General features: G+C 39.8%; 49 protein-coding genes and 1 other RNA gene (1 of these 50 cut by a window edge). 24 read left to right on the plus strand and 26 right to left on the minus strand.

The window, feature by feature from the left end; translation table 11 throughout:
- The 3 genes from glnS to nagE all read right to left on the minus strand — a co-directional run.
- Positions 1-523, minus strand: partial view of a glutamine--tRNA ligase gene (gene glnS / locus C9J40_RS02260; protein WP_107205567.1) — the 5' end (the start) only. The gene continues 1,142 nt to the left of window position 1, outside the view; only the first 523 of its 1,665 coding nucleotides appear in the window; the start codon lies at positions 521-523; its stop codon lies beyond the left edge, outside the window.
- Between the two features lie 284 nt (positions 524-807).
- Positions 808-3,471: a beta-N-acetylhexosaminidase gene (locus C9J40_RS02265; protein WP_107245593.1), complete on the minus strand. Its 2,664-nt coding sequence runs from the start codon at positions 3,469-3,471 to the stop codon at positions 808-810.
- A 171-nt stretch (positions 3,472-3,642) separates the two neighbouring features.
- A complete protein-coding gene (gene nagE / locus C9J40_RS02270) occupies positions 3,643-5,133 on the minus strand; it encodes an N-acetylglucosamine-specific PTS transporter subunit IIBC (RefSeq protein WP_107245595.1) in 1,491 nt (496 codons plus the stop codon).
- Positions 5,134-5,390: 257 nt separating this feature from the next.
- Here nagE and nagB point away from each other — a divergent pair, with 257 nt between their 5' ends.
- The 5 genes from nagB to asnB all read left to right on the plus strand — a co-directional run bounded on the left by nagB (position 5,391) and on the right by asnB (position 12,263).
- Positions 5,391-6,191, plus strand: a complete 801-nt coding sequence (gene nagB, locus C9J40_RS02275; protein WP_107205564.1) for a glucosamine-6-phosphate deaminase — start codon at positions 5,391-5,393, stop codon at positions 6,189-6,191.
- An 18-nt stretch (positions 6,192-6,209) separates the two neighbouring features.
- Positions 6,210-7,346, plus strand: coding sequence for an N-acetylglucosamine-6-phosphate deacetylase (nagA, locus tag C9J40_RS02280; protein ID WP_107205563.1), 1,137 nt, complete (start codon positions 6,210-6,212; stop codon positions 7,344-7,346).
- Between the two features lie 2 nt (positions 7,347-7,348).
- Positions 7,349-8,563, plus strand: coding sequence for an ROK family protein (locus tag C9J40_RS02285; protein WP_107205562.1), 1,215 nt, complete (start codon positions 7,349-7,351; stop codon positions 8,561-8,563).
- Positions 8,564-8,678: 115 nt separating this feature from the next.
- A complete protein-coding gene (locus C9J40_RS02290; protein ID WP_107245596.1) occupies positions 8,679-10,271 on the plus strand; it encodes a cation:proton antiporter family protein in 1,593 nt (530 codons plus the stop codon).
- 321 nt (positions 10,272-10,592) lie between these two features.
- Positions 10,593-12,263 (plus strand): asparagine synthase B, encoded by a 1,671-nt coding sequence (asnB, locus tag C9J40_RS02295; RefSeq protein ID WP_107205560.1) that lies wholly within the window; start codon positions 10,593-10,595, stop codon positions 12,261-12,263.
- A 78-nt stretch (positions 12,264-12,341) separates the two neighbouring features.
- Here the strand turns inward: asnB and C9J40_RS02300 are convergent, their stop codons facing one another.
- The 4 genes from C9J40_RS02300 to htpG all read right to left on the minus strand — a co-directional run bounded on the left by C9J40_RS02300 (position 12,342) and on the right by htpG (position 17,683).
- On the minus strand, positions 12,342-13,646 hold the full coding sequence (locus C9J40_RS02300) for an inosine/guanosine kinase (RefSeq protein ID WP_107205559.1): 1,305 nt from the start codon (positions 13,644-13,646) through the stop codon (positions 12,342-12,344).
- Positions 13,647-13,793: 147 nt separating this feature from the next.
- Positions 13,794-14,771 carry a ferrochelatase gene (gene hemH / locus C9J40_RS02305; protein ID WP_107245598.1) on the minus strand — a complete coding sequence of 326 codons (978 nt, stop codon included), beginning with the start codon at positions 14,769-14,771 and terminating at the stop codon, positions 13,794-13,796.
- A gap of 224 nt (positions 14,772-14,995) precedes the next feature.
- Complete coding sequence (adk, locus tag C9J40_RS02310) at positions 14,996-15,640, minus strand: adenylate kinase (protein WP_105060657.1); 645 nt, start codon at positions 15,638-15,640, stop codon at positions 14,996-14,998.
- Positions 15,641-15,781: 141 nt separating this feature from the next.
- A complete protein-coding gene (htpG, locus tag C9J40_RS02315; RefSeq protein ID WP_107245599.1) occupies positions 15,782-17,683 on the minus strand; it encodes a molecular chaperone HtpG in 1,902 nt (633 codons plus the stop codon).
- Between the two features lie 193 nt (positions 17,684-17,876).
- On the opposite strand from htpG, the gene C9J40_RS02320 reads away from it, so the two are divergent.
- Together C9J40_RS02320 and C9J40_RS02325 are read left to right on the plus strand one after the other, a co-directional pair.
- Complete coding sequence (locus C9J40_RS02320; RefSeq protein WP_107205556.1) at positions 17,877-18,746, plus strand: transcriptional regulator; 870 nt, start codon at positions 17,877-17,879, stop codon at positions 18,744-18,746.
- Positions 18,737-19,282 (plus strand): regulatory protein ToxS, encoded by a 546-nt coding sequence (locus C9J40_RS02325; protein ID WP_107205555.1) that lies wholly within the window; start codon positions 18,737-18,739, stop codon positions 19,280-19,282. The genes C9J40_RS02320 and C9J40_RS02325 overlap by 10 nt, the downstream gene beginning before the upstream one ends.
- A 72-nt stretch (positions 19,283-19,354) precedes the next feature.
- On the opposite strand, the gene recR is transcribed toward C9J40_RS02325, so the two are convergent.
- The 5 genes from recR to C9J40_RS02350 form a co-directional block, all read right to left on the minus strand.
- The gene (gene recR, locus C9J40_RS02330) at positions 19,355-19,954 is read right to left on the minus strand and encodes a recombination mediator RecR (protein WP_107205554.1); all 600 of its coding nucleotides are present in this window, start codon (positions 19,952-19,954) and stop codon (positions 19,355-19,357) included.
- A gap of 3 nt (positions 19,955-19,957) precedes the next feature.
- Entirely contained in the window at positions 19,958-20,287 is a 330-nt protein-coding gene (locus C9J40_RS02335; protein ID WP_107205553.1) for a YbaB/EbfC family nucleoid-associated protein, read from the minus strand.
- A gap of 37 nt (positions 20,288-20,324) precedes the next feature.
- Positions 20,325-22,547 (minus strand): DNA polymerase III subunit gamma/tau, encoded by a 2,223-nt coding sequence (gene dnaX / locus C9J40_RS02340; RefSeq protein ID WP_107205552.1) that lies wholly within the window; start codon positions 22,545-22,547, stop codon positions 20,325-20,327.
- 276 nt (positions 22,548-22,823) lie between these two features.
- Positions 22,824-23,369, minus strand: coding sequence for an adenine phosphoribosyltransferase (gene apt / locus C9J40_RS02345; RefSeq protein ID WP_005370463.1), 546 nt, complete (start codon positions 23,367-23,369; stop codon positions 22,824-22,826).
- Between the two features lie 130 nt (positions 23,370-23,499).
- Positions 23,500-23,934, minus strand: coding sequence for a YbaN family protein (locus tag C9J40_RS02350; protein ID WP_107205551.1), 435 nt, complete (start codon positions 23,932-23,934; stop codon positions 23,500-23,502).
- 571 nt (positions 23,935-24,505) lie between these two features.
- On the opposite strand from C9J40_RS02350, the gene C9J40_RS02355 reads away from it, so the two are divergent.
- Entirely contained in the window at positions 24,506-24,853 is a 348-nt protein-coding gene (locus C9J40_RS02355; protein ID WP_107205550.1) for a conjugal transfer protein TraR, read from the plus strand.
- A 78-nt stretch (positions 24,854-24,931) separates the two neighbouring features.
- Here the strand turns inward: C9J40_RS02355 and C9J40_RS02360 are convergent, their stop codons facing one another.
- Together C9J40_RS02360 and C9J40_RS02365 are read right to left on the minus strand one after the other, a co-directional pair.
- Positions 24,932-25,570 (minus strand): DUF2057 domain-containing protein, encoded by a 639-nt coding sequence (locus tag C9J40_RS02360; RefSeq protein WP_107205549.1) that lies wholly within the window; start codon positions 25,568-25,570, stop codon positions 24,932-24,934.
- Positions 25,571-25,696: 126 nt separating this feature from the next.
- Positions 25,697-26,683 (minus strand): porin, encoded by a 987-nt coding sequence (locus C9J40_RS02365; protein WP_107205548.1) that lies wholly within the window; start codon positions 26,681-26,683, stop codon positions 25,697-25,699.
- A 699-nt stretch (positions 26,684-27,382) separates the two neighbouring features.
- Here C9J40_RS02365 and dinG point away from each other — a divergent pair.
- From dinG to C9J40_RS02395, 6 genes are all read left to right on the plus strand, one after another.
- Positions 27,383-29,461, plus strand: coding sequence for an ATP-dependent DNA helicase DinG (dinG, locus tag C9J40_RS02370; protein ID WP_107245601.1), 2,079 nt, complete (start codon positions 27,383-27,385; stop codon positions 29,459-29,461).
- A 21-nt stretch (positions 29,462-29,482) separates the two neighbouring features.
- The gene (locus tag C9J40_RS02375; protein ID WP_158259263.1) at positions 29,483-30,256 is read left to right on the plus strand and encodes a TSUP family transporter; all 774 of its coding nucleotides are present in this window, start codon (positions 29,483-29,485) and stop codon (positions 30,254-30,256) included.
- Positions 30,257-30,282: 26 nt separating this feature from the next.
- On the plus strand, positions 30,283-30,834 hold the full coding sequence (gene priC / locus C9J40_RS02380) for a primosomal replication protein PriC (protein ID WP_107245602.1): 552 nt from the start codon (positions 30,283-30,285) through the stop codon (positions 30,832-30,834).
- Positions 30,835-30,836: 2 nt separating this feature from the next.
- Positions 30,837-31,745 (plus strand): histone deacetylase, encoded by a 909-nt coding sequence (locus tag C9J40_RS02385; RefSeq protein WP_107245604.1) that lies wholly within the window; start codon positions 30,837-30,839, stop codon positions 31,743-31,745.
- 15 nt (positions 31,746-31,760) lie between these two features.
- Entirely contained in the window at positions 31,761-31,922 is a 162-nt protein-coding gene (gene rsmS, locus C9J40_RS02390; RefSeq protein ID WP_107205544.1) for a pleiotropic regulatory protein RsmS, read from the plus strand.
- Positions 31,923-32,111: 189 nt separating this feature from the next.
- Positions 32,112-33,638, plus strand: coding sequence for an EAL domain-containing protein (locus C9J40_RS02395; protein ID WP_233220289.1), 1,527 nt, complete (start codon positions 32,112-32,114; stop codon positions 33,636-33,638).
- Positions 33,639-33,720: 82 nt separating this feature from the next.
- Here C9J40_RS02395 and C9J40_RS02400 read toward each other — a convergent pair whose 3' ends face one another.
- From C9J40_RS02400 to C9J40_RS02410, 3 genes are all read right to left on the minus strand, one after another.
- Positions 33,721-34,209 (minus strand): hypothetical protein, encoded by a 489-nt coding sequence (locus C9J40_RS02400; RefSeq protein ID WP_005370451.1) that lies wholly within the window; start codon positions 34,207-34,209, stop codon positions 33,721-33,723.
- 362 nt (positions 34,210-34,571) lie between these two features.
- The gene (locus tag C9J40_RS02405; RefSeq protein WP_146144052.1) at positions 34,572-35,486 is read right to left on the minus strand and encodes a hypothetical protein; all 915 of its coding nucleotides are present in this window, start codon (positions 35,484-35,486) and stop codon (positions 34,572-34,574) included.
- 47 nt (positions 35,487-35,533) lie between these two features.
- The gene (locus C9J40_RS02410) at positions 35,534-36,850 is read right to left on the minus strand and encodes a sphingomyelin phosphodiesterase (protein ID WP_107245606.1); all 1,317 of its coding nucleotides are present in this window, start codon (positions 36,848-36,850) and stop codon (positions 35,534-35,536) included.
- A 192-nt stretch (positions 36,851-37,042) separates the two neighbouring features.
- Here C9J40_RS02410 and C9J40_RS02415 point away from each other — a divergent pair, with 192 nt between their 5' ends.
- Positions 37,043-38,425 carry a trypsin-like serine protease gene (locus tag C9J40_RS02415; RefSeq protein ID WP_107205541.1) on the plus strand — a complete coding sequence of 461 codons (1,383 nt, stop codon included), beginning with the start codon at positions 37,043-37,045 and terminating at the stop codon, positions 38,423-38,425.
- A 760-nt stretch (positions 38,426-39,185) separates the two neighbouring features.
- On the opposite strand, the gene ffs is transcribed toward C9J40_RS02415, so the two are convergent.
- Together ffs and C9J40_RS02430 are read right to left on the minus strand one after the other, a co-directional pair.
- Positions 39,186-39,282, minus strand: an RNA gene (gene ffs / locus C9J40_RS02425) — signal recognition particle sRNA small type.
- A gap of 161 nt (positions 39,283-39,443) precedes the next feature.
- On the minus strand, positions 39,444-40,178 hold the full coding sequence (locus tag C9J40_RS02430; protein ID WP_107205539.1) for a hypothetical protein: 735 nt from the start codon (positions 40,176-40,178) through the stop codon (positions 39,444-39,446).
- A gap of 67 nt (positions 40,179-40,245) precedes the next feature.
- On the opposite strand from C9J40_RS02430, the gene C9J40_RS02435 reads away from it, so the two are divergent.
- Entirely contained in the window at positions 40,246-40,557 is a 312-nt protein-coding gene (locus tag C9J40_RS02435; RefSeq protein ID WP_107205538.1) for an MGMT family protein, read from the plus strand.
- Between the two features lie 78 nt (positions 40,558-40,635).
- Here the strand turns inward: C9J40_RS02435 and C9J40_RS02440 are convergent, their stop codons facing one another.
- Positions 40,636-41,058: a YbaY family lipoprotein gene (locus C9J40_RS02440; protein WP_107205537.1), complete on the minus strand. Its 423-nt coding sequence runs from the start codon at positions 41,056-41,058 to the stop codon at positions 40,636-40,638.
- Positions 41,059-41,183: 125 nt separating this feature from the next.
- Between C9J40_RS02440 and tesB the strand changes: the two genes are divergently transcribed.
- A complete protein-coding gene (gene tesB, locus C9J40_RS02445; RefSeq protein WP_107205536.1) occupies positions 41,184-42,041 on the plus strand; it encodes an acyl-CoA thioesterase II in 858 nt (285 codons plus the stop codon).
- Between the two features lie 72 nt (positions 42,042-42,113).
- Here the strand turns inward: tesB and C9J40_RS02450 are convergent, their stop codons facing one another.
- Entirely contained in the window at positions 42,114-42,575 is a 462-nt protein-coding gene (locus C9J40_RS02450) for an Lrp/AsnC family transcriptional regulator (RefSeq protein ID WP_107205535.1), read from the minus strand.
- Between the two features lie 161 nt (positions 42,576-42,736).
- Between C9J40_RS02450 and C9J40_RS02455 the strand changes: the two genes are divergently transcribed.
- Both C9J40_RS02455 and queC read left to right on the plus strand, forming a co-directional pair.
- Positions 42,737-43,807 carry a PLP-dependent cysteine synthase family protein gene (locus C9J40_RS02455; RefSeq protein ID WP_107245607.1) on the plus strand — a complete coding sequence of 357 codons (1,071 nt, stop codon included), beginning with the start codon at positions 42,737-42,739 and terminating at the stop codon, positions 43,805-43,807.
- A gap of 288 nt (positions 43,808-44,095) precedes the next feature.
- A complete protein-coding gene (gene queC / locus C9J40_RS02460) occupies positions 44,096-44,791 on the plus strand; it encodes a 7-cyano-7-deazaguanine synthase QueC (RefSeq protein WP_107205534.1) in 696 nt (231 codons plus the stop codon).
- 91 nt (positions 44,792-44,882) lie between these two features.
- Here the strand turns inward: queC and prmB are convergent, their stop codons facing one another.
- Entirely contained in the window at positions 44,883-45,815 is a 933-nt protein-coding gene (prmB, locus tag C9J40_RS02465; RefSeq protein ID WP_005370403.1) for a 50S ribosomal protein L3 N(5)-glutamine methyltransferase, read from the minus strand.
- A 53-nt stretch (positions 45,816-45,868) separates the two neighbouring features.
- Here prmB and smrB point away from each other — a divergent pair, with 53 nt between their 5' ends.
- Positions 45,869-46,399 carry an endonuclease SmrB gene (gene smrB / locus C9J40_RS02470; RefSeq protein ID WP_107245609.1) on the plus strand — a complete coding sequence of 177 codons (531 nt, stop codon included), beginning with the start codon at positions 45,869-45,871 and terminating at the stop codon, positions 46,397-46,399.
- Between the two features lie 57 nt (positions 46,400-46,456).
- Here the strand turns inward: smrB and C9J40_RS02475 are convergent, their stop codons facing one another.
- The gene (locus C9J40_RS02475) at positions 46,457-46,819 is read right to left on the minus strand and encodes a hypothetical protein (RefSeq protein WP_233220290.1); all 363 of its coding nucleotides are present in this window, start codon (positions 46,817-46,819) and stop codon (positions 46,457-46,459) included.
- A 37-nt stretch (positions 46,820-46,856) separates the two neighbouring features.
- The gene (sixA, locus tag C9J40_RS02480; RefSeq protein WP_107205531.1) at positions 46,857-47,327 is read right to left on the minus strand and encodes a phosphohistidine phosphatase SixA; all 471 of its coding nucleotides are present in this window, start codon (positions 47,325-47,327) and stop codon (positions 46,857-46,859) included.
- Positions 47,328-47,666: 339 nt separating this feature from the next.
- Between sixA and C9J40_RS02485 the strand changes: the two genes are divergently transcribed.
- On the plus strand, positions 47,667-50,432 hold the full coding sequence (locus C9J40_RS02485) for an insulinase family protein (RefSeq protein ID WP_107245612.1): 2,766 nt from the start codon (positions 47,667-47,669) through the stop codon (positions 50,430-50,432).
- A 191-nt stretch (positions 50,433-50,623) separates the two neighbouring features.
- Here C9J40_RS02485 and fadJ read toward each other — a convergent pair whose 3' ends face one another.
- Positions 50,624-52,744: a fatty acid oxidation complex subunit alpha FadJ gene (gene fadJ / locus C9J40_RS02490; RefSeq protein ID WP_107205529.1), complete on the minus strand. Its 2,121-nt coding sequence runs from the start codon at positions 52,742-52,744 to the stop codon at positions 50,624-50,626.
- Positions 52,744-54,054 (minus strand): acetyl-CoA C-acyltransferase FadI, encoded by a 1,311-nt coding sequence (gene fadI, locus C9J40_RS02495; protein ID WP_107205528.1) that lies wholly within the window; start codon positions 54,052-54,054, stop codon positions 52,744-52,746. Before fadI ends, fadJ begins: the two co-directional genes overlap by 1 nt.
- 605 nt (positions 54,055-54,659) lie before the next feature.
- On the opposite strand from fadI, the gene C9J40_RS02505 reads away from it, so the two are divergent.
- The 3 genes from C9J40_RS02505 to C9J40_RS02515 all read left to right on the plus strand — a co-directional run bounded on the left by C9J40_RS02505 (position 54,660) and on the right by C9J40_RS02515 (position 57,432).
- Positions 54,660-55,223 carry a sigma-70 family RNA polymerase sigma factor gene (locus C9J40_RS02505; RefSeq protein WP_107205526.1) on the plus strand — a complete coding sequence of 188 codons (564 nt, stop codon included), beginning with the start codon at positions 54,660-54,662 and terminating at the stop codon, positions 55,221-55,223.
- On the plus strand, positions 55,216-55,932 hold the full coding sequence (locus C9J40_RS02510; RefSeq protein ID WP_107245614.1) for a DUF3379 family protein: 717 nt from the start codon (positions 55,216-55,218) through the stop codon (positions 55,930-55,932). The genes C9J40_RS02505 and C9J40_RS02510 overlap by 8 nt, the downstream gene beginning before the upstream one ends.
- Positions 55,933-56,196: 264 nt before the next feature.
- Positions 56,197-57,432, plus strand: a complete 1,236-nt coding sequence (locus C9J40_RS02515) for an outer membrane protein transport protein (RefSeq protein ID WP_107205524.1) — start codon at positions 56,197-56,199, stop codon at positions 57,430-57,432.
- Positions 57,433-57,671 lie beyond the last annotated feature (239 nt).

Here is a 57,671-nt window from a genome sequence, read left to right on the forward strand (position 1 = left end):
CACGAAGACACATTTTGCCTTCTTCAACCTCACCGTTCTTCATTTTGTCGAATAGAGCTAAGTTTTCTTCAACGCTACGATCGCGGTATGGGCTATGCTTACCTGGCTCAGTTAATGTGCCACGGTACTCACGCATCTGCTCTGGACTTAGCTCATCAACGTACGCTAAGCCTTTATTAATTAATTCAATTGCGAACCCGTATAGCTTATCGAAGTAGTTTGATGAATAACAAATATCACCGCTCCACTCAAAGCCCAACCAGTTAACATCGTTCTTAATAGACTCAACGTATTCGATGTCTTCTTTCTCAGGGTTAGTATCATCAAAACGAAGATTACATTGACCCTGATAGTCCTGAGCAATACCGAAGTTCAAACAAATAGATTTAGCATGGCCGATATGCAGGTAACCATTCGGCTCCGGCGGGAATCGGGTATGTACGCTTGTATGTTTGCCACTTGCTAAATCCGCATCAATAATTTGGCGGATAAAGTTAGTTGGACGAGCTTCAGATTCACTCATCAATTACACCTCGTGTGCTTACAGGATTGAGAACTGTATATGATCCATAAATATGGCTCATGACTCAACAAATAGTATGCATTGTTTGTCGATATGGATAAAAAAGCCCCGTAATAACGGAGTTTGTATCCTACCACTATACATTAATGCCCTAATTAGGCGCATTAAAAACATGACCATTAATTTGATAGCCATGATTTTTATCTAACTTAATAAAAAAAGCCGATGAAGGTTTCCCTTCACCGGCTGATATTTTAACAGTTAAAGCGTGTTTACATCGTAACTTATAGTGATGTTACACGGCTGAAACGTTTACCGTCTGCGCTTACTGCACGGATTTCAACTTTACCCGTTACACTTGGTTGTGCTTTCGCATTGTAAGTGTTCCACGTTTTGCCTTCGTCCGTTGAGTATTGTAGTGCTAAGCCAGGCATACTTACGTTCATTGCAAGTTTACCATTTTCAATTTTTGCACCAGGTACTGGTACACGGTACTGAATACCTGCCGCATCAAGTTTAGCTAGTTCACGTTGACCAAGAACGTTAGCAAAACGCTCCCACTCGTTGTGAAGGGCTTTCTTGTCCACAAGGTTTGAGTCTTGTGAGTATTCAACACCTGCTTGATACTCATTTTCCCACTCACCTTTGTGCCATGCACGCTCAGCTGCTGCTAGTACGCGAGGGAATACCATGTACTCGTATTGATCATCGTTACCTACAGTTTCACTCCAAAGCTGAGCAGACAGACCGTGGAAGCCTTTCGATTCAACCGTACCTTTACTTGCAAAGCCATTGCCATCACGATCGAGTGATGTTTCTGCGTTCTGAGGTAAATTCTCTGGCGCAAAACCAAACATCTTACGTGTATCTGTTGCACGTGTTGCCCAGTAGTAACCGCGCTCTGATGGATCTACTTCATATGGCATATCCATGTATACGTAATCTGGGTTTGATACTACAACATCATAGCCTTTGTTAGCCCACTCGTATGCAGATGCACCACCACCCCAGTATAGAACGTCCCAGAAGTTCACACGTACGTTATCTGTGTCAAATGCTTTCGCATCTTTCGAGTACTTCAAGCCATCTTGCCATGCTTGGAAATTCTCAATACCCTTGCTATTAACCACAGCACTTACACGCTCAGCAAAGTAGCTTGGTAGACGATCGTAATCACTTACCACACCTTCTGCGATCAATTTCTGACACATTGGTGATTTTTGGTATGGCTTATCTTGCTTAGATTGATCAATTGAACCCGTCCAAGCTGTTTGCTCTGCAGCGTTAATATCTTGGAAGCCTGCATTTAACTTGATGTTCTTCGCTTCATCACCACCGAAATGCCATGTATTTAGCGGCATACCCGCGTCTTTATGCATTGCTTGAATTTCAGTAATGACTTTATCAACAAACTTTGCTGACGAATCCATACATGGGTTAATAAAACTACGCTTATCGTAGAACTGTACTGTCGTTACGTTTGACGTATCTTGTGGATCCATCAAGCGATATTCATTCGCTTCATCCATCTTGCCTTCAGCAGCTAGACGCTTGTAACGCGCTTCCATTGCTACCACCGCTGCACGCGCGTGAGCTGGCATATCAATTTCAGGGATCACTTCGATACCACGTGCTTTCGCATATTTTAGAATATCTAAGTAATCTTGCTTGCTGTAGAAACCTGAACCATCGTTCTCAGATGTTGGGCCTGAGCCTAGTTGAGGAAGAAGACAGCTTGTTTCTGATAAATCATGACAACGCTTACCACCGATTTCTGTCAATTCTGGAAGACCCGGAATTTCGATACGCCAACCTTCATCATCAGATAGGTGGAAGTGGAATTTGTTCATCTTGTACGCTGCCATTTGATCTAGCGTACGTAGGATCGCTTCTTTAGAGTGGAAGTTACGACCCACATCAACCATTACACCACGATAATCAAAACGTGGTGCGTCCAATACATTTAATGTTGGAATGCTGTTATCTGCACCGGTAGACATCAGTGAGATCAGAGACTGCATACCGTAGAACGCACCTTGGTTATCAAAACCAGTAACGGTGGCGCCCTTCTTAGTTACGTCTAGCTTATAAGCACCAACAATTTGCTGATCCTTCTTAAACGAACCCGGTAAAATTGTTACTTTTACTGGGTATTCACCCTGCGCGTTCACACCAAGCTGTGCTAAACGAGCCTCTACTGCAGCCATCATGTCAGCAGGTAGCGTTAGGTTGTCGATCTTAATACCGTTAGCTAGAGAAACAGTATCGCCAGTTAATTTAGTACTTAGCGGTGTAGGTAAAATAGTGCCAGCTACTTCTTCAGAAGCCACTAAGTTTACATCGCTGTTTTTCTCAAAACGTGTTTCTGGTGTCGCTAATACGTTGTTATCCGCTTTAACACGCTTAAATTGATCGCCTTTTAATGGCGTTAAGTAATCTGCAGGGTTAGCTGTATCTGTGCTAACAATTGTTTTTGGTTCTGCATTACCTGCTGTTACATATGCACGAGGCATGTAATCATTTTCAAATAAAGTCCAATATTCACCGATGTAAGGGATAACAACCTTTTCACCTTCAGCAAAACCATCGAACTTATCTGTTGGCTCTAGTGTGTGTAGATCACCTGTTACATGAGTAACTTTGAATTGATCATTCTGCACTTCTAGGATTTGACGAATACTGCTGAAGTAAATTTTCCAATCTTTATTCGTCACCGCTGGACCTTTATTTTCCAGCGTTAAATTAATCAAATCACATGATGCCCATTCCGCACCCAGTGTTTTACATGGCAAGCCTTCTTCTGCGCCGTGCTGAATAGCGACTTCGTAGTTAAGATCTAGGTTTGACGCTAGGTTATTTACTACAGTTTGATCATTGTTTCCTTTACTTGCACAACCCGTCACCGCTAATGCAATAAAAGATGCTAACGCCGTAAGTTTAATAGTCATGATATATTCCTTTCTCCCGATATCTCTTCTAAAAAAGTGAAGAGAAAATCAATACGAGCCCAAACGTTGGGTACTCAAAATGCCGGCCCTATCATTCCATGTTTGAAAATAATAAGGCCGGTTTTATTAAAGGTCTTGCGGTATTACTTAATTACTGAAGAATTCAGGTAATTATGGAAGTTTTACAGAAGATAGATCTTCTGACGCTGGGATTTTCTTCATTTCGCCAGCAACAATTTCAGCTAGAGGGCCAAGGATAACCTGAAGGTTATTTGAACCTAGTTTAACTACACCCATCGCACCTAGTGCTTTTAACGTTTTCTCGTTAGCAAGACTGCTGTCTTTTAGCGTTAGGCGTAGACGTGTAATACAAGCATCAATGTTCTCTAGGTTACCGTGACCACCCAGTGCTTTTAAGTACTGCTTCGCTAGCTCGCTAGTTTCTGCAGAACCTGCAACTGATGAAGTCTCTTCTTCGTCGTCTTCACGGCCAGGCGTTTTAAGGTTGAACTTAACAATCGCGAAGCGGAATACAAAGTAGTAGATGAAGAAGAATGCAATACCTTGAACAATCAGCATATACCACTGAACAGCTAGTGGGTTGCGTGATGACAAGAACATATCAACTAGACCTGCAGAGAAACCGAAACCTGCAATCCACTGCATAGATGCTGCGATGTATACAGATAGACCCGCTAGTGCTGCGTGAATTACGTACAGTACTGGTGCTAGGAACATGAATGCAAATTCTAGCGGCTCAGTAACACCGGTGAAGAATGATGCAAAACCAGCAGCTAGTAGTAGAGATGCTACGCGCTCTTTATTCTTCGCTTTCGCAGTGTGGTACATCGCAAGTGCCGCACCTGGTAGACCAAACATCATGATTGGGAAGAAACCAGCTTGGTACATACCAGTGACACCTGGAGTTGCTGTACCTTCAGCGATTGATTTCGCGCCGCCTAGGAAGTTAGGAATATCGTTAATACCTGCTACGTCAAACCAGAATACTGAGTTTAGTGCGTGGTGAAGACCTACAGGAATCAATAGACGGTTGAAGAATGCGTAGAGACCCGCACCTACAGAACCCATACCTTGGATGCTTTCACCAAAATGTACTAGACCGCCGTAAATTGATGGCCAAACAACCATCAAGATACCTGCAATAACGATACCAGCAATAGATGTTAGAATTGGTACTAAACGCTTACCACTAAAGAACGCTAGTGCTTTGTGTAGTTCTACGTTTGAGAAACGGTTGTACAACTCAGCTGATACGATACCGACTAAGATACCTACGAATTGGTTATTGATTTTACCAAATGCAGCTGGAACTGCGCTTGGGTCAATACCTTGGATTTGCGCGACTGCACCCGGTGCAAGAAGCGTTGTTACCACAAGGAAACCTACAAAACCAGAAAGTGCTGCTGCACCGTCTTTATCTTTAGACATGCCGTATGCAACACCCACTGCAAACAGTACAGACATGTTATCAATAATTGCCGCACCAGCCTTGATCAAGAAAGCAGCTAATGCAGAGTTTGCACCCCAGCCGTTCGGATCAATCCAGTAACCGATACCCATTAAGATTGCCGCTGCAGGAAGTACTGCAACTGGCACCATTAATGCCTTACCTACTTTTTGAAAATATCCAAGAATATTCACCCTTAGTTCCCCCTATGGTTTTCTTAGATGTAATTAAATAACTGTTTATAAGCTATCCGTATTAAGTTATTCGCAGTTTAAGAAATTAATTTCGCCCCGCAAATTAAAAGCTCATCATTTGTGATCTCAATCACCGACGGAGGTTAGAACTGAGTGATTTTGCTAGCTCGATCATAAAACTTATTTTATCATTCGAAACAAAGGCGCTATGTCGCTAAGATTTTTCCTGTTTTAACTTTCTTCAACGAGGTATCAACGTGAGACTAATCCCGCTAAATAACGCTAAAGATGTTGGTTTATGGTCAGCTCGCTACATCGCAGATCGTATCAATAAATTCGAACCATCAGCTGAGCGTCCATTTGTATTGGGTCTACCAACTGGTGGTACACCACTTGCAACTTACAAACGTCTTATCGAGCTATACCAAGCTGGTGAAGTAAGCTTTAAACATGTTGTTACTTTCAACATGGATGAGTACGTAGGCATGCCTGCAGATCACCCAGAATCATACCGTAACTTCATGTACAACAACTTCTTCAACCACGTTGACATCCAAGAAGAGAACATTAACCTTCTTGACGGTAACGCAGAAGATCACGTTGCTGAGTGCCAACGTTACGAAGATAAGATCAAATCTTACGGTAAAATCAACCTATTCATGGGCGGTGTAGGCAACGACGGCCACATTGCTTTCAATGAGCCAGCATCATCATTAGCATCTCGTACACGAATCAAAACACTAACGCACGAAACGCGTATTGCTAACTCTCGCTTCTTCGATGGCGATATCAACCAAGTACCTAAGTACTCGCTAACTATCGGTGTTGGTACTTTGCTTGATTCTGAAGAAGTCATGATCCTTATCACTGGCCACAACAAAGCACAGGCACTACAAGCTGCGGTTGAAGGCAGTGTCAATCACCTATGGACAGTATCTGCACTGCAGCTACATCCTAAATCAATGATTGTTTGTGATGAGCCATCAACTCAAGAGCTAAAAGTGAAGACCGTTAAGTACTTCCAAGAACTAGAAGCGGAAAATATTAACCACCTTTAATCCTATTAAGGAATATTCATGTACGCGCTTACCAACTGTAATATTTTTACCGGTAGCGAAGTGCTGAATAACCACGCCGTCATTATTGACGGCGTGAACATTCATGCAATCTGCCCGATTAATCATTTACTCGATGGCATCGACACTATCGATCTTCATGGTGCAAACCTCTCTCCTGGCTTTATTGACTTACAATTAAATGGTTGTGGAGGGGTGATGTTCAACAATGAAACCACCGCCGAAGCCATTGATATTATGCACCAAGCCAACCTAAAATCAGGTTGTACTAGCTTTCTCCCTACGCTTATCACCTCCCCCGACGAAGACATGAAACGTGCAGTTTCAGCTATTCGTGACTATCAAGCAAAATACCACAATCAAGCATTAGGCCTACACCTAGAAGGCCCTTATATTAATGTTGTAAAGAAAGGGGTTCACCGCCCGGATTTCATTCGTCCAGCGAGTGACGATATGATTGCGTTCTTGTGTGATAATGCTGATGTTATTACTAAAGTCACTCTCGCACCTGAACTGAATTCACCTGAGCATATTCAGAAACTGATTGATTCAGGTATTGTCGTATCGGCAGGACACAGTAATGCGACATACGAAGAAGCAAGACAAGGCTTCGATCTCGGTATTAGTTTTACTACGCATTTATTCAATGCGATGAGTCCAGTAGAAGGTCGTTCGCCAGGTCTAGTTGGCGCTATTTACGATAGCAGTGAAATCTATACAGGCGTTATTGCTGACGGTTTCCATGTTGACTATGCCAATATCCGCATGGCTCATAAAATGAAGAATACGCGTTTAGTTTTAGTGACCGATGCCACAGCTCCAGCAGGTGCAAACATCGATAGCTTTCTTTTTACTGGGACAAAGGTATATTACCGAAACGGCATGTGTGTAACTGAAGAAGGCACACTTGGTGGTTCAGCACTGACAATGATTGAAGCAATTCAAAATAGTGTTGAACATGTAGGTATCGCCTTGGACGAAGCGATTCGTATGGCCACACTTTATCCTGCTCGCGCTATTGGTGTAGACAAGAAACTTGGGGCTATAAGAAAAGGCATGGTAGCAAATCTTACTGTGTTTGATCGCGATTATCATGTTCAGGCGACAATTGTTAATGGTGAATACAAACAGAGCTAATTATGACAGGCGGACAAATTGGTAATGTTGATCTCGTAAAACAGCTAAACAGTGCAGCTGTTTATCGCTTGATTGACTTGCAGGGCCCTATTTCACGTATTCAGGTGGCTGATGTTAGTCAGCTTGCTCCTGCCAGTGTTACTAAAATAACCCGCCAACTACTTGAGCGCGGCCTAATCAAAGAGGTCGCGCAACAAGCATCAACCGGCGGTAGACGGGCAATATCGCTGACAACTGAATCAGCAGCATTTCATTCTATTGCGGTGCGTATTGGTCGAAATTACATTGAAATAACCCTTTATGATTTAAGTGGTAACCATATAACAGGTACCGCTCACCCATTTTCTTATACCAGCCAACAAGCCTTAATTGATGGTTTACTTGAGCATATCCAAAATTTCATCAGTAATAACCAAAATGTAATGAAAGAATTGGTTGCATTTGGTATTACGCTCCCCGGCTTAGTGAACCCTGAGCATGGTATTGTGGAATATATGCCACATATTGAAATTGATGACTTTCCATTAGCTGACATTATTAAAAAACAATTCGGTGTTATTTGTTTTGTCGGTAATGATATTCGAGGCCTAGCGCTAGCTGAACATTACTTCGGTGCAAGCCGCGATTGTAAAGACTCAATTCTAGTCAGTGTTCACAACGGGACAGGTGCCGGTATTATTGTTAATGGTCAAGTATTCTTGGGCTTTAACCGTAACGTGGGCGAGATCGGCCATATTCAAATCGATCCTTTAGGCGATAAATGCCAATGCGGTAATTTTGGTTGTTTAGAAACAGTCGCAGCCGATCCCGCAATAGTTAAAAATGTTCAACATTTGCTCGACCAAGGCTATCCAAGTTCATTACAAGCGCTTGAAGATATAACAATGCTTGCGATTTGTAATGCGGCAAATGATGGTGATGAGTTAGCAACCCAAGCGTTGATAAAAGTGGGAAATCAATTGGGCAAAGCTCTTGCGATGACCATCAATTTGTTCAACCCTCAAAAAATCATTCTTGCGGGTAACATTACTCATGCCCAAGAGATTGTTTTTCCAGCGATTCGACGTTGTGTTGAAACACAATCACTCTCAAGATTTCATCATGACTTACCGGTTGTTGCATCTGAGCTTTATAACCAGCCGACCATAGGTGCATTTTCAATGATCAAACGCGCCATGTTAAACGGTGTCTTATTACAGCTTCTATTAGAAGACTAATCACAGCACCATATAAATTCAGAGCAAAGGGGCGTATTGATTTAATACGCCCCTAATCTCATCAGCTTCACACTATTTCTCCAGATTGTTATCTTGCAAGGATGTTGTACAAGATATGGAATTTATCTACATACTTACCGCTTTTATCATTGGTTTTATTGCTCTACGTTGCAAACTCCCCCCTCTTGTGGGTTTTCTTGTTGCAGGCTTTAGTCTTAACAGTTTTGGCTTTACTTCTACACCTACTTTAGAAACCTTAGCTAACTTAGGGGTAACACTGCTTCTTTTTACCATTGGTTTAAAGCTGGATGTGAAGTCCTTACTTAAAAAAGAAGTTTGGGGTGGTGCTACCTTACATAATCTCTTATCAACAACCTTATTTACCCTCTGTTTATTGGTATTAAAACAGCTTGGTTTAACCATGTTCAGCGACATGGCGTTAAGCCAATTAATTCTTATCGGGTTTGCGCTGTCTTTTTCCAGTACAGTATTTGCCATTAAGCTGTTACAAGAAAAAGGCGAGTTAAATGCAAAGTACGGTACCGTCTCTATCGGTATTCTGGTCATGCAAGATATCTTCGCCGTTATATTCTTGACTATCTCAAGTGGAAAAATGCCAGAAGTGTATGCGCTTGGACTTTTCGCCCTACCGTTAATTCGCCCTATCCTATACAAGATCTTAGACAAAGCAGGTCACGGTGAAGTACTGGTACTCTATGCCATTACTCTTGCGCTAGTGCTCGGTGCAGGGTTATTTAAACTGGTTGGTATGAAGCCTGATTTGGGTGCGCTATTGATCGGGATGCTAATGGCAGGACACAGTAAGTCTTCTGAAATGGCAAAATCACTCTTTAACTTTAAAGAGCTGTTACTTGTTTGCTTTTTCTTAAATATTGGCCTGTCAGAAACCCCGACGCTTAATGGGTTACTGATGGCATTTGTTTTACTACTCTTATTACCGCTTAAAGGCATGTTGTACTACGGCATATTCCATTTGTGTCGTTACCGTGTCCGTACCTCAATGCTCGCGACGTTAACACTATTTAATTACAGCGAGTTTGGTTTAATTGTCGGTGGTGTGGCTTATAAGCTAGGACTATTACCGGGTACTTTTTTAGTGGCTATCGCTATTGCCGTTTCTTTTTCATTTTTGCTCGCAGCCCCTCTCAACAGCGTGAGCCATAAACTTTATACAGAAGCATCAAAATGGCTAAAAGAATTTGAACCAGAAAAACTCAACGCCGATGACAAACTGATCGATCTTGGACAATCAAAAGTGTTAATTCTTGGTATGGGTCGAATAGGCACGGGGGCATATGATGAGTTACAAGCACGTTACGGCAAGCAAATCATAGGCGTTGAAACCCGAGAGGAATCCGCAGAGAAGCAACGCAAAGAAGGACGTAATGTTATTCAAGGCGATGCGACTGATCCTGATTTTTGGGCGCGGGTGATCAGCAAAGAACGTATAACTCTTATTTTATTAGCAATGCCTCATAGTCAGGCGAATGTTTATGCCTTGGAGCAAATTAAAGCTCGTCATTTCCAAGGTAAAATAGCAGCAATTGCTCAGTACAATGATGATGAAGAGTTACTGTATGAACAAGGTATTGATGCCGTCTTCAACATCTTCAATGAGGCTGGCAGTGGTTTTGCTCGTAATGTATGTGATCACTTAAAGCCAGACATAACAGCAATCAAATCATAATCCTATAAGTACGCCCCCCTTATTTCGCAGCAAAAAATAAACAGTGGTAACAACTACTGTTTATTTTTTTTAAACAAAAAGCCAAACAAATTAGATTTAATTCAGTTAAAGGCGCTTTTACTGAATGATATTCACCTAAGGCGTTTTATTTTAATCGATTGAAGATTTTTTATTGCAATTTACTTCAGAATACGCAATTTTAACAATCAAAGAGAAACGCACATAAATAAAAAGTTTTATTTTCATTATATAAACCTTTCGGTTACATCTGTGTTTCTAAGATTTATGGATATAAAAAGATAACGTTGGAGTGGTATTACTATGTGTTCTGTATTTGGGATCCTAGACATTAAAAGCGACGCAGCAGCATTGCGTCCTATCGCATTAGAAATGTCGAAAAAGCTTCGTCACCGCGGCCCAGACTGGTCAGGTATTTATGCATCAGAACATGCCATTCTTGCGCATGAGCGTCTAGCGATTGTTGGCTTAAACAGTGGTGCACAACCGCTATATAGCCCAGATAAAAAATTAATTCTTGCGGTTAACGGTGAAATCTACAACCACAAAGAAATCCGTGCTCGCTATGAAGGTAAATACGATTTCCAAACAGATTCAGATTGTGAAGTTATTCTTGCGCTATACCAAGATATGGGCGAAGAGTTACTTGAAGAGCTTAACGGTATTTTCGCCTTTGTACTGTACGATGAAGAAAAAGATACTTACCTTGTAGGTCGTGATCACATTGGTATTATTCCGTTGTACCAAGGCTTTGACGAAAACGGTAACTACTATGTTGCATCAGAAATGAAAGCGCTGGTACCTGTGTGTAAAACAGTGAGTGAATTCCCTCCTGGTTGTTACTACGGTAGTGCTGATGCCGAGCCACAACGGTATTACACCCGTGATTGGAATGAATACGCAGCCGTACAAGGTAACTCAACCAGCAAAGAAGAATTAACTGAAGCATTAGAAGCCGCTATTAAGCGTCAGTTAATGACAGATGTACCTTACGGTGTACTACTATCAGGTGGTTTAGATTCATCAATTACATCAGCTGTGGCAAAACGCTTTGCTGCAATGCGTATTGAGGATAATGACCAATCTGAAGCATGGTGGCCTCAACTTCACTCTTTTGCCGTGGGTCTTGAAGGTGCCCCTGATTTAAAAGCAGCGCGTGAAGTTGCAGATAAAATTGGTACCGTTCACCATGAAATGACTTACACGATTCAAGAAGGTCTAGATGCTATCCGTGATGTGATTTATCACATTGAAACTTACGATGTGACAACCATTCGTGCTTCTACCCCAATGTTCCTAATGGGTCGTAAAATCAAGGCAATGGGTATCAAGATGGTACTTTCTGGTGAAGGTGCAGATGAAATCTTTGGTGGCTACTTATACTTCCATAAAGCACCGAACGCGAAAGAGTTCCATGAAGAAACTGTACGTAAATTGCTTGCTCTGAACATGTTTGACTGTGCACGAGCAAACAAATCGTTAGCGGCATGGGGTGTTGAAGGCCGAGTACCATTCCTAGATAAAGAATTTATCGATGTGGCAATGCGTCTGAACCCTGAAGATAAAATGTGTGGTAACGGTAAGATGGAAAAACACATCTTACGTGAGTGTTTTGAGCACTACCTACCAGAATCTATCGCATGGCGTCAAAAAGAGCAGTTCTCTGATGGTGTAGGTTACAGCTGGATTGATACGCTAAAAGAAGTGGCTGAAGAAAAAGTAACGGATCAACAGCTTGAAACAGCGGCTTACCGCTTCCCTTACAACACACCAACAACCAAAGAAGGTTACGCATACCGTGAGATCTTTGAAGAGTTGTTCCCGCTAGAAAGTGCGGCAAAATGTGTACCGGGTGGTCCATCGATTGCTTGTTCAAGTGCAAAAGCGATTGAATGGGATGAGAGCTTTAAGAACGCAGCAGACCCATCAGGTCGTGCAGTAGCAGCTGTACATAACGAAGCTTATAAAAAATAAGTTTGCTCTAAACTGCAGCTAATAAAAAACCGCCAAGCACGAAAATGTGTTGGCGGTTTTTTTATATCTATATGAAACTTAACGTTCCCAGTATGCTTCTTCCAAACTATCTTCACGCTCTGGCAGACCACGAGATAAACGTGGAGAATACTGAGCCAAGACTTCGTAGCTTACACGGTTTGAATATAAACAAACCTGTGAGAACGATGAATAAGTTAGGAAAGAATGTTGGTGCTTACTCGAGTTCGGCACGTTTTCTTTATGGTAGCGGTTTGCAGACATATCATGCAGTAATGCTGAAAGTGCACCATCACCAGCACCGTTAGTATTCTTAATACGCTCAGGACCGCCCATATAAGGAGCAATATGTGAATACGCCTTAATTGGATTCTCACACGCCGTTTTAAGCATTGGTCGGCTAAATTCATAGCGGTTAAACTCAGCAATATCACCTGGAAGTAACGGTAAACTTGTTTCACGCTTAGCGTTATCATCAGTGTAACCTGCGGTATATAAACCTACAGGGCCTGCAGTACAAAGAACAAGATCAACCCATTCTAATGCTTTATCAGCTGCTACAAGCGGATCAGACTCACCAGTTAACGCTTCACCTTCATCTTCATTCATTGCAACAACTGTTACATGATCACGAAGGAAGTCGCGCCACCATTGTGGATCGTCTTGAATAACGAACTTTGTACCTAATGTTAATACCACGGGTACATCGTATTTTTTCGCATATTCAATGGCGCGCATTGTGGCCGCTGGCATAGGATCGCCAGGCTTACAACGCACTAAATACGCCGTTAACACAAGTGCAGACGCATTTTCAAACACATGTTCAGGAATGCTATCAGGTTCAAGTTGGTTCATCTTACCTTCGTTGATAGCGAAGGTACGTTCACCGTCTTTTGAAATAAGAGCAAAACAACGACCAATAGGACCGTCAACAGGTTGAAGGTAGTTCATATCCATGCGGCTTGATGTATTACAAAGGTAACGGTACGCGTAACTACCGATCTCAATGTCTTTACTCATCACGCCTAGAAGAACAGATTTATCATCCGCTAACACAGAATAGTTGTGTAGCGTATTACCAATCGTGCCACCAGCAAACTCGTGAGTAACAAGGTTGTTCTCTTTTAGCTCTTGATATAGCGCTTCTGCTTTTTCATCAGTAATAACCAACGAATGGCCTTTACTTAACTCATAGCGTTCCAGGAATTCATCATCCACATAAGCTTCAATATCTACCAATGTTTGGTCAATACCGACAACATGAGTACGTGCTAGACGCTTCTCTTGTTTCGTTTGACTTAAAAGTGGATCGCGAGCATGTACCGGAAAGTAATGCTTAGATTTTCGTTGGCCTGGAAATTTCATGTCTATGCGCTATCAAGTTGTAAATTTTGCGAATTCTATCACAGAATATAGAACATAAAAGCAAAAGCTCTCATTGGTTTTGAGATATATCAACACAAATGAGAGCGTAAACGTTATCGTCAATGTAAGTTACAGAATAAAAACTGACTATTCCCAACCTTGAACATGTTGTTTCACCAAGTCTTCCATCATTGTAATATGTGCCTGGCTATCATTAAGGCAAGGGATCAAATTAAATTCTACCCCACCCGCTTCAATGAACACTTCTTTGCACTGCTCTGCAATTTCTTCAAGGGTTTCTAAACAATCAACAGAGAACGCAGGACACATTACATCAAGACGTTTTACGCCTTTCTCAGCCAATGATTTTATCGTGCCTTCCGTATACGGTTTTAACCATTCTTCACGTCCAAAAATAGACTGATAGCTCATGCTCATTTTTTCACGCGGCATCTCAAGCATCTTCGCTAATAGCTCCGTTGTACCATTACAATGATCGGGATACGGATCGCCATTATCAGCATAACGTTTAGGAATACCGTGATATGAACATAATAAGTAATCAGGCTCGCCTTTTTCTGCCCACACCGTTTTAGCCGTCTCGGCTAACGCTGAAATATAATCAGGGTGATCGTAATAATGATTAATAAAGCGCAACTCTGGGATATACGATATGGACTTTAAGTCTTTCGCAATACGATCAAATACAGCAGCTGTGGTAGTACCTGAATACTGAGGATATAACGGTAAAACTAAAACCTTATCACAACCTTGCTGCTTTAGACGCTCCAAACCAGCCTGAGTACTCGGATTACCATAAGTCATACCCAGTTCAACTGGGACTTGAAGTATCTCTGTTAATGCTTTTTGTTGGCGTTTTGAATACACCATCAATGGTGAGCCATCTTCCATCCAAACAGATTGATATAATTTAGCAACTTTCGGTGAGCGAATCGGCAAAATTACGCCGTGTAAAATGGGGCACCATAACCAGCGAGTCATATCGACGACACGGTGATCGTGTAAAAATTGAGATAGAAATTGTTTCACCCCAGCCGCCGTCGGTGCATCAGGCGTACCTAAGTTAACTAACAATACACCGTATTTTTTATTGTCTTTATTCATCGGTTTTCGCTCTTATCTGTCCTAAACCAAGCTTTCTGATCAAAAAAGATTAATCATGCAACCGAAGCTAAACGAAGGCTGATCGCTTTTAGATCACTTTGATCAGAAAAAGACGTATCCCGCCTTTATTAACCCCTATTTAAACCATAAAAAAACGGACTATACCAATAGGTAAGCCCGTTTTTTTCATTGTTACAAGCTATCTAAAACAGCCTATATCAATATTAAGCTAATGCTTTTTCTAGCTCAGCGCTCACTTCAGCAACAGGAAGTGTACCATCAAACTTAAGGTATTTCGTGTTACCCGCTGCCGCTTCTTTACCATAGTACTCGATAAGAGGTGCAGTTTGTGTGTGGTAAACATTTAGACGTGCACGAACTGTTTCTTCTTTGTCGTCTTCACGGATAACAAGATCTTCACCTGTTACGTCATCTTTACCTTCAACCTTTGGTGGGTTGTAAACAGCGTGGTAAGTACGACCAGAAGGAAGGTGAGCACGACGACCCGCCATACGCTCAACGATCACATCGTCAGCCACATCAAACTCGATAACGTAATCAACGTTAACACCGTTTTCTTTTAGACCATCAGCTTGAGGAATTGTGCGTGGGAAACCATCTAGTAGGAAGCCTTTTGCGCAATCATCTGCCGCAATACGCTCTTTTACAAGACCAAGGATGATATCGTCAGATACCAATTGACCTGCATCGATCACTGATTTCGCTTGCTTGCCTAGTTCAGTACCCGCTTTGATAGCTGCACGTAGCATGTCACCAGTTGAAATTTGAGGAATACCAAACTTTTCCATGATGAATTGAGCTTGAGTACCTTTACCTGCACCTGGAGCGCCCAGAAGAATGATGCGCATTGTGATCCCCTTTAATAGAGTGGAATTTTTGCAAAAAAGTGAAAATACACTGAATAAGCGAGACTCGCAAGCCCAGTACAATGACTGGGCTTGGTTTACATGCTTTATCAGAATAGTATTTGATACAAGCAAGTTATTTGGTTATTTAATCAGCAACTTGTTAATTGCAGCAAGGAACTGAGAAGGATCTTCCATCGTACCGCGTTCAGCTAACATCGCTTCACCTAGCAAGAATTCAACCCAACGACCAAACACTTCTTCATCTGCTTCATCTGCCATTTTCTTAACCAATGCATGCTCAGGGTTTAATTCAAAAATGTATTGAACCTCTGGCGCATCATGACCCGCTGCTGCTAGCAGTTTCGCCATTTGGGTACCCATTTCGTTTTCATCTGTCACAACAACTGCTGGTGTGTCATGAAGTTTGAACGTTGCACGTACATCTTTTACACGTGTGCCTAAGTAACCTTTTGTACGCTCAGTCACTGAAGCAAACTCTTTTTCCGTCTCTTTTTGCTTCTCTTTCACTGCTTCATCGTCAAAGCTTGAAAGATCAAGATCAGATTTAGTAATCGCTTGGAACTGCTTGCCTTCAAATTCTGGCAAGTGGCCCATTAGGTACTCATCAATACGATCGTACATCAAAATCACTTCCAACCCTTTAGCACGGAATTGCTCTAGGTGTGGGCTATGTTTCGCTGCATTAAAATTATCTGCGGTTAGATAATAAATCTTATCTTGGTTTTCTTTCATGCGGCTCACGTAATCGGCAAGCGATACTGTTTGCTCTTGTGAGTCATTTTCTGTTGAGCTAAAGCGTAGCAAGTTGGCAATTTTGTCACGATTAGCAAAATCTTCAGCTAACCCTTCTTTTAATACCTGACCAAACGCTTTCCAGAACGTCTGATACTTATCAGCATCATTTTTCGCCATACGCTCAAGCATTTGCAACACGCGCTTGGTACACGCTTTACGTAGCGCTTGAGTTACCTTGTTATCTTGTAGAATTTCGCGCGATACGTTCAGTGGCAGATCGTTTGAATCAATTAAGCCGCGCACGAAGCGAAGGTATGTCGGCATAAACTGCTGTGCATCATCCATAATAAATACACGTTGTACATACAGTTTTAAGCCATGCTGACCATCACGATTATTCAGATCCCAAGGTGCCGTCGACGGGATGTAAAGCAGACTAGTGTAATCTTGCTTACCTTCAACGCGGTTATGTGACCATACCAAAGGCTCTGCGTAATCATGCGCAACGTGATTGTAGAATTCTTTATATTCTTCCTCACTGATGTCGGACTTATTACGTGTCCACAATGCTTGGGCCTTATTTATCTGATCCCACTTTGTTCCTGTTACTTTACCTTCTTCGTCTTTTTCTTCGGTTTGAATAAGAACAGGAATACCAATATGGTCTGAATACTTACCCACGATTTCACGTAAGCGATACTCATTTAAAAACTCTTTATCATCTTCACGTAGATGCAAGATAATATCAGTACCACGATTCGCTTTAGTGATAGTTTCAATACTGTAATCACCTTCACCAGCAGACTGCCAACTTACCGCTTCATCAGCCGCAACATCAGCTGCACGTGTATTAACCGTTACCGAATCTGCCACAATGAATGCTGAGTAAAAACCCACACCAAACTGACCAATTAATTGCGAATCTTTACTTTCATCTTCTTTTAGCTGAGAGAAGAATTCTTTCGTACCTGATTTAGCAATTGTGCCTAAATGCTCAATCGCCTGCTCACGAGTCATACCAATACCATTATCACTAATAGTTAATGTACCCGCTTGCTCATTGATTGATAACTTAACGCATAGGTTAGAATCGTCACCATACAAATCAGACTGTGATAAGGCTTTAAAACGTAGCTTATCTGCCGCATCAGACGCATTTGAGATCAATTCACGTAAGAAAATCTCTTTATTCGAGTAAAGTGAATGGATCATTAGGTGAAGTAATTGTTTTACTTCCGACTGAAAACCACGAGTTTCCTTATTTTTATCAACTACTTGCTCGCTCATCTCTACTCCATTGGAAATTGTTAGGTGTTATTTTTAAGATAAATATGGTCAAACGGTATAATTTCAACCTAAAATAACACGATTTTTATTTTTTATATTTTTTCAGATTCCGTTTTATATTTTTAGATTAAGAAACCATTCAGCAAACTTATAGAACAATGAATAATTAGAAGATCATTGCTAAGGTTAAAAAATGCCCACACACGCAAAAAAGTTTTTAATCGGACAACGATTCATTTTTGATCCAAACGATAACAGTTTAATTGATAAACTAGAAAATAATGAGTTAATTCGTTTAGGCAGTAATGAAAGCCGCGCCTTGAGTCTTCTAATCGAAGATCCAAGCCTCATTATTACTCGCCAGCGTATTCACGATTATGTTTGGCGCGAACAAGGCTTTGAAGTCGATGACTCAAGTTTAACACAAGCTATTTCAACGTTGCGTAAAGCACTAAAAGACTCAACTAAGTCGCCTGCATTTGTAAAAACTGTGCCCAAACGTGGTTACCAAATCATTGCCACTGTCGATCCCTATGTCGATGAAGAAGGCATGGATTCTAATGTTGCAGCCCAAGAAACTTTACCGCATCCAGAACATATTTCCCCTCTTGATACACCAAGTGTTGATGTTACAGATAGCGAGATCGTTGAACAAATAACAGAGGCTGAATCATCGATACCACCCTCGATAGAAACCAAACCGAAGATAACATGGCTTGGTTGGATAGCACTGGCGATCGCTTTAATATTACCGGTTGTTGTTAATTTAAGTATGCCCCCAAAATCGGCTGCTTTTCGTCCACTTCTTCAAGTTGAGGGCGTAAAAATTTATACGCCAATTAGTAATCCAGTGATGAAAGATTGGAACAATATGATCAGTAGTTGCGTCAGTGATTATTTGAAAAATCATCAGGATGAAGGTAAACCAACCGAAGTCATCGTCACTGGTGGACAAAATAATCAACTGTATTTGAATTACTTACATAGCAGCAGTGTACCAATGGAAAACATCACCTTACGTTTACTGACTAGCCATGAGGATAATGTGAAATTATGCCAGTAAATTCTCCTATTACCTTCTCGCATATTATTCGTAAGTATTGGCCTTTTGGGATCCTTGCTATTTCTATCACTGTTTGTAGTTGGGTTTATTTTTCAACAGATTACAAACAAGAGCAGCTACTAATGTCGCGAGAATGGCAAAGTACGACATTTAGTCGCATTGAGCCAACACAACTCGATAATTTAGGCACACTACGTAAAGTAAAACAAAGCAGTAATATGGTGTATTTGCCTAACCATACCTATTCACGTATTACGACGTTAGAGCTGTATAGTGAGAAAGCAACGCCCGTAACGATTCATATTTCTGAATCCGGTCAATGGGATGTCAGTGGTGGCTATCTGCTTACTGAGCCCACAGAGTTTAAAGACGTAACATCTGGTACAAATATTGATTTTGATGATAAGCAACTTAATGTTGTAAAAGATATTTTCAGAATGAATGCGCAAGAAAGCCGTCGGATTGATGTGATAAACAAAAATTCACTGTTATTAACCAGTTTGACCTACGGCTCTAATATTCTTTACTCGCTGTAAAAAATACAGGCTTTAAATAACACATAAAAAAACCGCGCTATATGAGCGCGGTTTTTATTTATTCTCGCCAGACTATAAACGCTGACGCCCTGCTAATGAGTGCGATAGCGTTGTACCATCAACAAGCTCTAACTCACCACCGACAGGAACACCATGAGCAATACGGCTCGCCGGTACATCATATTCATGACATAACTCAGCAATGTAATGCGCTGTGGCCTCCCCTTCAACCGTAGGGTTAGTTGCAAGAATTACTTCACTGATATTTTCATGCTGTAATCGATTTTCAAGACGATCAAGACCAATATCAGAAGGTCCAATACCATCAAGTGGTGACAAGTGCCCCATCAATACAAAATAACGGCCAGAAAATTGTCCTGTTGCTTCTACTGCGACAATATCCGCAGGACTTTCAACAACACAAATTAATCCGTTTTCTTGGCGGCGAGGATTTTCACAAATGGCACAAACATCATCTTCAGTAAATGTTCGACAATCACGGCAATGTCCAATTTCAGTCATAGCCTGACTCAGTGCATCTGCAAGTTGTAAACCACCTTGGCGATTACGCTGTAGCAAACTAAAAGCCATACGCTGTGCTGACTTAGGACCAACCCCCGGTAGACAGCGTAAAGCTTCCATTAAATGCTCCAGTAAGTGACTGGTACGCATTAATTAGAATGGCAGTTTAAAGCCAGCAGGTAGGTTCATACCGCCAGTAACTGAAGCCATTTTTTCTTTTTGTGCTTCTTCGATACGACGAGAAGCATCGTTAAATGCTGCTGCGATAAGATCTTCTAGCATGTCTTTGTCGTCTTCCATTAGACTTTCATCAATTTCAACACGACGAACACTGTGGCTACCAGTGATAGTAACTTTAACAAGGCCAGCACCTGATTCACCAGTTACTTCCATGTTTGCTACTTCTTCTTGCATCTTCTGCATACGCTCTTGCATCTGTTGCGCCTGCTTCATCATGTTACCCATGCCACCTTTACCAAACATATCTTTTCTCTCTCTATCTTGGTCTGGTTAAAAACCTTTAAATTGGTCGAACACTGTCTTCATCCAGTTGAGCGGCAAAACGCTGACAAATAAACATCACATTTTGATCGTTATCTAAGCTCTGTTTTGCTTGTAACAGCTTTTGTTGATACAGCTCTTCACGTAATTCTAACGGTGTTTTTCCTTCTTCACCCAGTACGATATTCAACATGACTGAGTGTCCTAATACGGAACTTAATGCACTACATAATTGTTCTTTCGCACGCTCACCATTTAAATGCTGTTGCGCTGCGCGTAAATGCAATGTGATTTGATCACCTTGCTGCTCAAAAGAAGAGTTCAAGGCTAGCTGTTGGATTAATTTACCCACATCCAACTGCGTCACTAAGTTTGCCCAACTATCCTGATTTGCTGCTTCATTGACAAGTATTTTTGTCATTTCAGGTGTTTTTTCGTGCTCTAGTGCTTTCTTTAAAACACGTGGAGCAACATCGACTTTTTTAGCCTCTTCAGCATCCGGTTTTGCTGTCGGTTTCCAGCGGTATTCTTGATCTTCTTTCTCTTGTAGCTGTTGTGCTGGGAGATTCGACGTCGGCATCGCACGTGAAACACTCGTAGGTATCGCTTTTTGCTTATTCGCAACACGATCTAATACGGAAGTAGCGACTTTTTTAGCTGACGTCGTTGGCGTCTTTTTTACCGATGAAACCTGTGCATCATCATGACCACGCTGTTTCTGGCTGCGTAACCTATTACGTGCCGCCAATAACCCACTAGCTGGCGAGCCTGAACGTGATGTTTCAGCAGGTGCCGCTGGCATTTCAGGCGCACTCATCGGTTGCGATGCCTGTGATACTGGCTCCTGAGAACGTTGTGGCGCAGCAGGTTGTGATTGAGCACTTGACTGAGCTGGTCCCACTTGAGGTTCTGGCATCACAGAATGAGGTGGCATTGGCGCCATATTCATCTCTGGATTAATAGCAACATTAGATTGTTGTATTTGATGCGGTGCGACTGGAGATACAGGCTCCGTATGCGTGGCTTGCATCTGCGCTTTTAACGCTTGTACGCGTGAAACACCTTGTTGCCCAGTAGGGTTTGGATTCGCCGCTGGTACTGCCGCGACTGGCTGAGTGCTAGGAACATTGATCGCTTGTGGCTGGATCCCTGATGAAACAACAGGTCTAAATGCCAACATACGCAATAGCACCATTTCAAGTCCAGTTCGACCATCAGGGGCATAGCCTAAATCTTGTCGACCTTGCACCGCAATTTGATAGCATAGCTGCACATCTTGTGGCGTCATCAATTGGCTTAACAAACTGATACGCTCAGCGTCAGGCAAGGCTTCATCTAAACTCGCAGGTAAAGCTTGATACATTGCTACACGGTGCAATTGACAGGCTAATTCACGCAGTAAGCTGTCCCATTCAACGCCAATATTCGCCAGTTCTTGTAAACTGTTCATCGCAATATTTGCATTTGCTTGCGCAACAGCTTCAAGTAAAAATAACGCTTGATCTGTATCTAATGTGCCAAGCATTGTCGCGACATTATCAATGCCAACTTGGCCGTTTCCCAAAGCAATCGCTTGATCCGTTAAACTTAACGCATCACGCATACTGCCTTCTGCAGCGCGCGCTAATAAACTCAATGCTTTAGCTTCATACTCTACTTTTTCTTCTGTGAGTACTGTTTCTAATTGCGTTTGAATTTGTTGATGATCAAGGTGCTTTAAATGAAACTGCAAACAACGAGATAAAATCGTAACCGGCAATTTTTGAGGATCCGTTGTCGCTAAAATAAATTTAACGTACTCCGGTGGCTCTTCTAACGTTTTGAGTAAAGCATTAAAACTGTGGCGAGATAACATATGTACTTCATCAATCAAGTACACTTTAAAGCGTCCACGAGCAGGCTTATACTGAACATTATCGAGCAATTCACGAGTATCTTCTACTTTGGTACGAGACGCGGCATCTATCTCTAATAGATCAACAAAACGTCCTTCGTCAATTTCACGACACGTTGTACATTTACCACAGGGGGTTGCAGTGATCCCTTCTTCACAGTTTAGTCCTTTGGCGAAAATGCGCGCGATGGTTGTTTTACCCACACCACGAGTGCCACTGAACAAGTAAGCATGATGAAGGCGATTTTGCGTTAACGCATTGCCTAAGGCTGTCAACACATGTGACTGACCAACCACATCAGAAAACTGAGATGGACGCCATTTACGGGCCAGAACCTGATAACTCATTAATAACTACCTTACTCTATCTAGACAGCGTCTTATGAATACACTCGCTTCTATTTCTATTATTCTCTAAACCTTATTTTAGATACCCATAAAACAAATAGTTCGTAGAAAATAAGAGAAATACTAAGACATGGTGTATTGATGGTGAAACCTGCGCTAATGCTAGCATATTGCGTATTTTGGAGCGAGAGAAGAGATAATTGAGAGAGCAATCATTAAGCAAATAAACAGTAAGTAAACATCTGGCTTACTTACTGTTCAATATTCTATTTATACTTAGTGGCCGGGGAAGTCACAAATAGCATATACATTTAAGCCTAAGCCTTGCAGGCGTGCTTCACCGCCGATATCTGGCAAGTTAATAACAAATGCAGCGTCATCTACAATACCACCTAAACGACGCACTAAATTCGTTGTCGCTTCAATGGTGCCACCTGTTGCCAATAAATCGTCTACAAGCAATACGCGATCACCAGGTTTAATTGCATCTTTGTGAATTTCTAATGTGTCTTTGCCGTATTCTAACTCGTAACTTTCAGCAATCACTTCACGCGGTAATTTACCTGGCTTACGAACAGGCACAAAACCAACGCCAAGTTCTAATGCTAATGGCGCACCAAACAGAAATCCGCGCGCTTCAGTACCGATAATTTTGGTAATACCTTGATCTTTATACTTTTCAGCTAAAATAGCAATCGTTGCACGGTAAGCTTCAGGCTGCTCCATCAAACTCGTCACATCACGGAATAAGATCCCCGGTTTTGGGTAATCTTGAATTGATTGAATACTATTTTTAATCAAGTTAAGTGTTTCTTGGTTCATAATCGTTTCCGTGCTTTCACAATGCTGATAAGTATCAAGCGAGAAATAAAATGCCTACTCAATCGCAGGCAATATCATCAACTCCGGCAGATAAATATCAAAATTATCTGTCATGAATTATTGCTGCAGTTTATTGGTTTTCCTGCTTGTCAGCAACTAGCTCTGCAGCCATAGTTTTATCAATTACTGTCAACCTATTAAAGAAAAAGAGCAATGTCATCGCCATCACCAACAACATCAATTTATGCCACCATAACGGCACAAGAAAAATAGACAGTGCAAAACTGCACACTATCATGATGTTACCACGACGTTTTACGGTAGAAGAGACAGCACGATGCTGATACCAATTATCTAAAATCGGTCCAAAGGTAGGATGATGACGTAGCCAATGATTTAAACGTGGTGAACCTCGCATAAAACACGCACTGGCTAGCAGTAAAAATGGGGTTGTTGGCAACAGTGGTAAAAAAATCCCTATCACCCCTAAGACAACACAGGTGGCTCCTGTAACCACATATAAAGATGAGACAACTCTTGTTTTTAAATTGGCATTCTGTCGCATTATCATGCTATTCCTTGTGTCCATTGCTACCTCCATATTGAAGCAAGATATAAGGTTAGTATAGCGATGATTAAAACTTATAAATCAAATAATAGGTAACAAAACAAATTAATCATATGACTAACCTAGTTTAATATAATCCCAAGAGAAGTGAGGTTCGCAGGCAAAGTCGGTAGAGCAATTAATAACAACAGACCACAGAAATACTTCACGCTAAACGGGTCTTCAAATTCATGATCCATCTCTACTTCTTTATATAAGATAATTGACAGTGCTGTGACGAAGATACTGAACTTGTTTTTTTTTCTTTATATTTGTTAAAAAAAAATTCTATCTGATAATTTTTTTAGCAAAAACCGAAAGAAAATAGGGTTATTGATATAAATTTACACTAAGACTTGATTCAAATCACAACTCAAAAATGAATATCACCTAAACTAAAAATGAACTTGGGAGGATTCGTTAATATTTAAAATTTCTCGCAACTCTCTTGTTTCATATCAATCCCCATAATTAATGACAGTGATGTTTAATTTTCTCTATTGAATCAATCATTACGGCAATGGTAGACATGAATTATCAACAATTTCAGAGCCCGCTAAATACAGAATTTTTAACCCTAGCGGAAGAATTAAAAAATAAAATACAGCTCAATAGCCTAGTTACTGATCCTGCAAAGATTAATGATGCAGAACTTAACGACCTGATTGCGATGGCGAAAGCATCATTCATTCCTGCTCTTTTTGATACTGCAATTCGTCTTGAAAAAGTAGATGCCGCAGTCTGTTCATTTAAACTAGGTATGTATGGTTTATGTACTGATTGTGAAGAAGAAATTGAATACCGTGATTTAGAGCAAGATCCAGCACAACCTCGCTGTAAAGCATGTCGTGAGCATAGCCGTTATCACCACGACTGATCTTCATTAATAAATGACATATATAGAAAAAGGCAGCGATAGTCGCTGCCTTTTGCTTTTTACAATGTAGCGTAAGTCTTAATTAAAATCGTGCTCTGCCATCCAAATTTTAAACGCTTTTTTATCGTCTTTAGATGCCTTGCTATACCATAACTTTAATTGCGTTAACGCATCACCCGTGATCTGAACTTTTCCTGTTTTATCATCAACTTCTACCACTGTTTTTTGTAAATCAACAGGGTTACCGTTTTCAATAATGATACCGTTGTTTTTATTATATTCAGCCACAAGTGCCGGCATGTCACTATACGCTCCAAAACCTTCACCAATAAGTTCAACCGCATCTAACGATAATTTCTCACCACCTTCTGTCTCTAATATCCATTTTGGATCGCGGTCAAAATATGCTTTTGCTTGTGATTCTGTGGTTAAACGTGGCAAGGTGATTTCCGCATCTTGCGAAGTCATATTAATATCAAATAGATATGGACGCGTTGTATAAATTGTTGTTTTTGAGCCACGCTTCACTTCACCATCAAAACGTACCACTACTTGGTGCTTGCCTTCAGATAATTCAATACTTTCAGCATGAGAGAAGCGGCCTGATTTTACTTCCTTACCATCTACAACCAACAACTCAAGATTATTACCTACCGATAAGGTTGCCGCATTAACAGCACCAGAAAATAATGCGACTAGCAATAAGATTTTTTTCATTTTACATCCCTTATATACAGCGTTGGATCATCAAACTCTTTCTATAGCAATTTATATCAACAGCTATAGAAAAAATGTAATAAAAAAGCCGCCAAAATGGCGGCTTATTGGTAGTAAACTCTATAATTAGAATTTAACTTCTAGACCAGCAACGTAACCGAACTCTTCAACTTCGTTGAAGATCTTGTCGTTATCAGCGTAACCAACTTCAGCGTATGCTTTAACATTGCTGTGTAGTTGTTGCGTTACGTTAGCGTATACGTTGTCATGAGAAACATCTTCGTGACGGTCTTTAGCGTGAACATAACCTAGAGCGAACGTTGTTTTGTCTAATGTGTAAGAACCGTTAACTTCGTATAGATCTAAGTCTTTCTGAACTTTCTTAGTATCAGAGTGTTTGTATTTAATTTGACCGAAAGAAGCAGCTAGGTTTACAGCACCGAATGCGTATTCCGCTTCTAGGTTGTAACCACGAACATCATCGCCAGCTTTACCAGGCTTAACAACTGGCTTACCGTCAACTTCACCAAAATTTTCTAGACCTTTGTAGCCAACACGCTCAGCATCGTAACCGTATACACGCACGTCAAGACCAGCAGTACGGAAACCTAAACGACCATCAGTGATCTCTGTTTTGTTATCAGAACCTAAGTTATGAGAAGCAGCAGCGTAGAAAGTACCGTTGTCGTAAACGTACTTAATTGCACGGTCGCCTTCAGTTTGAGCAAAGCTTACTTGCTCTAGACCCATTTCGTAGTCTTTACCAATACCTGAATCATCTGAAACAAGTAATTGACGACCAAATGTTAGCGTACCGAAATCACCTGAGAAACCAGCCCATAGTTCATCATTTTTTACTTCTTTACTTTCGTATTTAAACGCAGTACCAGAAACAACATTTAGATTATCGCTAACTGCAACAGATGCATTTAGAGATAAATCACCGTCATCCAGACGGATTGTTGTATCTTCGTTTTTTGCATAACCGTCATAAACTTGAACTTCAACAGCACCAGATAGGTCAACTTTAACACCGTTTGCGTCATATAGGTTGATGCCTGCATTTGCAGAACCAGCTGTTAGTACAGCAAGAGCTAAAAGAGTTTTTTTCATGATAAGTCCACTGCCTTTCTTTATCTTATTTATGGAGAACCATTCCCGGCACTCCTGTTTATTTTCTCCTTGTTATGCAACAGTTCTAAAAATAAAAAACTAAAATAACAAGGAGTTGGTGTTCGTGGCTCGCATCCTGACAGAAGTTCAATATTTTTGTCAAATTTCATAAAATAAATATAAAAAAACATAAAACGATCATAATTTTCAATCAGTTACAGCAAAGAAATACAAATAACAAACACTATCAAATGGCGCTTTTCCTTTTATTTAAACCATTAAAAAGTGTAAATAAACAGAATAAAAAACTAAAAACAAAACATAAAAATAGGCATTTTAGCTATTTAAACTTTAAAAAACATTTTGAATGGACGATCGTTTCCAGTCGTCATTTATGGTATTTAATATTACAGTTTTCTATTCGCAATCGTGATCCAAAGCACAATACAACTATTATTTTGTCTCCGTATATCGCTCCTATCACTCAAATAAATTCCTTATAAACACCTTTCCTGTCATTCCACCTTTAATACTTGATGAGATTGTTATCTTTGTTTCTTAAATGTCAGTACTAAAACAAACACATGACTTATTATGCACCGTTCAACGCTCTGAATTTCACCTCACTCCACGTTATTCACTTTGAACACCGATACTTCATGCTACAATGCCGTCCCCTGCCATTATGAAATTTCAGCCATGTTACACAGCCAAGTAAAAACCGATATCAAGCAGTGCTATGAGAATTTAGGAAAACAGCTAGATAACTTTATTCCGCGTCGCGCACAAAACTATTTGGTGTCAGAAATAGCAAAAACGCTGGCTGGGGAATACCACAAAAAAAATCGAATGTTAGTGGCTGAGGCTGGTACAGGGATCGGTAAATCTTTAGCCTATTTACTCGGTGGGATCCCTTTCGCGTTATTCAATAATAAAAAGCTATTGATCTCGACAGCAACCGTTGCGCTGCAAGAACAGCTAATCAACAAAGATCTCCCGTTGTTTAATCAAATTTTCCCAAAGGAATTCAGTTTTATTCTCGCCAAAGGGCGTCAACGCTATTGCTGTAACCATAAGTTAGAAGCATGCTGTTCACCTGATGGTGATCCTCAACTCGCCATGTGGGAAGAAAAACCTAAAAAATCTGATCTCGATCTGCTAAAACGAATGCTAAAGGCAACCGAGCAAAAGAAATGGGATGGCGACAGAGACAGTTGGCCAACAACAATTCCTGATCGTGTTTGGATGCAAATTATGGCAGATAAACATAGCTGTCATGCTGGTATGCCTAAACATCGTACATGCCCTTTTGCTAAAGCACGTGAGCACTTAGATAAAGCGGATGTTATTGTGGCTAACCATGCTTTGTTAATGGCTGATATTGAACTAGGTGGTGGGGTTATCTTGCCTGAGCCTGAGCAAACTATTTATGTGATTGATGAGGCCCACCATCTGCCACAAGTCGCACGTGACTTCTCATCTGCCGCTGCGAGTTTGAAAGGTGCAGCAAGTTGGCTAGAAAAACTCAATCAAAATGTTAGTAAATACGCAGAGCTCGCTGACTATCAAAAAGCCAATCGCTTTCAAAATGCAATACAGGATAATATCCAGCACTTAATTCCAACATTAAGTCAAATTGCCAATAATATTGATCCCGCTATTTTTAATAAAGATGGCGTGTATCGTTTTGAACATGGTGAATTACCACAATGGTTAGAAGAAGAAGCGAAAGGCTGTAAAGAAGCCAGTAAAAAAGTCATGCAATCATTGGGTAAGATCCAAGATTTAATCTCCGAGCGTACGAAAGAAAACGAAATTATTCCTCGATTAGGTGAGCAAGCACTTACTGAAATCGGTTTTTATCTTCAGCGCGTGGAAAACCTTGAAAAAGTCTGGACACTGATGGCGCAGCCAAATAATAAAAAAGGGGCTCCGTTAGCTCGTTGGATAGAAAAAAGTCCCGAACGGGAAAATGACTACATTATTGAAGTTTCGCCACTTGAAGTCGGCTATCGGCTAGATCAGCTACTTTGGAGTCGCGCAGCAGGATCTATTTTAGTTTCAGCAACCTTGCGTGCTTTAAACCAATTTAACTTCTTCTGCCGTCAGGCTGGTGTTTCAGAAACGGATGGAACACGCTTTTTAGCACTGGCATCTCCATTTGATTATCAAAATAATGCGCGATTAGTGATCCCCTCTTTAAAAATGGAACCACAAGCCGAAGCATTTACTGACTTATTAATTGAAATATTACCTGAATACCTTGAAGGTGAAACTGCAAGTTTGGTGTTGTTCTCTTCCTATTGGCAAATGAATAAAGTCGCCGAGGCATTACGCCCACTAGCGAAAAAGAATAAATGGGAATTATTGGTACAAGGCGAAGAGTCACGTAATGAAACCCTAAAAAAACATAAAGAAAACTGTAAAAGCGGTAAAGCTAGCATCTTATTTGGTACCGGAAGTTTTTCTGAAGGTCTTGATTTACCTGGTGATTTACTAACGAATTTAATTATTACCAAGATTCCATTTGCTGTACCCACATCACCAGTAGAAGAAGCCCACGCTGAATATATTGAAAGCAGAGGCGGAAATCCCTTCTTACAAATATCAGTACCAGAAGCCAGTAAAAAGCTTATTCAATCCGTCGGTCGCTTACTGCGAAAAGAGCAGGACTCTGGTAGAGTAGTGATTCTTGACCGTCGAATTATTACCCGTCGATATGGAAAATCATTATTAGACTCTCTGCCTCCTTTTAAACGGGTTATTGAATATAACTAAATGAATAAAAAAGAATAATTAATGATTGAAATGATAGAACCGAGTACCTTACTGATACTCGGTATTATTGCCCTTGCCGCTGGCTTTATTGATGCGGTTGCAGGCGGTGGCGGAATGCTCACCGTCCCTGCCTTGCTATCACTAGGGTTACCGCCACATATTGCTTTAGGTACCAATAAACTTGCTGCAAGCTTTGCCTCTGCAACAGCGGCTTGGACTTATTATAAAAAAAACCTATTCTCACCACGTTTTTGGCTTGCTTCCTTTATCGCTACATTTATTGGCGCAATAACAGGTACCTTAATTGTTAATCTAGTTAGTAGTGAGTGGCTAGAAAAAGGCTTACCTCTGCTTATCTTTGCCGTGGCTATCTATACTATTTGGCATCCCCAGCCAAAAGAAGAGCAATACGTATTACCATCAGTCACCCCTATGCTAAAACTTAAGCAATGGCTTCAAGGAACAAGTATCGGCTTTTATGATGGCATTGCTGGCCCTGGCACAGGCGCTTTTTGGACAGTTTCTAGCATGATTTTATATCGGTTAGACATGCTCCGTGCTTGCGGCCTTGCAAAAGCGATGAATTTCACCAGTAACATTACTTCATTAGTTACTTTCATTGTCTTAGGGCAAGTCAATTTTGCACTAGGTTTAACAATGGGGATATGTTTAATGCTAGGTGCTTACATTGGTGCTCATTCTGCAATACGCTTTGGCGCAAAGTTTATTCGACCTGTTTTTGTCACTGTTGTTTTAATTTTAGCAATTAAATTAGCTTGGCAAGCTTGGTTCTAACTTAGCTTGTAATACAAGGTTTCTCTATGATTGACTTATCTCGTCTTATTTCACTGATTGAACAATTAAAACAACAAACAGCTGACGTTGACCGTAAACGTGGCGAATCCTTTAAGCCTCTGTTTGACGAAACGCTATTTAAAACACGTAGTAAGTTGCTTACCCCTTGCGTCAATGAAGTCCATAATGAGCTCCAGTTATTACAAAAAGAGCAACAAGCCGGACGTTTATTACCCGCAAGAACACAGCATCTCTGTGAAAAAATTGTGAGCCAAATTCAAGCTATCCAGCGTGAACTAGCCACACAAAACATTCGTAAAAAAGAGCCGAAAAATCAAGCTGTCTGGCGCAGACCAATTAATGAAATATATCAAGATCTTAATCAACATAAAGATTGGGAACGCCGTTTAAAAGCCATGCTTCGTGATAAAGAGTTATTAATTAGTCGTTGTGCTTCACAATTTGAGCAGCAACAGCTTCAAAAAGAAATTCTAGCCCTTGAAGGTAGGATAAGTCGCTGCCAAGCTGCTTTGATAAAAATTGAAACTGACATCAGTAACAGAGAGAGAAAAGGCTAACAATGCTTCCTCTGATTTACCATTCTCAATACTCGGCTCTAACCTTGCCAGAAAAGCATCGTTACCCTATTAATAAATACCGACTGCTGTTTGAGGCTATTTTTCACTCAGAATTAAGTAACAAGGTAAGTATTCACCAACCTAATAGGGCTGATATTGCCAAAATTAAGGCCATTCATAATAGTGAATATGTTGATAACTTACTCTTTAATAGATTGCCAGCAGCAAAAATGCGCCGTATCGGGTTCCCTTGGAGTAATGAATTAATCACTCGAACCCTACTCTCAACAGGTGGCACTCAATTAACGGTTGATTTAGCACTTGAGCACGGTATAGCCATTCATTTAAGTGGTGGTTATCATCACGCCCATCATGATTTTGGTAGTGGTTTTTGTCTATTTAATGACTTAGCCATCGCAGCTAAGCATGCTTTATCTTATTCTCATATCGACAAAGTCATGATTATTGATTGTGATGTACATCATGGTGACGGCACAGCAACACTACTTACCAATGATCCCAACATCATTACTTTTTCTGTTCATTGTGATAAAAATTTCCCAGCTCGTAAGCCTGATTCAGATGTAGACCTTGCTTTAGAAAGAAACACTTCAACAGATGATTACCTCACGGCATTGCAAGGTGTTCTCCCTCTTCTGCTTGCTCAGCACCAACCCGATTTGGTCATATACGATGCCGGCGTTGATATCCACCAGCATGATGAACTGGGATATTTTGATGTTTCTAAACAAGGTTTATACCTACGAGATCATTATATTTTAACCCAATCTAAAGCGCAGAATATTCCTGTTGCCGCAGTCATCGGTGGTGGATATAGAACAAATCATCAAGATTTAGTCGAGCTACACTTACAACTTATTTATGCAGCATTATTCGTACACAACAAATAGCGATAAAGAGAAATTATGCCTGATAACCAAATAACAACAAATACATTAGAAAATGCACCGGAAGAAATAAAGCTCGCGGTAGATTTAATTTATTTATTAGAGAGTAATGACATTGCCCCAGAGATCGTACTTTCCGCTTTAGAAATTGTTCGCAAAGACTTTGAAAATAAAGCATAGACGCCATATTTTTAAAAAATTAGCTCAATTCTCACCAAAAGATAAAAGATACAACTTTTCACCATTAGTATCTTTTATCGACTCAACCAAATATTTAAAATGGCAATAATATACTATAGAGGTATACTTTTAATTGGCGTTATTTAACAGTATGAAACAAACTTCATTATGTCATTTACAGTAAAAAAAATGTTTCAACTAGCTTTGTTAGCTATTTTAATTGCTACGCCTATTACCTTTACATACTTAAATATTCGGTGTAGTAATTTAAGTAAAGATATTGCGAGCGCATTAAATAAAACGTTAAATAAACGTATTTCTAGCGTTTTAGATCTACCAGAGAACCAACCAGACGCTAAAAGTATGCATGATTTGGTGACATTGGTTCTTTCTTCTCGCTCTCTACGAAGTGTTGCCTACTTTCAAAACAATCATTACATCTATTCAGATCGTAATGCCTCTTTGCATACTCCAATTTCACCTAGCCTGATTGAACGATTAAAAAAGGATAAATTACCACTACTTTATCGCAAACGTAGCTCACTTGATCAGATCGATGAATTACATCTTGTCGTTAAAGGTAAAAAGGGCTTTTATCAGTTATTTATAAACGCACCTTATATGGATGACTGGTTAACTAATGCGGATGAGTATTTACGAGGTTATGTCGTTACCAATAGCGGGAATATATTAATTAATCATAAGAGAAACTATTTATTCCATAAGTCATACCATTCAACTCAATTTCCTTTTAAAGTGATTGTTGGTGCTAAACCTTCTCAGGTGTTATTGAGTATAGCGGCATTGTCTGCTTTTATTTTTATTTTGTGCATGTTCATTATCCTTATTATTAATTACATTCAAACTAATAACTTCTCATTTAAAAAGGATATAGACAGAGCAATAAAAAATAATGAGTTTATTCCTTATTATCAACCTATTGTGTGTAATAAAACTCACCAGATCATTGGAGCCGAATTACTCTGTCGCTGGCTATATCGTCATGCTAAATTGATCACCCCAAACCAATTTATTACAAAAGTAGAATCGAATGGGCAAATAAAACCGATAACGTTACAATTATTAAAACAGCTTTCAATTGATAAGCCTTTAATAGCTCATTCAAATAAAGATTTTTACGTTTCGATAAACGTTACTCTATCTATGCTCAACGATCCCAAATTTGTTGATGATGTCATATTGTTAATTAAGCAGAACCCGTCATTACAACAAGGCTTAGTCTTTGAAATGACAGAAAGAGAAAACACAACCAATGCATTTATCAAATTAGATAACATCATGCAGCGTTTTCGTAGCTTAGGTGTTCGTTGGGCTCTTGATGATTTTGGAACGGGTTTTTCCAGCCTATCAAGCTTAAAAGAGCTCAATTTTGATATTATTAAAATTGATAAACTGTTTGTAAATTCTGCTGATACAGATGCAGTCACAAGCTCAATTTTGAATAACATCGCTTCACTCGGAAAAGAGTTAGAATGTAAGTTAGTCGCAGAGGGTGTAGAGACAGAGACGCAGTTAAATACCCTAAAATCGTTGCTGATTGACTATACACAAGGCTTTTACTTTAGTGCTCCAACTAGCCGTTGTGGTTTTATCGCGTTTAAAATAGAGCATAATGAACTGATTCTAAAAACAATGGATAAATGCACAAAGCGTTGCGTTACATTGAACTATCATAGCCCTTCTATTGATATTTGACCCGTTAAAAATTTATCGTACTGCGTCACAATAAAAAAAGGGCTGATAATAATCAGCCCTTCGTATATATATTAAGTATCAATTAGATACCAGCACGCTTTAACAAGCCAGCCATTAATGCTGAGCTTGATTTCACTTGCTTAGACTTATTTTTAAACTCTTTAGCCAATGACACATCTTTAATTTCATTAGCAATATAAATCATAGAGTTGTACATATCTTTTGGCGTTTTTACACGATCTTTATCATTCAAAGGCTTCAACAACGTCACAACGTCTGCACCTTTCATTTTATTTTCAGTCGTGTATGCAAGCATTGATTCTAGTAGCTTATCCATATCTACCATAAACTCAGAGTTTTCAATGCCCTGCTTTTTCATTTCTTTCAGGTTTTTCTTACGTACCTGCTTAATCACAAATGCAGGTTGGTTAATTTTCTTATAACCATAAATACCGGCAATGATTAATAAAACCACGCCACCTGCTACATAACCCCACACTGAACCTGAAGACTCAGCAACTGGCTGAGCGACAGCAGCAATATTTGCAACAGACTCTGGTACATCAGACATATTTGTAACCTTTTTACTTTAGGAATTCGGAATGCGGCGAGACATTATCACCAACTCGGTAAACAACAATGTGTTTTATGAAAATTCAATTCAAATAGAGTGACCGAGTTCAAATGTGAGGCCATTCTGCCGTTTTCACTGACAAAAATAAAGCATTAATTGCACACTTTTTAACCACATTTTGTTAACTAGTTGTCTCACCACAAAAAGTTCGCACTATTATCTCATGCTATTTGTTATTTGCTATGAATAATTACCATGAAATATAAATTACCAATACAAATCGTGATCTTATCAACATTACTTTCAAAAATGCTCTGTCGGTGTGTGTTGCACAATTTATATAGCACATAAGTTATATATCATTGATAGTCAAAAAATCTCTTTTTAAATTCCCCGATCCGATCCTGGTATACCCTCTGCCACTCATTATCAGATAACGTTCTATATTCATTATTACGCATACTTTCCAAACTCTTTTTTAACTCAAAAAGCTGTTTCTGGTATGTTTCAACTTCTTTCCTTTGATTTTTTATTTGCAGATCCCTTCTGTAAAAATCGGTTGTTTCTTGTTCATTTAAATAAAGCAAAGAAAGCTCTCTTACGAGCAATGCTCGCTCTTCCTCACTGTATGTATTAGGTATATTCCTTAGAGCATAATCAAATGTGGCACTTTTTGATTGAAAAAACATATCAAGGTTTGTCGCTGCCTGTTGTTCAAATATCCGGTTTAATTGTTCTATATATTCAGAAGGCGGGACTTGTTGCAATATCCTGCTTTCGGATCTAAAACGATAATATTTAAACTCTTCCTCAAATAAAAGATCAGTATATTCCCCCCAGACAGTCTCGTATTGTTGTCTAACTTGATTGACTTTTTCGTTAAAGGGAATTTCCATCGGAATACTTAGAGAAGCTAACAACCACTCATCTCTAAGTGATTCAAAGTCACTCAACAGCTTAAATAACGAGTAAGGTAATTGTTTTTCTAATTCTATTAATTGCCCATCGCATGTATGGGTCGACTTGCATTCAACCCAAAAATTGGTCATTTTATTTAATAACGCATTTCCCTTTAGTGATTGCAATTCGTCGCTGAGTACATGTATGCGCATAATCTTTTCATCAGTGCTCTCTTCAACCTTCTTCAATTCAAAATTATTGTGCTCATTTAAGGCTATTTCAGGTTCTATCAATTCGTTTACGTGGCTTTTTATAAGCCTGTCTGCTTTAACCGTTTTTGGCTCTATAACTTTTGCAGGAGTGATCAGCGTCATATAAACGACGCTGATAAGAAAAATTACGAAAACAAGCGCGAGCCATCTCATTGTGCAATTGTCGCCACAACAGGAAAGTGATCTGATAAATCCCAGTGATACCACAAACCAGAGGACGTAGAACGTGGAATATCAACCCTATTTGTATTTGATTCAACCTGACCATATTCAGTACTTACGACTACGTAGTCTAAATATTCAGAACTTGAGCTCGCATAGCTATTTATTGTCGGATCATAGGTTGCAGATGTATATCCGGTATAAGTAGGCTCATTTGCTCTCAATAGCATATGCATCCACTGGTAATCTTGTGTAAAGAATTTATTTTTATTTACATTAAAATCACCACTATAGATAACGACTTCATTATTTGGAATATTTTGCTTTCTAGAAAAACTATTAATTTCAGAGAATTGATAAATACGATCAACTCTAGCATCAATAGAATCAGTTGAAGCTGCATGAGTCGCAAATACATGATATGACTTGCTACCTTTAACTACTTCAGCATAAACAGCACCTTTATCTGCTAAGCAATCTGTTCCGCTACAACGCGAGAATATATGGTAATCTGTTGCAACAATTGGATATCGGCTAACAATAATCACTCCTCCATCCATCGCATTAAATCCTGGAGCATCTAATACTTCGGTTTGATAAGGGTACTCTGATGATAACTCTTGCAAGAAAGAATATCTTTCTCCAGAAAAAACTTCTTGGAAAGCAATAACATCATAATCTGATAAAAATTCTGGTAAGGCGTCTAATCTATCTGAAATATGAGAAGCAATAAATGGTAGAGCCCATATATTATAAGTCATCAACTTGAGGGAAGAGTCATCAGTAATTAGAGGTTCAGAGTGTTTAACTGGCGTTATAGTGTAATAAATATCGTCATAACCCGATGTTCTCTTAGCACGAAAAGCTAATTCAGCCGATAAGTCACTATAATCATGAGATGTAAATCTATAAATTGAATAACCAGATTTGTAAGAAGTATTTACATCAGCAGCACTTAGTTTGTATTTGAGAGAAGATCCCCACCAACTGCCTCGCATATATTGCTGTAAATTTACTTGTTTACCACTTTCGGAAGTGACTGATGTTGTAAAATAATATTTCTTTTTATTCTTAACGCCCCAGTTTCGATTAAAGCTTAATACTTTTTTCGTTTCCCATGGCATCAATGTTTGTGCATCCTGAGTCCATTCACTTCCTTCTCTTAATGTATCTCCTTTACCACTGTGACTGACATTTATGCTAAGAGTTTCAGAGGAGTTATTAGTAATATATATATAGGTATCTGAATAGCAATAGCTTGAAAACATTGCAAGTAAGGTAAATAAATAGGATTTAATGTTCATTGTTAACATCTCGTAGATGAAGACGGAATGTTATTTAATTATAGTTCATTTAAAAAAATGAGAATTAATCATATTAAAAAAACAAGTGTTATAAACATCTAATTTTATTAAATAAAAAAATAAAATTATTTTTTGAAATTATAAATCGAATAACACGGTCTTATTTAAGATATCCTAAAAAGGTTAGAAACAATGAAATTTTTAATTGTCTTATCAATGCTTCTTACTATTTCAACGTCTCATTCAATTATTCTCTCTGAAAGCAAGTTTCAAGAAATTGGTGGAAATATTCATAATATCCCAGAAAGTATCAAAGTAGACAATGAGATACTTAGAGAAATGAGTTTACACCCTGAATATTTAACTGTAGGAAGTATAAGTTCTAAAAAAGGTCGATGTACTGCAACGTTATTAGGACAAGACAATAATGGATTTTCATATATTTTCACTGCTGCACATTGTATGAAATATAATAAAAACAAACAACAATCAGATATTAATGCAACATTTACATCTTGGAATAAAAAAACAATTGCAAAGGGGAAAGGTAAAATTTTTGTACCTAAACCACTAATTAGAAAACCATTATCACACAAAAATGATCACATCTATTATGATATGGCAATATTGAAACTACCGACTGTTGACATTTTATTAGATCAATTTGGTTTTCCTGTACCCTCTCCAATACTTAACGATAATTTTCTGAAGAAGAATGCTAAAGTGAGCTTTGTCGGTTACGGTTTATGGGGGGTTGGGAATGACATATCAAACGATTACAAACCTGCATATGGACAACAACGTCGTTTATATGGTGAAAATATTGTAACGCATATCATATCTCAACATGCCTTTCTGATATGGCTAGTAAACAACAATAGTAACAAATGGGCCCTGCCAACCACAGGTGATAGTGGTTCCGCTTGGTGGTATAAACATAAAGGCTTAAATGTTATGGTAGCCATTACGACTAAAGGCAAAGATAATCTTGCCTTGGGATCCAGTCTATCAAAGAAGATTGATTGGATTAAGAGTGTTTATAGCGATGTAAAACTTTTAAGTAGAACATTTCTGACCATAAAAAAAGACAATAATGCAGGAGAAGTTGGAGATTATTACCAGGTGAAAAAACAAGATGGTTGTTATAACTATTATGAACTATCTAAAATAACGAATGATAGCTATCGTAATCTGCCTGACTCCCATAATGACAATTCAAATTGGCAATTCAGAGGCCCATTTTTTGAACATAATAAACAAGACTTAGTTATGGGAGATATTTTCCTTTACGACAACTCTGAAAGTGGTGAACTAGAACTATTTAAACTCATTTCTCCCAATATTAACAATATAACAAAAACCATCCCAAAAGATCGTAGCGATAACAATTCTTGGATCTACATGAAAAAAGCGGATATAGAGTATAGCCAGTTAATTAACTGTTCTACATACAAAGATACTGTCTACAAAGAACCAACGTTAGAAGAAACATTAGCTGCCTTATCTGAGCTTCAAGAACTATTCAGTAATATTGTTTTTTTAGAGCAATTAGCGAATATGTACGATAATAACTAATAGGTATTATGAGTCTCTCAATGTATAAATATTGATCAAAGCCACCTTTATAATATTCATGAGTAGGCTAGCCTTTAAATAACTTCTATTTTTTAAGGATATTTATGAAATTGGTTTATATTTATTTATTTCTCTTTTCTGCTGCTTCATTTTCAAAGGATACGATAAAAAAGACCTTTAACTTTAAAGAAAACAGGAGTGATATTATAGAAGAGTGCTTTAAAGCGCATACTAATGACGTTCTGCATTTTGAATTCAACAGCTTAAAAGATATTGATTTTAATATTCATTGGCATAAAAACGACGATATTTACTTTTTAGAAAAAATTTCTTCAATCAAGACGAACCTGAATAATTTTACAATACCTGAAGACGACTCTTACTGTATTATGTTCAAGAAACGAGGAGAAGCGAATAACGAAATTCTATTGCAGTACTACATCGAGCCGTATAAAGCATAAATATTGATATTCATTCATCATTTTTAAACGTAAAGATAGTATAAACCTTCTGGCTACGCCTCTATAAAAGAAATATCTGGCGAGCATTCAAGATGGAAACAGGTATCAAACTCTAATCTTGATTCTACAGTTAAGACCTTATTCATCTTAGAGCTAACAAATTTGAAGATGTTTTTAACGCGGGAATGTCTTAGATTTCGCCTGTACATAACAACGCTCTTTTTTGTAGCTAAACTACAACAAAAATAGGTTATGCAGAGGTATGGTGTAAACAACAGGAATAGCAGATGGGTGGAAGCCCCCACCAGCCACATCCCGGCACACACATCGCCTGCTGCGGTTGCTCCCTTCCGGGCCTGGCCGAGTTCACAAGTTAGTGTTGCGGGAGGACCAATGGGGGCCTCCATAGATTCTTTGTCTCTTGCGAGAACGGAGAAGATTATCTATTAAGCGCATCGATATTGCAAGTTGTTATATAGCAACAATAGTTCAAGTGTGTGTTATTTATCCAAACACTAAGATATTGAAAATAAAACCATCGCCTTGCTTCATTTAACTTACTCTTCTTCCTCGGGATCGTCTAATAAAGATTCACCAAGTAGCCCACCACCCAGTACCAGTAGCCAAGACACTAATATCGGATTAGCAACATCAAATTGCGGCATGATGACTAGCGTGGCAAAACCAACAGCAGGTAATACACAAGCCAATTTAGGGATCCATTCATCAAGATGTAATTTATTTAAAGACTGAAGTGCCGCAATAATACCGGTAACACTTAAAGCCAATAATGCAGCATGCTCCATGCCACCAACCCATAAGGGAACCACAAGTAAAAGCGGCCACCATGTATTGCCTTCAACAGGCCGCCAACTTCTAGCAGCAAACCAAATAATGGCAATACCAATAATTTGAATAATAGTCGCACCAATAGAGCCCGGCAGTTTACCCTCCGCTTGTAATGCCATTAAACCTGCATTCATGGCTAATACAATGGAGATCATCAATGAACCTAACTGCCAACATCCCTTAGGCGATGTGCAAATCATCAAAATCGGTAACATCATAAATAAGCTGACAGACAACGCGACTGGTTGTTCTGGCAATACATAACCAAATACACCTAGTCCAAACAATAATAGCCATGCCGCAACACCGCCCTGAGGTAGCAGCCATAATGCTGGGATCGCAAGGGCAAGAATAGGTAACTCTCCCTGACTATGCGCCAAGGCATTAACCCCTAATACGGTCAATAATAAAGTGACAATGATTAGTAATGTTTTATACAACATGGCAACACCTCCTTGCGTTATCCTGTTGTTTAAGAAAAGATGGTTTTTTTTATCTCTAATTATAAATATGGACGATTTTTCTCAGCAAATCTACAGCCAAGTGCATCAAATACCTATTGGTAAAATATCGACTTATGGCGATATTGCAAAATTTTCAGGATTTCCTGGCTATGCACGTCAAGTAGGCCGCTTACTCTCGAACCTTCCCCAAGGTTCAGCGTTGCCTTGGCACCGTGTTATTAATAGCCAAGGAAAGATCTCAATATGTGATAACGGTAGAGCTCGCCAAATAGCAGCATTGCGTAATGAAGGGATTATTGTGACGGAACAAGGACGAGTAAGCCTTAAAACATACCGTTGGGATGGGTACCCTGAATAGCAAAATGCCCGACTATCTTATTCAATCATAATAAATAGAATAAATCGGGCATTACTAATATTGTATAAAACGATTGGATTACACTTTCACCAATGGAATATCTAGGTGTGTGGTTTTTAACGGTTCAATGCTTAAATCTACTGTTGATTGATTACTGAACAATACTTCATCATTGATTTCAATCTTAGCAATAACACGATATGAGGTATCTGGCTTTAATTTACTTTTCACATAATTCAACGTGAAAGAAACAGGTGGCTGTTCACCTTCAGCTAAAAATGAATGTTGGCTGATAACTTTACTCGCACTATGATCAGCTTGAGTAGACTGTTCAACCAATGACACTATAATGCGTGCATTATTCGGTAACACTACACGCTCACGATAACTTACTGTTCCACTTAATGTTCCAACATCATTATCGGTCGGCATCAAGTTAGTACAAGCCGTGATCACTAATGCCGCAATCAAAACCCCAAACCATGCAAAAGAATTTTTCATATTCTTCTCTATTAATCCCTAATCTATATTGCTATAAAGCTCAAATATAATAAAACCAATCCAATCTCTATTTGAACTTGATTTCCCTAAATCGTACTGATAGTAACATAATTAATGGTGCTTAGATGAGTAAAGAACTGAATGAACTTCTCAATCTTCTACAATTAGAACAACTTGAGCTTGATCTTTTCAGAGGTCAAAGTGAAAACCTTGGCCTACCGCAAGTATATGGTGGACAAGTGATTGGGCAGTCCTTATCCGCAGCTAAGCAAACGGTTGAAAAAGAACGCTACTTACACTCCTTTCATAGCTACTTTTTACGCCCTGGTAATTCTGAAAAGCCAATTATATATGATGTAGAAAAACTACGTGATGGTAAAAGCTTTAGTACTCGTCGTGTAAAAGCAATTCAGAATGGTGAGCCTATTTTTTTCTTAACGGCTTCATACCAAGCCAATGAAGAAGGGTTTAACCACCAATCAACAATGCCCAATGTAGTAGGGCCTGAAGGTTTAGCATCTGAAACTCAACTTGTTGATGCCATTGCGCAATATCTACCACCTAAAATAGTGGAAAACTTTGGTAAGAAACGCCCAGTTGAAGTGCGTCCAGTAACTATTATTAATCCATTAAAGCCAACCATTGCTGAGCCTAAACAATATTTATGGATTAAAGCCAATGGCACAATGCCTGAAGATCTTAATATCCATCACTACCTATTGGCGTATGCATCTGATTGGGGATTTCTTGTCACATCAATGCATCCACATGGTGTGACGTTATTTAGCCCGAATATGCAAGTAGCAACCATTGACCATTCAATGTGGTTTCACCGTCCATTTAAGATGGATGAATGGCTGCTTTATGCTATTGATAGCCCATCAGCAAGTGGCTCTCGCGGTATTGTTCGTGGTGAGATTTATAACCAAAAAGGCGAACTTGTTGCATCGGCAGTACAAGAAGGCTTGATCCGTCAACGATAAACTTATCGGCTGAATGTTAACGCAATCAAGGCAGCCACTAGTAATAAATAGTGGCAGCCTTGATTATATAACCTATACAGGTAATGCCGTGGTGTACTTAAGGGGTTCCATTGCAAATGTCGATGTTACATTCGTCAGTCCCTCAATGCTGTTCACCAATTTCTTATAAAACAGATCAAAAGCCTGCATATCTGCTACTTGTACTTTCATCATGTAATCATAATCCCCCGCCATACGGTAAAATTCCATGACTTCTGGGAACTCTTCAACCGTATGAACAAAACCGTTATACCACTCTTTAGAATGATTACTGGTTTTAATCTGTACAAATGCTATAAAAGATAATCCTAGTTTTGCCGCATCTAATAGCGCAACACGTTGACGTAATATGCCATCTTCTTCTAAACGCTTTAGCCTTTTCCAGCATGGCGTGGTCGTTAAATTAACAGCTTCTGCTAATTCAGATAACGCTAGCGTTGCGTCTTGTTGCAACAAACGCAGTAATGTTCTATCTACAGCATCTAAACTTGACATCCCATACCACCAATAAGCAATTAAGTAGAAATATTTTCTAAATTTTATCGTTTTTTTGCAAAACAAAGCAAAGACTTTTCTCTGTAACTTGGTAATATAATTGTTAAGCAGTCAACATAAATACAACAACAATAATAAAATCAATACAGTGGAGTCACGCTATGACACAACAACTAAACAATCAATGGGTTAATAACGCCATTCGTAAAATTGATGCTGATTATCAACGCTCAGCAGACACCCACTTAATTAAATTAGAGTTACCTAGCCTAGACGGTATTGATATTTATCTTAAAGATGAAAGCACGCATCCAACAGGAAGCTTAAAGCACCGTCTTGCTCGTTCGTTATTCCTATATGCTTTATGTAACGGTTGGATTAAAGAAGGTACACCGATCATTGAATCATCATCAGGTAGTACCGCCGTTTCTGAAGCATATTTTGCACGTTTACTTGGGTTACCATTTATTGCTGTCGTGCCACGTAAAACAGCGTGTAAAAAAATAGAACAAATTAAATTTTATGGGGGTAGCGCCCATTTTGTTGACTCTCCTGCTGCAATTTATGACGAATCTCGCCGTTTAGCAAAAGAGTTAAATGGTCATTACATGGATCAATTTACCTATGCTGAACGTGCCACCGACTGGCGTGGTAATAACAACATCGCTAACAGTATTTTTGATCAAATGAAGTTAGAGCGCTTCCCTATCCCAAGCTGGATTGTAATGAGCCCTGGTACTGGTGGGACATCAGCAACAATTGGTCGTTATATTCGTTACCAAATGCAACCAACACAACTGTGTGTGGTTGACCCAGAGAACTCAGTATTCCACGACTACTTTATGCAGCGTGATAATACGATTACTGGCAACACAAGCAGCCGTATTGAAGGTATTGGTCGTCCTCGAGTTGAGCCAAGCTTTATTCCTGATGTGATTAATGAAATGCGTAAGATCCCAGATGCGGCAAGTGTTGCCACTGTTCACTGGTTAGAAAAAATTATTGGTCGTAAAGCCGGTGCGTCAACAGGTACAAACCTATTTGGTGTATTGCAAATCGCGGCTGAAATGAAACAACGAGGCGAAACAGGCTCTATCGTTACGCTATTGTGTGATAGTGGCGAGCGTTACCTCGACACCTACTACAACCCTGAATGGATCAGCGAAAATATTGGCGATTTATCAGCATATACCGAACAGTTAGAACAATTGGAAAAATTCGGTCAATGGTAAGTATCACGCTTCAATGAACACCCCCTTGGGGAGGTTAGCCACAGCGCCTCCCCCTCTATTAAACTTTGTGTCTGTGTACGTTGAACGTTGATAAACCAAGTACTGCCTTAACTTGGATAATCTTTAAACGCGATACGTTATTTTGCCGTACTTTATGTACGGCTTTTTTTCGTCTATTACATCTAAAACTTTGCAGCGGACAACAGCTGAGTTAGCATAGATAGACGTTCTAAAGAATGTCTATCTACCGACTGTTTCTCGGTAATTTTTCAAAAAAGGAACACCTATATGTCAAAAGCAGTTGTTGTTTTCAGTGGCGGTCAAGATTCGACTACGTGCCTTATTCAAGCTCTGGCGCATTACGATGAAGTGCACTGTATTACATTTGATTATGGCCAACGCCATAAATTAGAGATTGAAGTGGCAGAAGCTATTGCCAAAGATCTTGGCGTAACAGCACATAAAGTAATGGATGTCGGCCTATTAAATGAATTAGCCATTAGTTCACTAACACGTGACAATATTGCTGTCTCTCATGAACTACAAGAAAACGGATTACCGAACTCCTTTGTTCCTGGTCGTAATATTCTATTTTTAACCTTGGCTGGGATTTACGCCTACCAAATTGGTGCTGAAACCGTTATCACCGGTGTATGTGAAACTGACTTTTCTGGCTACCCTGATTGCCGTGATGAATTTGTTAAATCATTAAACCAATCATTAGTACTCGGGATGGATCGCCCATTAACGATTGCAACACCATTAATGTGGCTAAATAAAGCAGAAACATGGGCGCTAGCAGATCAATACCAAAAACTAGACTATGTTCGTGAAAAAACACTGACTTGCTATAACGGTATTATTGGTGACGGTTGTGGTGATTGCCCATCTTGTGATTTACGTCGTGCAGGGCTTACTGATTACTTAGATCATAAAACCACTGTGATGAATGCTCTGAAAGCAAAGCAAGCGCAGCAAGCATAATAACCACTGAGTGACCTATAAAAACGGCATGATGGTACAGAGAAAGTAACCATCATGCCGTTTTTCTTAATCGTGTTTAACTGCGCTTTAATTAGTCGCGAAAAGCCGCAAAATCATCTGCACAATCAACAAGCTGATCACGTGTTAACAAAAACACACCATGACCACCATTTTCAAACTCTAACCAGGTGAATGGAATATGCGGATATTGATCTTCCATGTGGATCATGGAGTTACCCACTTCACAGATCAAGAAGCCATCATCTTTTAGGTAATCGGGTGCATTGGCTAAAATACGACGCACTAAATCTAAACCATCAAACCCTGCCGCAAGACCGAGTTCAGGCTCGTGACGGAATTCATCTGGTAGACTATCCATATCTTCTTGATCCACATACGGTGGATTAGACACGATAAAGTCGTACTTATCTTTTGGTACATCACGAAGCAAATCAGAACGAAGTGGGATCACTTGTTGCTCTAAGCCGTGATCAGCGATATTCTGCTCAGCAACAGCCAGTGCTTCAGGTGAAATATCAACGATATCCACTTCCGCTTCTGGGAACATGTGTGCACACGCAATACCAATACAACCACTACCCGTACATAAGTCCATAATACGTGTAGGCTCTTGGTTTAAAAGTGGCTCAAAACGGTTTTCAATCAATTCGCCAATCGGAGAACGTGGAATAAGAACACGCTCATCAACGAAGAATTCCATACCACAGAAATAAGCAATATTTGTTAGGTATGATACGGGTGTACGATCGTCGATACGGCGAATAACGCGCTCAACAATACTCTGACGCTCACTACGAGTTAAACGAGAATCTCGAACTTCAGGTGGAACATCTAACGGTAAATACAATGTAGGAAGAACAAGCTGAACCGCTTCATCCCACGCATTATCGGTACCGTGACCATAAAATAGACCTGCGGCATTGAAACGACTTACCGTCCAACGTAACATGTCTTGCAATGTATGAAGTTCGTTGACAGCTTCGTCGACAAAAATCTTATCCAAAATAGCCTCCGAAAAACGCGACATTACCGCTATATAGTTGTTGGAATTTCATTATGAGTAAAAAAGATCCAAACCTTGATGAAGAGATAGCTCTCTTCAAAGATGCGATAAAAGGCGTAAAAAAGTTTTCGCATGATACCATAATCACGCCACGCAAACAGACTACAAAAGCTGATAAAGCAAAAGTCATGGGCAAAGAAAGTCAAAACCATGAATTTTATTTCTCAGATGAATTTGAGCCTCATCTTAATGAAAATGGCCCTGTGCAATATGCACGCGACGGCGTTTCTAAGTATGAAGTAAAAAAGTTACGTCGGGGTGTTTACGTACCTGACATTTATTTAGATATGCACGGTATGACGCAACAAGAAGCCAAGCGAGAACTCGCCGCTATGATTGCAGCCTGTATAAAAGAGAATGTGTCTTGTGCCTGTGTAATGCACGGTATTGGAAAGCATATTTTGAAACAAAAAGCGCCGATGTGGTTGGCACAACATCCAGATGTACTCGCTTTTCACCAAGCTCCCCTTGAATTTGGTGGGAATGGCGCACTACTCGTGCTTATCGAAATACCTGAAAGATAAAAGAACATCGAGTAAGCAAAACGCGCATCGCAATATCACTTACTCGGTTGTCCTATTTTAATAGCTTGATTTTACTATATGTCCAACCTTCACTACTTTACCGTGATTAAATAGCGTCACTTCTCCAGTGGCGCATATTTTTAAACGTCGTTTAATCACGGTTTCATCGTAAAAGTATTCACAGTCATCATTTCGTGCACTATCAATACGCGCAAAAATACGAATAGGCCCTTCACCGATCGCATTGGAATAATTAGCAAAGGTTAATGTGCTTCCCGTACTCGATACATGCATGCCTTCTTTTCGTCCATCTGACCACTTGATCATACCATTTGCTGAAATACGAACAGGCTCAGCGGTAGAAGCGCAGCCCATTAGCAATATCGAAGTGAGAAAAGAAATTAACGATACTCTTACCATAACCAGCACTTACCTATTGTCCGTCATCAAAGCCATATTATTGTGGTACGTTTTGCCAAACCAATTCTGCATTATCCATGTCAGGATCGTAATCAATAGCAGCAATGGCCGAAGTACTAAACATAGGGGGCTGTATGCCTGCCACCAACTCTGAGGTTAAATATCCCACCAGAGGTAGATGTGAAACTAATAGAACCGATTGTGGCTTTTCAACCCCAATCATTGCTTTTAAATAATCGACTACCGTTACAGCATCACCATAAGGGGTGATCTCATCACTCACTTGAACATTTGCAACACCCGGTAATACACTTTCCATACATTGCCATGTTTGTTGCGCGCGTAAATACGTACTCACCAGTACAGTGTCTAATGGTTGATTTAATTGCTGGGCTAGCATTTCCGCCATCTGTTTTGATTGGCGTGAACCGCGCTCTGTCAACGGGCGCTCTGCATCACTCGCCGCAAAATTTTCAGCTTCACCATGACGCATAATATAAATTCGCATAAGTTTCCGTTTCTCTTCGTTAAACAGGTCGTTCAATGAGTTGTGATAATGAGGCTTATTTTATTACTAATTGACATGCTAATGCATTTTTTTCAACGTATCTCTCTATCATGCTAGCAACTCCCTTTCATATCGCATACTCCTTACGCAAATTTGATAACGAATCCGTGACAAGGTTAGCCAACCTGAACAAATCATTTATTAAAATAGGATTAAGCCTTGACGTTGGGTTTTCATATCACGCTCATAACTACGTAAATAAAGTTAACTATCAGTTTGCCAGTCTGTGTATTGGAGGTCATAATTGATCCAATTCTCCTTTAAAAATAGGCTCTTCCTGTGCATATAAGCCCAAATGATCACAAGCAGTATCGCTATCTTACTTTAGCGAATGAACTACGCGTATTGCTGGTTCATGATGCTGAAGCGCCTCGCTCCGCTGCTGCCTTATCCGTCGAAATTGGTCATTTTGACGATCCTCTTGATCGTCAAGGTATGGCGCACTTTCTCGAACATATGCTGTTTTTAGGTACTGAAAAATATCCACGTGTTGGGGAATTTCAAACCTTTATCAATCGCAGTGGCGGCAGTAACAATGCATGGACTGGAACAGAAAACACGACGTTTTTCTTTGAAGTCAGCCCCCATGCTTTTAAAGAAGGATTAGATCGTTTTGGGCAGTTTTTCACTGCACCATTATTTAATGAAGAAGCCGTTGATAAAGAAAGACAAGCTGTTGATTCTGAATATAAATTAAAAATAAAAGATGATGTCCGCCGCCTTTATCAAGTACAAAAAGAAACCATTAACCCAGAGCACCCTTTTGCTAAGTTTTCAGTCGGTGATCTTACGACACTAGACGATCGTGATGGCAAATCTGTACGGGATGATTTAATAGCTTTTTACCATCAACATTATTCAGCGGATGCGATGGGTCTCGTCTTATTAGGCCCCCAACCATTAGATGAATTAGAACAATTCACGAATGACTTTTTTAGCCATATTCCAAAAACAGATGTAGTAAAAACACCGCTTACTACGCCGTTTGTGACCGAAAAACAACAACAACAATTTATTCAAATTGAACCAATTAAAGAACTACGAAAGTTAACGCTGTCATTTTCTTTGCCGTGTGTAGATGAGTTTTATACCGCGAAACCCTTATCTTATATTGCCCATTTACTAGGCAATGAAGGTCAAGGTAGTTTGATGTCAGTTCTCAAAAAACGGGGGTTTATTAATACCTTAACCGCCGGTGGCGGCGTTAGCGGCAGTAATTTCAGAGAATTTACCGTAGGTTTGAATTTAACGCCGAAAGGTCAAGATCACATTGACGAGATAGTCACTAGCGTTTTTCAGTGCCTTAAACTCATTAAGCTACATGGCTTAGCTCAATGGCGACAACAAGAGAAGAAAGCTGTACTTGAAATGGCTTTCCGCTATCAAGAAAAAAGCCGTCCATTAGATACTGTCAGTTATTTGGTTTTAAACCTGTTGCATTATAAACCGGAAGATATCATCTACGGTGATTATATGATGGAGCAATACGATCATACCTTAATCGAGCAGATCTTAGATTACCTTGAGCCGACCAATATGCGATTAACCTTGGTTGCTCAAGGTGGCCATTATGATCGCACAGCACAATGGTATGACACGCCTTACTCAGTAACACCATTTACCGCGGAACAAAAAGCGTTATGGCAAGATATTGAACTGGATCCTGAGTTAACACTACCCGAGCGCAATATATATCTTTGTGATAATTTTGAGCCTTTACCACTTGAACCTGGCTCAGAATTACCTCCTCAGTTAATTCAAGATTTACCTGGATTTCGTTTATGGCATAAACAAGAACATGATTTCCGCGTTCCTAAAGGTATAGTTTATGTTGCCATTGATAGCCCGCATGCGGTGAGTTCACCACGTAATATCGTAAAAACTCGCCTATGTGTTGAAATGCTATTAGAAGCGATAAATGAGACCGCTTATCCCGCTGAGATTGCAGGTATGTCGTATAATCTTTATGCTCACCAAGGGGGAGTGACGCTTCAGTTATCTGGCTTTAGTGAAAAACAACCTTTGCTTATGAAGCTGATACTTGAGCGCTTTGCTGGACGAAAATTTGATCACGATCGTTTCACCAATATCAAAGCACAAATGCTACGTAATTGGCGTAACGCAGCTGAAGATAAACCGATTTCACAATTATTTAATCAGCTAACAGGATTACTACAACCCAATAATCCACCCTATCCTGTCATGATTGAAGCGTTAGAATCAATCGAGTTAGATGAGCTACCAAGCTTTGTTGATGAAATGTTCGCAGAGCTTCATATTGATACTTTTGTATATGGCAACTGGCTTAAAAAAGATGCGTTAGCATTAGCTGAAATATTAAAAGATGCATTCCGAGTGACTGACCAACTTTATGGTGAATCACAACGTCCGCTGGTACATTTAGACAATGCGGGCACATTAACGTATGAGTTAGATTGTAATCATGAAGATTCAGCAATCTTAATGTATTACCAATCTCAGGAAACCACACCTGAGCAAATTGCGATTTATACGTTAGCTAATCATTTAATGTCGACCACGTTCTTCCATGAGTTACGCACGAAACAACAACTGGGTTATATGGTAGGAACGGCCAATCTACCGCTTAATCGTCATCCAGGGTTGATCTTATATATTCAATCACCTGTTGCCGATCCAAGTTACTTATCAGAGGCAATTGATGATTTTACCAATGCTTTTGCACTCGTATTGCTCGAATTGAATGAAGCGCAATGGCAAGACAGTAAGCAAGGTTTAATTGCTCAAATTTCAGAGCCAGATACTAATTTACGATCTCGTGCTCAACGGTTTTGGGTAAGTATCGGCAATAAAGATGAAACGTTCCAACAACGTCAGCGTGTTGTTGATGCGCTTAAACAATTAGATCGTGTAGATATGATCAAATTTGTTGTTGATACCATTAAACCAAGAACAGCGAATAGATTAGTCATGTATTACAAAGGCAAAGCGCATAGTGATTACGCACCTTTAGAGATAGGTCAACCAATTGAATCAGTCACAGAATTTCAAGATAATGCTTATTAAGCTGGCATGACTCGTCTAACAATTAAGACGACCGTCTACATAACGAGCCATATTTACAAATAAGTGTTAAATATGGCTTTTTGTCTATTGTCATTCGTTGTGTATAACATTTATTAAGAGAATTAAGGCTTTATTGAATAGCAAAAAAACCGATGGCCTAAGCTCATCGGTTTTTTTCATTAATCTATTGGCTAATAGAACGTTTTCTCTTCTTTGGCCATATCAAGTAATCGCTCGCACGGTTTAAAACGATCACCATACTTATCTGTGTACTCGTTTAGCATATCAACAACACGCGTTATCCCAATATGATCCATATAACGGAATGGCCCGCCTAGGAACGGTGGGAAGCCGATACCGAAAATAGCGCCAATATCGCCATCTCTTGCCGAACGGATCACACCTTCATCTAAACACCTTGCTGCTTCATTCAGCATCATTAAACTACAACGAACCGCGATTTCAGTTTCAGATTCTTTAATCTTTGGTTCCAACTCAAGAAGCTTATAAACCGACTTATCGACTTCTTTTTTCTTGGTATTATAACGATAAAAACCTTTACCGCTTTTACGTCCCTTGCGATTATCCTTCAGCAATAAATCAAACACATCTGGTGCTTCAAATCGTTCACCGAGTTCAGCTAACAGAATAGGACTTATCTTCGCGCCGATATCAACACCAACTTCATCCAATAATGTGATTGGCCCAACAGGGAAACCAAAGTTAAGTAAAGCTGTATCTATATGTTCAATCGGCTCACCACTAAGAAGTACGCGTGCCGCTTCATTCATATAAGGCGCTAGTATACGATTAACATAGAAGCCTGCTTTATCACCGACCACTATCGGGGTTTTACCTTGTTTTTTCGCCAAGGCTACAACCGTTGCAATCGTCTCTTCTGACGTTGCACTCCCTGTTTCCGTGCCTTGATGTGGAATTACCTCAACCAATGGCATTTTTTCTACAGGACTAAAATAGTGAAGACCAACAACATTCTCAGGATGCTCTGCCGCTTGTGCTATTTGATTGATCGGCAATGAGGATGTATTCGTGGCAAAAATTGTGGTTGGTTTTGCATGCTCTTCAACATCTTTTACCATTTGATGTTTGAGCGCTAAATCTTCAAATACCGCTTCAATCACGACATCGGCCTGATTAAAGCCAGTAAAATCAGTCCCACCTGTTATCGTTAGCATTTGTTTTTGTAATGTGGCTTTCGAGATAATTTTACGCTTACGTTTTTTCTCAAGTAGCTTGAAATTGTACGCTAGCGCATTTTGGATACCATCATTACTAATATCTTTGATCCGTACCGGATAACCTGCTTTCGTTGCTGTAACATGACTAATACCACCGCCCATTAAACCGCCACCCAATACAGCGACTCGTTCGACAGTTAATGGCTCAGCCTCTGAACCCGTTTCTTTTTTCATTGCTGTTGTGGCAAAAAAGATACTACGAAGCGCGGCGGATTCCGGTGACATCACCAATTCACCAAATACTTTAGCCTCTTGTTCTAACCCTTTTTCCATCCCATGCTGTAAACCATATTTCACAACTTCTAAAATGGCATCAACAGCAGGATAATTCCCACGTGTTTTCTCATGTGCTTTTTTCGCCGCTTGATCAAACACTACTGAGCGACCTAATGGATTTCCGCCCAATGCCCAATTTTGCATGGATGATTTGCGGCTAGGTTTTGGCGATAAAGCCATTTGCTCGGCAACATTTAATAAAATACTTTCAGGGACAACTTGATCAATCACCCCCAATTTCACTGCTTTTTTCGCGCGTAATTGCTTACCCGATAAAATCATGTCAAGCGCATTAGCTACGCCAATCAAACGAGGTAAACGCTGAGTACCGCCAGAGCCCGGGAGTAATCCCAACTGTACTTCTGGTAAACCTAATCGGGTTTTATCACCATCACTACAAACTCGGCTATGGCAAGCAAGAGCAAGCTCTAAGCCGCCCCCTAAACATGGGCCGTGAATCGCTGCAACCACATGAAAAGGCAGTTGCTCTAACTGTGAAAATAAAACCTGTCCTTTTACAGCTAAGGCTTGTGCCTCTTGTGCTGTTTCACAGGCTGACAACATGCGAATATCAGCGCCAGCGACAAAGTTATCAGGCTTACCTGAATAGACAACAAGCCCTTTAATATCAGAACGTGCTTTAAGCTCTGCGAGCACTGATGTTATTTGCTCTGAAAATTCAGCTTGTAAGGTGTTCATTTTCTCGTTTGGCACATCTATTTTTAGCCAAGCAACACCATTATCTTTGTACGATAAACTAAATGCAGATTGCGTCATTATTCAGCCTCCAAAATCATTGCCGCACCTAAACCACCAGCTGCACATGCCGTATTCAATGCAAAGCCACCACCACGACGTTTTAACTCACGCAAAGTTTGGGTGATCATACGTGCGCCTGTTGCTGCAAATGGATGCCCGTAAGCCAATGAGCCACCTAACACATTGAATTTATCCATATCAACTTCACCAATCGCATCAATACGGCCTAACTTTTCACGCGCAAACTTAGTAGAAGCAAACATTTTTAAATTTGCTAATGTTTGGGCAGCAAAAGCCTCATGCATGTCAATCAAGGTAAGATCAGATAAATTTAAACCTGCACGTTCCAGTGCAACAGGTGTCGCGTAAGAAGGTCCCATCAGCATATCGCTTTCAACCCCTATTGCGGAAAACGCGTAGGAACGAATATACCCTAATGGTGTTAGTCCTAATTCCTTAGCTCGCCCTTCTCGCATCATCAGTATTGCGGCTGCGCCATCCGTTAATGGGGTCGCATTTGCTGCTGTGACTGAGCCATATTTACGATCAAAGGCTGGTCGTAATTTGGCATAAGATTCAAGAGTCGATTCTTCACGAATGTTGTTATCTTTATCTATCCACTGGCGATAAGGTTGTGGGAATGCCGTCATCACTTCATCACGGATCAATCCATCTCGCCATGCTTGTGCCGCTAATGTGTGTGAACGGTGAGCCAATGCATCTTGCTCTTCACGACTAATACCATGTGTTTTTGCCATCTGCTCTGCGGTTTGTCCCATGCTCAATCCTGTTGAATATTCAGCAACGGCAGGCGGCACAGGCATTAAATCTTTCATGTTAAGCGAACTTAATAACTTAAGCCGTTTTGACATGGTTTTCGCCTTGCTAAGTGCAAGTAATGTAGCAGCCATTTTTTTACTTACGCCAATGGGTAATACCGATGATGAATCAGCACCACCTGCGATACCAATATCGATCGTGCCTGAAATAATACTTTCGGCAACATTCGCAGCGGCTTGAAAACTAGTGGCACAGGCACGGGTAACACTGTAAGCATCAGTATGAATGTTCATACCAGTACCCAATACAATCTCACGCGCGATATTTGGCGCTTCTGGCATTTGTACCACTTGCCCAAACACCACTTGATCAATAAGCATCGGATCAAAATCAAGCGTTTGTAGCATATCATTGACAACCAGCTTTCCGAGATCCAAAGCAGGAACACCATCGAAAGCGGTAGATTGACGAGCAAATGGAGTACGTAAACCGCTAACAACGGCAATACGTTCCCCTTGACGAGTAGTAAGATTTTGGAGACGTGTCATCGCAACTCCTTTTGATAATTTGGCTTACAGTAAGCCGTTTGGCACACCGTGCACTAGAGGTCAGACCTCACAATTGTAAGCCAAATGTTACCAAATTCAATCAAGTGTTTAAATTTAACGGAAGAAGTGTCAAAGATTGTGATCTATCCTCTCAGTTTTAAAACGATATTAAGCGGAAAAATGCAGATAATTAGAGAGAGAATTAGAAAAGATGTAAAAATAGAGGTCAACAAAGATAAAAAGGCAAAAAAAAACCATACCTTATAAGGTATGGTCATAATTCACGCGGAAAGCAATCTGCGTAATGAATAAGTCAATCAACATAAAGCTAATTGCAAATCAGGAAAACCTGATAGGAGAAAGTAAAGTCAGCCTTCAAAAGGAAGTTGTCATCTTGCTCAACAGATAGCATTACAATAGCCGGTTTTGCAACCCACCATCTCGCTATCAGATGACGCAGTCACTATAACGCGCTGCTGGAATCAAATTTTGAACCAGATCAATTTTAGTGTGAATTATCAGCTTAATTATAAAAAAGAAAGGTAAACACCTTATAGCTTTCTTTATTCATAAGATTTTTCGTAAGGACAACGACGGATATTGCCATGTTCAAAAATTTTTTTGGTAAGAAAAAACACGATCCCTCGGTCTCTTTAGATATGGACAAACAAAGAAAATACGAGGCCCTTGTTAGGGCTTGGCATCGGGATCTCTACCGTTACGCATATTGGTTGTGCCACGACCAGCATATTGCTGAAGACTTGGTACAAGAAACATGCTTACGCGCATGGCGTTCCCTTGATAGCCTACAGGATGATAAAGCTGCTAAGGCATGGTTAATCACCATACTTAGGCGTGAAAACGCACGTCGGTTTGAAAGAAAACGATTTGATTTGGTTGATATTGATGACCATGCAATTGCTGATTCCACACCCAGTGTTGAAATGAATACTGAGCAACATATGCTTCAACGTTTAATCATGAATTTGGCACCGGAGTATAGAGAACCACTCATTTTACAGGTCATGGCTGGTTTTAATGGTGATGAAATTGCAGAGATCCTTGAACTTAACCGAAACACTGTGATGACTCGCTTATTTCGAGCCCGTAACCAATTAAAAGAGCAACTTGAAAATAAAGAGTCAAAAAGGGGGAATCAGAATGGATGAACTAGAATTTAGACGGAGATTATTAGCTGATCCACATGATAATGATCCCACTGTAACGGCATGTAAACATCAATCGATCGCAAATAAAAAGTTTTCCGATGAATTACAACAGCTTGATATCCAATTAGAGCAAGCGCTTAAAGTCGATGTACCCGATGATCTGGCGGATAAAATTTTATTTCAACAAGCTGGAGAAGAAACCAGCAAGAAAGGCATTAATCGCTATTGGTCTTATGGCCTCGCCGCCTCTGTTGCTTTTGCTATTGGTCTCTTTGTTGGGCAAATGAATTTGCTACCAAGCCAACAGTTACCAATCAATAGCCTTGCCAATGTCGCACTTGAACATGTTTCTTATGAAGCAAAATTTGTCGATAACATCGATGAAAAAGCAACGTTGCAACAAGTGAATGCAAAGCTGCAACCTTTTGGTTCGGAAATGAAAGATTTACCAGGGCACATTTATTATGTGAACTATTGTGGCTTTGATGGCAAACGCTCATTACATATGGTGATGGATACACCTCAAGGTAAAGTCACGGTATTTGTTGTTCCAACCCCAAGCCATGCTATTTCTAACTCAACAGACAATAACAATGAAAGTTTAGTCGTACCGATCAGAGAGGCAAGTTTGATTATTGTTGGCGATAAGGGTCAAAACTTAATGCCAGTTGCGAGTAAAATCAAAAACGACCTTAGCTGGGAAATCTAATTTTCCTACTGATTTTTAGTCCTTCTTAATAACGGCAACACACGCTATGTTGCCGTTTTTCGCATCTGATATTTGTCGTTAAAACAACCTAAAACATCGACATTTGATACCAAAATCACTATAAGTTTCGTTAAAAAGTATTTTTACTTAGACATAACACTGGTCAGATTTGATTAAGTCAGTACACCCCCTACAATCATCGAAAATTAGCCAACATAGGCTAATAAAAAACAATAATATATATAATTAGGAATTATTCTAAGCATGAATAAGAAGCAAATTTTTACACGTTCAGTGATTACTGCTGCTATCGCCTTAGCTTCATCACAATCTATGGCAGCGGGCTTTCAGCTGAATGCACAATCTGCAACCGGTCTTGGCCGTGCATTTTCAGGTGACGGTGTTATTGCTGACAACGCATCAACAATGGCAAAAAACGCTGCATCAATGACATTATTTGATGCACCTGCACTGTCTCTTGGTATTATCGCCATTGATACTGACGTTAAAGTAAAAGATGCAACATACAATGGTTATCAGATCCCTGGTGATCAAATTGGTGGTACTAGTTACGCGCCAAACATCTACTACATTCAGCCTATCAACGATAAATTCGCTGTAGGTGCATCACTTTACTCAAACTTCGGTACTAAAACTGAGTTTAGTGATAACTACGCTGCAAATGTATTTGGTGGTTTAACTGATGTAAAAAGTGTGAACTTAGGTTTAAGTGCTGCTTACCGCATTAACCAGCAACTAAGCATTGGTGGTGGTTTAGACGTAATTTACGGCAGTGGTAAACTAAATCGCTATATACCTGCAGGAAAAATTCCAACACCTAATGGTACGATCAATACACCAAAAATTGATTTACTTGATGTTGATGCCGATGGTGTAGCACTTGGCTTTAACCTAGGTACTATCTACGAACTCGATCAAAACAACCGTTTTGGCTTATCTTACCGCTATAGCCCAACATTAGAAGCTAAAGGTGATATGCACTATGCGGGCAACGACCTTAGCGATCAGAAGCTAAAAATGCCATTACCAGATATGGCAGAATTTTCTGGTTTCAATAAGCTAAATGATAAATTTGCGGTTCACTACAGCATTCAATGGATCCGCTGGAGCGAGTTTGACGTTCTAGAAACAACTGGTGGCGTTAAATTAAATGATTACCAATGGCAAGATGGATGGCACTACTCTATCGGTGGTACTTACTACCTAAACGATCAGTGGACACTTCGTGCCGGTTACATGCATGACACTAGCGCACAGGATTCAAAAACGTCTATTTCTGTACCTGATTCAGATCGTAACTGGTTATCTGGCGGCTTTAGCTACCACCTAGACAGCAAGTCTACCATCGACTTTGGCTTAACTTACCTTATTGGTAAAGATGTTAAAGCAGATGAAACCAATCCGCTCGGTATGTCGGTTGACGCAACTACTCGTGCAAATGCATGGCTGTACGGTCTACAATACAGCCGTTCATTCTAATTTCAGCGTACACTTGAACGCTAAAATGATTAAAAGGAGCCGTTTGGCTCCTTTTTTAATCTTTTCACTACCACTTCCACCTCACTTTCCTTTCATTAATTCACTCGACACGTTCATAATTTGTATAAATAACAATCAGAACAATACAACAACTGGTACATGTGTACGCTGAAAACAGGTCAGATCAGAACAGCACGAACAAAAAGTAACGGATATAATTCCAAAATAAACAAATCAAA

This window comes from Photobacterium sp. GB-72 (genome assembly GCF_003026095.1).
Taxonomy (GTDB): domain Bacteria; phylum Pseudomonadota; class Gammaproteobacteria; order Enterobacterales; family Vibrionaceae; genus Photobacterium.

Coding starts and splice junctions, on each gene's coding strand:
- apt (WP_005370463.1), bottom strand. CDS start 23,369: ATGAACCAAGAAACACTTAACTTGATTAAAAATAGTATTCAATCAATT.
- adk (WP_105060657.1), bottom strand. CDS start 15,640: ATGCGCATCATTCTTCTGGGCGCTCCAGGTGCAGGTAAAGGTACTCAA.
- C9J40_RS02505 (WP_107205526.1), top strand. CDS start 54,660: ATGTTCAAAAATTTTTTTGGTAAGAAAAAACACGATCCCTCGGTCTCT.
- fadJ (WP_107205529.1), bottom strand. CDS start 52,744: ATGACGCAATCTGCATTTAGTTTATCGTACAAAGATAATGGTGTTGCT.
- fadI (WP_107205528.1), bottom strand. CDS start 54,054: ATGACACGTCTCCAAAATCTTACTACTCGTCAAGGGGAACGTATTGCC.
- C9J40_RS02440 (WP_107205537.1), bottom strand. CDS start 41,058: ATGAAAAATTCTTTTGCATGGTTTGGGGTTTTGATTGCGGCATTAGTG.
- queC (WP_107205534.1), top strand. CDS start 44,096: ATGTCAAAAGCAGTTGTTGTTTTCAGTGGCGGTCAAGATTCGACTACG.
- C9J40_RS02385 (WP_107245604.1), top strand. CDS start 30,837: ATGCTTCCTCTGATTTACCATTCTCAATACTCGGCTCTAACCTTGCCA.
- C9J40_RS02395 (WP_233220289.1), top strand. CDS start 32,112: ATGTTTCAACTAGCTTTGTTAGCTATTTTAATTGCTACGCCTATTACC.
- C9J40_RS02430 (WP_107205539.1), bottom strand. CDS start 40,178: ATGTTGTATAAAACATTACTAATCATTGTCACTTTATTATTGACCGTA.
- C9J40_RS02300 (WP_107205559.1), bottom strand. CDS start 13,646: ATGAAATTTCCAGGCCAACGAAAATCTAAGCATTACTTTCCGGTACAT.
- C9J40_RS02350 (WP_107205551.1), bottom strand. CDS start 23,934: ATGCGACAGAATGCCAATTTAAAAACAAGAGTTGTCTCATCTTTATAT.
- smrB (WP_107245609.1), top strand. CDS start 45,869: ATGAGTAAAAAAGATCCAAACCTTGATGAAGAGATAGCTCTCTTCAAA.
- C9J40_RS02510 (WP_107245614.1), top strand. CDS start 55,216: ATGGATGAACTAGAATTTAGACGGAGATTATTAGCTGATCCACATGAT.
- asnB (WP_107205560.1), top strand. CDS start 10,593: ATGTGTTCTGTATTTGGGATCCTAGACATTAAAAGCGACGCAGCAGCA.
- C9J40_RS02475 (WP_233220290.1), bottom strand. CDS start 46,819: ATGGTAAGAGTATCGTTAATTTCTTTTCTCACTTCGATATTGCTAATG.
- C9J40_RS02515 (WP_107205524.1), top strand. CDS start 56,197: ATGAATAAGAAGCAAATTTTTACACGTTCAGTGATTACTGCTGCTATC.
- C9J40_RS02435 (WP_107205538.1), top strand. CDS start 40,246: ATGGACGATTTTTCTCAGCAAATCTACAGCCAAGTGCATCAAATACCT.
- dinG (WP_107245601.1), top strand. CDS start 27,383: ATGTTACACAGCCAAGTAAAAACCGATATCAAGCAGTGCTATGAGAAT.
- C9J40_RS02375 (WP_158259263.1), top strand. CDS start 29,483: ATGATTGAAATGATAGAACCGAGTACCTTACTGATACTCGGTATTATT.
- C9J40_RS02450 (WP_107205535.1), bottom strand. CDS start 42,575: ATGTCAAGTTTAGATGCTGTAGATAGAACATTACTGCGTTTGTTGCAA.
- C9J40_RS02400 (WP_005370451.1), bottom strand. CDS start 34,209: ATGTCTGATGTACCAGAGTCTGTTGCAAATATTGCTGCTGTCGCTCAG.
- htpG (WP_107245599.1), bottom strand. CDS start 17,683: ATGAGCGAGCAAGTAGTTGATAAAAATAAGGAAACTCGTGGTTTTCAG.
- C9J40_RS02290 (WP_107245596.1), top strand. CDS start 8,679: ATGGAATTTATCTACATACTTACCGCTTTTATCATTGGTTTTATTGCT.
- C9J40_RS02365 (WP_107205548.1), bottom strand. CDS start 26,683: ATGAAAAAAACTCTTTTAGCTCTTGCTGTACTAACAGCTGGTTCTGCA.
- hemH (WP_107245598.1), bottom strand. CDS start 14,771: ATGAATAAAGACAATAAAAAATACGGTGTATTGTTAGTTAACTTAGGT.
- C9J40_RS02415 (WP_107205541.1), top strand. CDS start 37,043: ATGAAATTTTTAATTGTCTTATCAATGCTTCTTACTATTTCAACGTCT.
- C9J40_RS02335 (WP_107205553.1), bottom strand. CDS start 20,287: ATGTTTGGTAAAGGTGGCATGGGTAACATGATGAAGCAGGCGCAACAG.
- tesB (WP_107205536.1), top strand. CDS start 41,184: ATGAGTAAAGAACTGAATGAACTTCTCAATCTTCTACAATTAGAACAA.
- dnaX (WP_107205552.1), bottom strand. CDS start 22,547: ATGAGTTATCAGGTTCTGGCCCGTAAATGGCGTCCATCTCAGTTTTCT.
- sixA (WP_107205531.1), bottom strand. CDS start 47,327: ATGCGAATTTATATTATGCGTCATGGTGAAGCTGAAAATTTTGCGGCG.
- C9J40_RS02320 (WP_107205556.1), top strand. CDS start 17,877: ATGCCCACACACGCAAAAAAGTTTTTAATCGGACAACGATTCATTTTT.
- nagA (WP_107205563.1), top strand. CDS start 6,210: ATGTACGCGCTTACCAACTGTAATATTTTTACCGGTAGCGAAGTGCTG.
- C9J40_RS02405 (WP_146144052.1), bottom strand. CDS start 35,486: ATGACGCTGATCACTCCTGCAAAAGTTATAGAGCCAAAAACGGTTAAA.
- C9J40_RS02265 (WP_107245593.1), bottom strand. CDS start 3,471: ATGACTATTAAACTTACGGCGTTAGCATCTTTTATTGCATTAGCGGTG.
- C9J40_RS02410 (WP_107245606.1), bottom strand. CDS start 36,850: ATGAACATTAAATCCTATTTATTTACCTTACTTGCAATGTTTTCAAGC.
- rsmS (WP_107205544.1), top strand. CDS start 31,761: ATGCCTGATAACCAAATAACAACAAATACATTAGAAAATGCACCGGAA.
- C9J40_RS02455 (WP_107245607.1), top strand. CDS start 42,737: ATGACACAACAACTAAACAATCAATGGGTTAATAACGCCATTCGTAAA.
- recR (WP_107205554.1), bottom strand. CDS start 19,954: ATGCGTACCAGTCACTTACTGGAGCATTTAATGGAAGCTTTACGCTGT.
- C9J40_RS02285 (WP_107205562.1), top strand. CDS start 7,349: ATGACAGGCGGACAAATTGGTAATGTTGATCTCGTAAAACAGCTAAAC.
- priC (WP_107245602.1), top strand. CDS start 30,283: ATGATTGACTTATCTCGTCTTATTTCACTGATTGAACAATTAAAACAA.
- C9J40_RS02325 (WP_107205555.1), top strand. CDS start 18,737: ATGCCAGTAAATTCTCCTATTACCTTCTCGCATATTATTCGTAAGTAT.
- C9J40_RS02355 (WP_107205550.1), top strand. CDS start 24,506: ATGAATTATCAACAATTTCAGAGCCCGCTAAATACAGAATTTTTAACC.
- C9J40_RS02360 (WP_107205549.1), bottom strand. CDS start 25,570: ATGAAAAAAATCTTATTGCTAGTCGCATTATTTTCTGGTGCTGTTAAT.